We start from the raw sequence: 57,671 nt of genomic DNA on the forward strand, positions 1-57,671 counted from the left end.
ATAAAAATATTTTGCATTACGCTGTGAAAAGATATACCAGTGTTGCAGTTAGAAAGAGTCGAGTACAACGTTAAAAGAGCTTAAGGTCTTTCGTGAGCGCCAAAAACACTTTTACCTTTTGTTTTTTACTTGTTTCTTGTTTTTTCTGATATTTTTTAATGAATCAAAATATTTTTTAACCCTTTCTTAAAAGTTTTATGAGTAAAACAAAATCAACAACTCAAGGAAATCCGAGAATTAATTTCTCATCAGCGAAAGGAAAAATTATCACTCCAGACTTCTTGGACATCCAAATTGAGTCTTTCAGAGAATTTTTCCAGCTTGATACACTTCCTGAAGCCAGAAAGAACGAAGCTCTTTACAAGACTTTCCAAGAGAATTTCCCAATTACGGATTCAAGAAACCAATTCGTATTAGAATTCTTAGACTATCTGGTAGATTCTCCACGTTATTCAATCGACGAGTGTGTGGAAAGAGGACTTACTTATTCAGTTCCTCTAAAAGCAAGACTTAAATTGTACTGTACTGACCCGGAACATGAAGATTTCCAAACAGTGGTTCAGGATGTATACTTAGGTCCGGTTCCTTACATGACGCCAAGTGGTTCTTTCATCATCAACGGTGCAGAAAGAGTTATTGTTACGCAGCTTCACCGTTCACCTGGTGTATTCTTCGGACAAACTTACCACGCTAACGGAACCAAACTATACTATTCAAGAATTATTCCTTTCAAAGGATCTTGGATGGAATTTACAACGGATATCAACAGCGTAATGTACGCGTATATCGACCGTAAGAAAAAGTTACCATTAACAACTTTATTAAGAGCGATTGGGTATGAGTCTGATAAGGATATCCTTCAGATCTTCGACCTTGCTGAGGAAGTGAAAGTTTCTAAAGCTGCCCTTAAAAAAGTGGAAGGGAGAACATTGGCTGCGAGAGTATTGAACACTTGGTTCGAAGACTTCGTAGACGAAGATACAGGTGAAGTAGTTTCTATCGAAAGAAACGAAATCATCCTAGATAGAGAAACAATCCTTGAAAAAGAACACTTAGATCTTATCCTGGATGCTGGTGTGAAATCAATCCTGATTCACAAAGAAAACAGCAATGAATTCTCTATCATTCAGAATACATTACAAAAAGACCCTACGAACTCTGAGAAAGAAGCCGTAGAGTACATCTACCGTCAGTTAAGAAACGCAGATCCGCCAGATGAAGAAACGGCAAGAGGAATCATTGAGAAATTATTCTTCTCTGAGCAGAGGTATTCATTAGGGGAAGTAGGACGTTACAGACTAAACAAAAAGTTAGGTCTTAACATCCCAACTACAACTGAGGTTCTTACAAAAGAAGATATCATTGCAATCGTAAGACACTTAATTGAGCTTGTAAACTCTAAAGCGGAGGTGGATGACATCGACCACTTATCTAACAGAAGAATTAAAACTGTTGGTGAGCAATTAGCAGGACAGTTCGGAGTAGGTCTTTCAAGAATTGCAAGAACAATCAAGGAGAGAATGAACGTTAGAGATAACGAAATCTTTACTCCACTTGACCTTGTTAATGCTAAAACGTTAACATCTGTAATCAACTCATTCTTCGGTACCAACCAGCTATCTCAGTTCATGGACCAAACCAACCCTCTATCAGAGATCACTCACAAGAGAAGATTATCTGCACTAGGGCCTGGTGGTTTATCAAGAGAAAGAGCAGGTTTCGAGGTTCGTGACGTTCACCATACTCACTACGGAAGAATTTGCCCGATTGAAACTCCGGAAGGACCAAACATCGGTTTGATTTCATCTTTAGGTATTTATGCGAAAATCAACAACCTTGGTTTCATCGAAACTCCATATAGAAAAGTAGAAGATGGTAAGATTAATCTTAACGCAGATCCTATTTATCTGAATGCAGAAGACGAAGAAGATAAGGTAATTGCTCAGGCAAACGTTGAATTGAGTGATAATGGTGATTTCTTAACGGATAGAATTATTGCAAGACTAGACGGTGACTACCCTGTAGTTGAACCAGCTCAGGTTAACCTTATTGATGTTGCACCTAACCAGATTTCTGGTATTTCCGCTTCACTAATTCCATTCTTGGAGCATGATGATGCGAACCGTGCATTGATGGGATCTAACATGATGCGTCAGGCCGTTCCTCTATTGAAGCCACAGGCTCCGGTTGTAGGTACAGGGCTTGAGCAACAAGTTGCAAGAGATTCAAGAATTTTAATTAACGCTGAAGGTACAGGTACTGTAGAGTATGTTGATGCTGACAAAATCGTTATTAAGTACGAAAGAAGTGAAGACGAAGATTTAGTACAATTCGAGTCTGCTACTAAAACATACAACCTTACTAAGTTTAGAAAAACGAACCAGAGTACAACTATTACCCTAAGACCAAACGTAAGAGTAGGTGATGTAGTGGAAAAAGGACAAGTACTTTGCGACGGGTATGCTACTGAAAAAGGAGAATTAGCTCTTGGTAGAAACTTAGTAGTAGCGTTCATGCCTTGGAAAGGATACAACTTTGAGGATGCGATCGTAATCAATGAAAAAGTTGTACGTGAAGACTGGTTTACTTCAATCCACGTAGATGAATATTCATTAGAAGTTCGTGATACTAAATTAGGTATGGAAGAACTTACAGCTGATATTCCAAACGTATCTGAAGAAGCTACCAAAGATCTTGACGAGAACGGTATGATCAGAATCGGTGCTGAAGTGAAGCCTGGAGATATCATGATTGGTAAAATTACTCCAAAAGGTGAATCTGACCCGACTCCTGAAGAAAAGCTTCTTAGAGCAATCTTCGGTGATAAAGCTGGTGATGTAAAAGATGCATCATTAAAAGCTGACTCTTCATTAAGAGGGGTTGTTATCAACAAGAAATTGTTCTCTAGAAACATTAAAGACAAAAAGAAAAGAACTGAAGAAAAACTTAAACTTGAAGAGATTGAAAACACTTACAAGGCTAAGTTTGACGAGTTGAGAAATACTTTAATTGAAAAATTAAATACACTGGTAAGCGGTAAAACTTCTCAAGGGGTACAAAATGACCTAGACGAAGAGATCATCGGTAAAGGTGTGAAGTTCACTCACAAGTTATTAACTTCAGTTGAAGATTATGTAAACGTTAGCGGTTCAGACTGGACAGTAGACGCTGACAAGAATGAATTGATCAAACAATTGATTCACAATTACAAAATCAAATATAACGACATCCAGGGAGTTAAAAACCGTGAGAAATTCGCGATTTCAATCGGAGATGAGCTTCCGGCAGGTATCATGAAGCTGGCTAAAGTTTACATCGCTAAGAAACGTAAACTGAATGTAGGAGATAAAATGGCAGGACGTCACGGTAACAAAGGTATCGTATCAAGAATCGTTCGTGAAGAAGATATGCCGTTCCTGGAAGATGGAACACCAGTAGATATCGTATTGAATCCACTAGGGGTACCTTCTCGTATGAACATCGGACAGATTTATGAAACAGTTCTTGGATGGGCTGGTCAGAAATTGGGTATGAAGTTCGCTACGCCAATCTTTGATGGAGCTACTCTTGAGCAGATCACTGAGTATACAGAGAAAGCAGGTCTTCCTAAATTCGGTCACACTCACCTTTATGATGGTGGTACCGGAGAAAGATTTACACAGGCAGCTACAGTAGGTGTAATCTACATGCTGAAACTAGGACACATGGTTGATGATAAGATGCACGCGCGTTCTATTGGTCCTTACTCATTGATTACTCAGCAGCCATTAGGAGGTAAAGCTCAGTTTGGTGGTCAGAGATTCGGAGAGATGGAGGTTTGGGCACTTGAAGCATTCGGTGCATCAAATATCCTTAGAGAGATTCTTACTGTGAAGTCGGATGACGTGATTGGTAGAGCGAAAACTTATGAAGCAATTGCAAAAGGTGAGTCTATGCCTGAACCAGGTATTCCAGAATCATTCAATGTATTACTTCACGAGTTACAAGGTCTTGGATTAGACGTAAGATTGGAGGAGTAAGATATCAGATGTCAGACACAAGCTGTCAGACTATGGCACTCTAAGAATTTTATAATCCTTGAATTTGGAATGATGATTTCGTCTGAAATCTGAAATCTGAAATCTAAAATCTAAAAAAAATTATGTCAAATAAAAATAAATCAAGTAGATTTAATAAAATAACCATCGGTTTAGCATCTCCGGAGTCTATTTTACAGGATTCAAGAGGAGAAGTTTTAAAACCGGAAACTATTAACTACAGAACTCACAAACCTGAAAGAGACGGGTTATTCTGTGAGAAAATTTTCGGTCCTGTAAAGGATTACGAATGTGCTTGTGGTAAATACAAGAGAATTCGTTACAAAGGGATCGTTTGTGACCGTTGTGGAGTAGAAGTTACTGAGAAAAAAGTAAGAAGAGAGAGAATCGGGCACATCAATCTTGTAGTTCCAATTGCACACATCTGGTATTTCCGTTCATTACCAAACAAAATCGGATACCTTCTTGGAATTCCTTCTAAGAAATTAGATATGATCATCTACTACGAAAGATATGTAGTGATCCAGCAAGGTATTGCTAAGAAATTAGATGGTTCTGATTTTGAGAACATGGAGTTCCTTACAGAAGAAGAATACCTTGATATCATGGAAACTCTTCCTGTAGAAAACCAATATCTTGACGATTCTGATCCAAACAAATTCATCGCTAAAATGGGTGCTGAAGCTGTTGAGGAATTATTAAAAAGAATCGATCTTGATGCATTGTCTTTCGACTTGAGACATAAAGCTCACAACGAAGGTTCTAAGCAAAGAAGAACTGAAGCGCTGAAAAGATTGAACGTTGTAGAAGCATTAAGAGGTGCTAATACAAGAATGATCAACAGACCAGAGTGGATGATCATGCGTGTACTTCCTGTTATCCCACCAGAACTAAGACCATTGGTTCCATTGGATGGAGGACGTTTCGCAACTTCTGACTTAAATGACCTTTATAGAAGAGTAATTATCAGAAATAACCGTTTGAAGAGATTATTGGAGATCAAAGCTCCTGAAGTAATCTTGAGAAACGAGAAGCGTATGCTTCAGGAATCAGTAGATTCATTATTCGATAACACAAGAAAATCTTCTGCAGTAAAATCTGAATCAAACAGACCATTGAAATCACTTTCTGATTCATTGAAAGGTAAGCAAGGTCGTTTCCGTCAGAACTTACTAGGGAAAAGGGTTGACTACTCTGCGCGTTCGGTAATTGTTGTAGGTCCAAACTTACAGCTTCACGAGTGTGGTATTCCTAAAGATATGGCAGCTGAACTTTACAAACCGTTCATCATTAGAAAACTAATCGAGAGAGGGATTGTAAAAACAGTAAAATCTGCAAAGAGAATTATCGACAGAAAAGAACCAGTAGTTTATGATATCCTTGAAAACGTGATGAAAGGTCACCCGGTACTATTGAACAGGGCACCTACGCTTCACAGATTGGGTATTCAGGCTTTCCAACCTAAGATGATCGAAGGTAAGGCAATCCAACTACACCCGTTAGTAACTACAGCATTCAACGCCGATTTCGATGGTGACCAGATGGCGGTACACTTACCATTAGGACCAGAAGCGATCCTTGAAGCTCAGTTATTGATGTTAGGTTCTCAGAACATCTTGAACCCTGCAAACGGTTCTCCAATTACGGTACCATCTCAGGACATGGTTCTTGGTCTTTATTTCATGACTAAAGAATTGAGCTCTACAGATGATATGAAAGTAAAAGGTGAAGGTCTTGCGTTCTATTCTCCTGAAGAAGCGGAAATCGCTTATGCAGAAGGTAGAGTTTCATTAAATGCTAAGGTAAGATGTAGACTACCAATCAAAGAAGATGGTGTAATCGTAACAAGATTAATCGAAACTTCTGTAGGTAGAATTCTATTTAACCAAATTGTACCTAAGCAGGTAGGATATATCAATGAACTTCTTACTAAGAAATCATTGAGAAACGTTATCGGTAAGATCCTTGCTGATACAGATTTCCCTACAACAGTGAAGTTCTTGGATGCAATGAAAGATCTAGGGTATTCAAATGCATTCAAAGGAGGTCTATCGTTCTCTCTTGGAGATATCGTAGTACCTGTTGAGAAAAAGCAGATGATTGCACAATCAATCGAGACTGTAGACGAAATTAGAGCTAACTATAACATGGGTCTAATTACCGATACAGAACGTTATAACCAGGTAATCGACGTTTGGACAAACACCAACGCTGGATTAACTGAAATGATCATGAGCAGAATGAAAACTGACCAAGGTGGTTTCAACTCTGTATACATGATGCTTGACTCTGGGGCGAGGGGTTCTAAAGAACAGATCCGTCAGTTATCAGGGATGAGAGGTTTGATGGCAAAACCGCAAAAAGCCGGATCTACCGGAGCGGAGATCATCGAAAACCCGATCCTTGCAAACTTTAAGGAAGGTCTTTCAATTCTAGAGTACTTTATCTCTACCCACGGTGCTCGTAAGGGTCTTGCGGATACCGCTCTTAAGACAGCCGATGCTGGTTACCTAACCAGAAGATTGGTAGACGTTGCACAGGACGTTATCGTTACAGAAGATGACTGTGGAACACTTAGAGGAACTGAAGTTACTGCACTTAAGAAAAATGACGAAATCGTTGAAAAGATCTCTGAAAGAATTTTAGGTAGAGTATCTCTTCATAATATTTATGATCCTGAAAGTGATGAATTAATCACTGAAGCAGATCAGGTAATCACTGAGCAATTAGCTAAGAGAATTGAAGAAGCAGGATTAGAAGCAGTTGAAGTACGTTCTCCACTTACTTGTGAAGCTAAGAAAGGGATCTGTGCGAAATGTTACGGTAGAAACTTGGCAACAGGTAAGATGATCCACATGGGTGAAGCGGTAGGTGTAATTGCAGCACAGTCAATTGGGGAACCAGGTACTCAGCTTACGTTGAGAACCTTCCACCAAGGTGGTACTGCAGGTAACGTATCAGAAAACCCATCTATTGTTGCAAGAAGAGACGGTATCGTTGAAATGGATGAAGTAAGAACAATTACTTCTGAAGATGAAAACGGTAATACAGCTGAGGTTGTAGTTTCTCGTTCAACAGAATTCAGATTAGTTGCTGATAACGATTCCAGAACTCCATTAATGGTTGCTAACGTACCTTACGGATCTATATTATCTGTGAAACCAGGTGATAAAGTGAAGAAAGGAGATACAATCTGTAGATGGGATCCGTATAACGCGGTAATCATTGCTGAAACTTCAGGTAAGGTAGAATACGAGGATATCATCCAGGGTATTTCATTCCAACTTGAAATTGACGAACAAACAGGATTCGAAGAGAAAGTAATCTCCGAATCAAGAAATAAGAAAGCCGTACCTACCTTGAAAGTGGTAGACTCTAAAGGAGTTGAGCAGAAAGCTTACAACTTACCGGTAGGAGCCCACTTGATGGTTAACGATGGTGAAAAAATTAAGGCTGGTAAAGTCCTAATCAAGATCCCAAGAAAATCTGCAAAAGCAGGGGATATCACCGGAGGTCTTCCAAGAGTTACCGAATTATTCGAAGCAAGAAACCCTTCAAATCCAGCGGTTGTTACTGAAATCGACGGGGTAGTTTCTTACGGAAAAATTAAGAGAGGTAACCGTGAACTTATTGTTGAGGCTAAAACTGGAGAAAGAAAGATTTACTTAGTAAAACTTTCCAACCAGATTCTTGTTCAGGAGAATGACTTCGTAAGAGCAGGTTCTCCACTTTCTGACGGTTCTATTACACCGGAGGATATCTTAAGAATCAAAGGCCCAACTGCCGTTCAGGAATACTTAGTAAACGAAATTCAGGAAGTTTACCGTCTACAGGGGGTAAAAATTGACGATAAGCACTTCGAAATCATCGTAAGACAGATGATGACAAAAGTATCTATCGTGGATGGAGGTGATACTCAATTCCTTGAAGGAGCTCTTGAGCACAAGTATGATTTCTTGGAAGAAAACAACAGAGTATTCGGTCTTAAGGTAGTAGTAGATGCTGGTGATTCTAAAGAATTTAAGCCAGGTCAGATGATTACTGCAAGAGAATTAAGAGATGAAAACTCTAAGTTGAGACGTGAAGATCAAAGCCTGGTAGAAGTAAGAGAAGCTCTTCCTGCTACTGCAACTCCTGTACTACAAGGTATTACAAGAGCGGCACTTCAGACTAAGTCATTCATGTCTGCAGCATCGTTCCAGGAAACAACTAAAGTACTTAACGAAGCAGCAGTTGCCGGTAAGATAGATGATCTGAACGGTCTTAAAGAAAATGTAATTGTAGGACACAGAATTCCTGCAGGTACAGGTCTTAAAGAGTATCAGAATGTTATCGTAGGTTCTAAGAAAGAATTCGAAGACCTTAACTAAAATTAATGATTTGAAATTTGGGATTTGAAATTATTTTTATATTTTCACAATCTCAAATTTCGAATTTTAAAAACATAATTTATAACAATGGACAACAATCAAAATCCACAAGACGGAAACATCAACATCGAATTAAACGAAATGGTAGCTGCTGGTATCTATGCTAACTTAGCATTAGTAAACCACTCTCCATCTGAATTTGTAGTAGACTTTATTCAGTTGATGCCAGGTGTTCAGCAGGCAAAAGTAAGATCAAGAGTTATTCTTGCTCCACTTCATGCTAAAAGAGTATTAAACGCTCTTCAGCAGAACATCGCTAACTACGAGCAGCAGTTCGGAGAAATCAAAGAAGTTGAGCCTTTCGTATTAGGAGGAAACAACGTACAAGCGTAAGATTTCTTTTACAATAAAAATAAGAATGCCCCGGTTTTCCGGGGCATTTTTTGTTTATATAATTTTAAGTATTGTATATTTTAAATAGTATTAAAATTTTATATTTAAAATATATATTAAAATTAAGTAATTATTAAGATGTTTTTCGTAATTGAGGAAGAATTTTGGTTATTTAATATATTAGATGATCAATTTTATATATTTGTTTAAAACATTGACAGGAAAAGATATGATAAGTGATCAATTTATTCTCCAAAGATTTGGCTTTTTAGGCGAAGATTTTTCAGCTGAACTTGAAAAGCATGCAGTGATGACCGATATAAAAGCAAAAACAGAAGTTATTAGAGAAGGTCAGAAAAACAGATACGTCCCCTTTCTTATCAAAGGATCTATTAAAGTATTTACATTAAATGATGGAAGAGAACTCATCTATTATTACATAAAACCGAATGACAGCTGTCTGATGACATTCTCATCCATTTTCACAGATTATGTAAGCAGAGTATATGCTATTGCAGAAGAAGATTCCGAAGCCTTACTAATCCCCGTTTCTGTGATGCATGAATGGCTGATTAGATTTCCCGAAATGAATAAGCTCTTTTACCGCGAATATGACAGACGCTTTTCTGAAGTAATGAATATGGTAAACGAAGCTGTTTTTCATAGGTTGGACAAAAGAGTACTGAGTTACATTAAACAGCAGATAGCGCTCACAGGTACCAATCCTATCAAGATTACACACCGGGAAATTGCAAGTAATCTGGGAACTTCAAGAGAAGTGGTAAGCCGGGTTTTAAAAAAAATTGAGAACGAAGGAGAAATCCTTCAGACAAAAAATGGAATAAAAGTTCCTATGGATGAAAATGTTAGATTAAGTTGATTTTCATTGTTTTATCTACCAATTGATAAAAACAATTTGTCTGGTGACTTTTATCACCTGTTTTTGAATTGGTAACTCAATAAGTTTGTCATATAATAATTAAAAATTGGATATGACAAAAATTCTGCTGTTTCTGTCAATATTTTTATCAGTTTTTGCCTTTTCACAGGAAGATCTGCTAAAAGATATTGATACCGTTAAAACCAATACGGAAAACTCACAACCCGCTTTCAAAGCATTGCAGATTGTTACAGGGCAATCTACAAAACTCGCCGCTAAAAAAGAATGGTACATTATTGTTGCCCACAGATTTGGAGATATAAGTGCCGGGTTTAAAGACTTTTTCGGGTTAGATCATGCCTCTACCAAATTAGGGGTAATCTATGGTATTTCAGATGCAGTTTCTGTCAGTTTATCCAGAGAAACCAATATGAAGACCTTTGAAGGAGCGGTAAAATATAAGCTGGTAAAACAAAATGAGAATTTTCCCGTGGATATTGTAGGTTACAATGTTATGGGAGTAAATACAGAGCTGGATAAAGATACCTATCCTTATCTTAAATTCAATGACAGGCTGTCCTATCTTACACAGGCGCTAATTTCCAGAAGATTCAATGATAAATTTTCATTACAGCTTACCCCTTCATTTGTTCATAAAAATCTTTATGATCCGGCCATTGAGGATAAGAATCAATTCTTAGCTGGTTTAGGAGGGCGTTATAAAATTTCAAAAAGAGTTTCTGTAAATGCAGAGTACTTTGTCAACTTTGATAATCACAGCTTTTATAAGAACCCTCTCTCATTAGGAGTAGACATAGAAACAGGAGGGCATATTTTTCAGCTGCTATTTACAAATTCCCAGATCAATTCAGATATCGGATATCTTACCAATGCAGCAGGAAACTGGGGAAAAGGGCATATTTTCTTTGGGTTTAATCTTTATAGAGTTTTTTAATATGAGAAAGTTGACGTCATTATTGATATTATCAGTAACCCTTATCATAACAGCATGTGATAGCAGAACCTATGAAGAAATTTCAGATAATACACCTATCACCACACCCGTAAATTATACCAAAGATGTAAAACCTATTGTAGATAACAACTGTATAGGCTGTCATTCCGGAAATTTCAAACCGCTGGAGACCTATGATCAGGTAAAAAATAACATAAACGGAATTATTGATCGGATTCAAAGACCCAGCGGAGATCCCGGGAAAATGCCTCAGGGAGGTTCATTATCTGCTGCACAGATCAATATTTTCATAAAATGGAAAGCAGACGGATTAACTGAAAATTAAAAAAATTGATATGAAAAAAATAATACTATTAAGCATACTCTTGCTTTCAGCAGGCTATACTTCAGCACAGAAATACAGCTCTAAAACGGGTAAAGTTACTTTTGAAGCCTCAGTGCCTTTATTTGAAGATATTTATGCAAAAGATGATAACAATGTTGTGATTTTAAATGCAGATACCGGAGAGATAGCTTCAGTTTCAGTGGTTAAAAATTTTCACTTTAAGACCAAATTAATGGAAGAGCATTTCAACGAAAGTTATGCTGAGACAGCAAAATATCCTAAAACAACTTTCAAAGGGAAAATTGCCGGGTTTGATAAAACAAAACTTTCCACAAGCCCGCAAAAATATACCGTACAGGGAACACTTAATTTTCATGGTGTAGATAAAGCAGTTTCTTCTGCTGCAACTATATATTCAAAAGAGGGCAAAGTTTATATGCAGGGTGGCTTTGTAGCAAAGCCTGCAGATTTTAAAGTGACTATTCCCAAGATGGTTATGAAGAAAGTAGCAGAGAATGTAAATATTGAGTATAACTATGTAATGGCAGCGCAATGAGAAGTTTAATCATAGTATTTGCTTTTTGCTTAGGTGCTCTCTTTTCTGCGCAGGAAAAAACAAAATCAATCTTTGATATTGCCAGAAGCGGAACAGTAACTGAAGTACAGGAACTGATGAAACAGAACCCGGATGTTATTAATCAGGTAAATGAAAATGGTTTTTCTCCACTTATTTTAGCCTGTTACAGAGGAAATGTAAGTGTTGCAGATTTTCTGATTGATCATGTAAAAGATATCAATTATAAAAGCCGTGAAGGTACCGCACTAGCTGGTCTTGCTATAAAATATAATAAAGAACTTGTAGAGCATCTGTTAAAGAAAAAAGCAGATCCGAATATTGCAGATGCTACAGGATATACTCCTTTATTCTGGGCTGTAAAATCCGGAAATAAAGAGTTGATAGAACAATTACTTCGATATAAGGCAGATAAAACGAAGAAAGATTCAATGGGAATGACTCCTTTTGAATATGCATTACAAACCAATAATAAAGAAATCATCAATCTCTTAAAAAATTAATATGAAAAAAGTTTTACTAGTAATTAATGTGGCCTTTGCCAGTTTTGCATGGGCTCAGTTTTCGTCAGGAACGGTAAATTTACCAACAGCATCTATGACGGTGAAATTAGATACTACTCCTACTGGAGTAACAATGACTTTGACAGGCGACAGCAATTCAATGTTGGGAATAGGATTTGGCGGAAATGGTGTAAACTCTGGTGGTATGGCTAACGGTTCAGATGGATTTATCTATAATTCATCTGCCAACAGAGATTATACTTTTATTGGAATGACTGCTCCCAATGCCGATGCTGCTCAGGATTGGACTGAAACTTCCAATACCGTAAGCGGAAGTACAAGAACTATAGTAGCAACAAGATCACTGGCCGGAGGAACAGGGGACTTTGCGATTCCTAATGCCGCCGGTAGCATTAATATCTTTTATGCACGTAGATCAGGAAATCAGGCTTTAGGATATCATGGTGGTAACAGAGATTATGCTACATTAACAATGACAGCAAGTACTACTCTGGGAACCGGCGAAGTTGTTGCTGATAGCAAAAAAGTAAGTCTTTATCCTAATCCTGCAAAAACTGCTGTTAGCTTTAAAAATTTCGATAAGATAAAATCTATTGATATCTATGAAGGATCAGGAAGAAAAGTAAAAACGGTGACTCCGGATAGAGAAAGTATCAATGTTGAAGATCTTAAATCAGGAAACTATTATCTTGAAATTCAGCTGAAAGACGGAAGCGTATCTTATGAAAAGCTGATTAAAGAATAAAAAATCACATCCAAATATTGTAAATGAATGCCTCTGATTTTTCAGAGGTATTTTTTATGATAGAATTGGTAAACGGCTTATTTGGAAATCTATATATTTGTTTATAAGCCAAAAAGACAAGTTTTGAGTAAAAATTTAAAGGAAATAGCCTATCAGTTTGCAAAATCAAGAAAACTGAATGATTTTATAGAATATGGTGGAGTAGCGGCAGCTATTGAAACAGCAGATGGTAATGTGTATACAGGAATTAGTATAGACACGGCATGTTCTATGGGGTTCTGTGCAGAACACAGTGCAATAGCTGAAATGTTGAAAAATGGAGAACATCGGATAAAAGCGGTGGTGGCTGTAGGAAATGACGGTAATGCAGTCCCTCCGTGCGGAAGATGCCGGGAATTAATGAGTCAGTTATCAAAAGAAAATCTCGGGGCAATAGTAGAAGTTAAAAACGGAATATTTGTAACTTTGAAAGAACTGATGCCTTATGACTGGAAAGAAGATCTTGACAGAGAATGGTAATCTTTAATCTCTTAATTTTTAAACATCAATGGAATTCAAAACCCTGGCAAATATTACAATAGAAGAACTTTTATCAGTATTCAATCATTCATTTTCCGATTATATTGTCTCTTTTCACTTAACAAAAGAAGTGCTTATCTCAAAAATTGCAGCGGAAAAGCTGGATATGAACTTATCTGTCGGAGCATTTGAGGAAGGGAAGCTTGTGGGCTTTATTCTTCAGGCAGAAAAGGTTGAAAATGGCGAAAAGATTATTTATAACGGCGGAACAGGTGTTATTCCGGAAAGCAGAGGTAGAGGGCTGGTGAGAAAAATGTACGATTTTATTATTCCTGTTTTAAAAGAGAGAGATGCAGATATATTACTGCTTGAAGTGATTGAAGGAAATCAAAATGCAATCAGAGCCTATGAAAATTTAGGGTTTTCTATTGTACGAAGACTGCTTTGTTTTAATGGAAATATCAACCCCAATCCGAAAAAAGAAAATACAGAGATAACCATAAAAGATCTTGAGGACTTCTCATGGGAAACATTACGTTCTTTCTGGGATATAGAACCTTCATGGCAAGGGTCTGTTTTTGTGTTGGATCCTATACCAGAAAATTATATAGCTTTAGGGGCTTATGCTGAAAAAAAACTGGTAGGATATATCATTTATGGGCCAGTATCAAGAAGAATTTATCAGGTTGCTGTAGATAAAAAGTACAGAAAGCAAGGCATAGGGACAAAGCTTTTTATTGCGGTTAAAGAAAGAAATGAAGAACAGAGTGTTTCACTGAATAACGTAGATGATTCTTCAGAAAATACAGCAAAATTCCTCGAAGAAACAGGTCTCAAAAACTGGCTCTCACAATTTGAAATGAAAAGAAGTATCTGACGGTTTTCATTTTAATAGTTTTTAATATACTTTTAACCTCCTAAACTTTTCGTTCAGAAGTATAGAACGTAACTTTGCTGAAATTTTTAAATAATGAAGCGAGGAATATATCTTTTGCTGCTGCTGGTATCATTTACAGTTTTTGCACAACAAGTAAGTGTGGATACGGCCCAGGTGGTCATTCCGGGAAGACAAAACAGCCCGGAAGCTGAGAAAAAACCATACGTAATCATGATTTCAACAGACGGGTTCCGTTATGATTACGCCCAAAAGTATAATGCAGAAAACCTTTTGAGACTTTCTGACGGCGGAGTACATGCCGATGCAATGATCCCAAGTTATCCAAGTATTACATTTCCTAATCACTGGAGCCTGATTACAGGACTTTATCCTTCGCATCATGGTTTAATTGATAATTTTTTCTATGATTATAAAAGAAAGGAAGCCTATGCATTAAATAATAAAAAAAATGCAGAGGATGGAAGCTGGTACGGAGGAATTCCTCTTTGGGGATTAGCGGAAAAGCAAGGAATAGTTTCAGCATCTTTAATGTGGGTAGGGTCCGCAAGTGATGCCGGAGGAATAAGACCTTCTTATTATTATCCTTACCACGAAAAATTTACTCCTTCCGAAAAAGTGGAAAAAGTAGTCAACTGGCTGAAATTACCTGAAGATAAAAGACCTCATTTTATTTCGATGTATTTTCCGGAAGTAGATGGAAACGGGCACCATTACGGCCCGGATGCTAAAGAAACCGAAGATGCTGTTCACCTGATTGATCAGGCTGTAGGAGATCTTGTTCAGAAAGTAAATGCTTTAGGATTAAAAGATGTTAATTTCGTTTTTGTTTCCGATCATGGAATGATTAAAGTAGATGGAGGTACTCCTTTGGAAATTCCTGCTATTCTTTTAGATAAAAATCGTTTTGATTTTTACAATTCACAGACGCTGTTAAGGGTATATGTAAAAAATCCGGATGAGGTAAAATCCGTTTATAAAGAATTGAAAGCGGGTAAGACTAATGACTATGAAGTTTATCTGGATAAAAAATTACCTAAATACTTACATTTCGCAACAAGAGATGATCAATATAACAGAATAGGACAGATTCTTCTGATTCCAAAGGCTCCGAAAATCTTTCTTGAAAAAGGAAAGAAAACATCAGTAGGAAAGCATGGCTATGATCCTAGAATTGTTCCCGAAATGAAAGCTACTTTCTATGCATGGGGCCCTGAATTTAAAAATAATCTTAAGATTGGTGAGTTTACTAACATTAATGTTTATCCGCTCATAGCTGAGATTTTAGGGTTAAAAATTGATCAGCCTATTGATGGGAAGCTGAAAGTATTGAAAGGTATATTAAAAGAAAAAAATAATCTGAAGATTAAAAAATAAAGATCAAAACAGGTTTCGGCGCACCAGAGGTGCGCCGAAACCTGTTTTGATCGATACTTATACTCTTTTTTTTGTTGTAAGGCAAGAATTTAAAATTTAGCAGAAAATTCTTTAGCAAAATCTTCCAGCTTAATATTTCCTGTAACAGGAGAGCCGTGTTCAATAAAATCTTTTTGTACAACTCCCGTTCTCATTCCCCTTCCCATTTCAACATACAGATGGGCCATATCCTGAGGAAGTCCTGCCTGAAGCATTCCGTTTAAAGCATCTTCATCAGAGAATTCTACCCATGGAAGCTCAGGTTTTTCCACAGCTTTTCCTAAAACATCTGCAAAATCTGATGCTTTTCTGACATCTCCCACAATATATCTAATGTTTTTCCCATTTTCATCTTTTACAAGCTCTTCAGCTGCAGCTTTAGCTATATCATTAGGGTGAACCAAAGGAATATTAGCTGTTCCGGGATAGTTTCCACCAATGATTCCTGCATTTTTAATGAGTGGAATATCATTGAAAAAATTATTGTAAAAATATCCCGCTCTTAAAAAAGTAAATGAGGTGTTCTCTACTTCATTATATAGTTTTTCAATATGGTGAAGACCTGCAATAGGGCCGTTTTCTACAGGAGATTCAGCACCTACACTGCTCAGCATTACAGCTCTTTTTACTCGGGCATTTTTTAATGCTTCAGCATAGTTCTTTCCGGCATTTGTAGTATTTTCAACAATTCTATCCGGGCTGATAGCTGGAGGTGTCATTACAAAAACGGAATCTGCTCCTTCAAAAGTCTGGGTTAAAAAATTAACATCAGTGATAGACCCGATAGCCGGGACAGCTCCTAATGCTTCTATTTCTTGCTTTTTTGCTTCATTGCTGCTTATTACCGTAATATTATGCCCTTCCGCAGCGAGTTGTTGGGTTAATGGTTTGCCTACATTTCCTAATGATCCTGTGATTACAATTTTCATAATAAATATTTTTTTATTTCTGGAAACAAAGTTATATTTGTACTTACTTTTATACAAGTACTTACCCTAAAGTATGTATCAATGACAGCAATCAAAGAAAGTTCTACCATTCAGGAGAACAAAAAGACCGTACAGGACTGTCCTGTGATGTATGTGATGGAAAGAATTGGCGGATTCTGGAAACCTATTATTCTTTTCAACCTTTCTACAGGTGAGAAAAGATACAGTGAATTGAAAAAAGCAATTCCTGCCGTAACAGAAAAAATGCTGATTCAACATCTCAAACAGCTGGAAGCAGACGGCTTGATCATCAGAACAGCAAAACCTGTAGTACCGCCTCATGTGACCTATAAGCTGAGTGAAGCAGGCAATGAGTTAGCTCCAGTTATTGATGCTATGGCAGAATGGGCATTTCAGGATATGGAAAGGAATGATATTAAATGTGCTGAAGGAAACAAATATATGACCCATAAAGATCAGAATGGCTTTGGCCGGAATCTGAATAAATAAAAAACAGACGCTTCAATTTGAAGCGCCTGTTTTGGTTAATATCCCGTTTCAAATTACAGTGACTGCATGTCAATCACAAAACGGTATTTTACATCGCTCTTAAGCATTCTTTCATAAGCGTGATTGATATCCTGCATTTTGATCAGTTCAATATCAGAAACAATATTATGTTTTCCACAGAAATCTAACAATTCCTGGGTTTCAGCAATACCTCCTATTAATGATCCTGCTACAGAACGGCGCTGGAAGATCATCGGTCTTGTGCTTACTTCAGCTTCCTGAAATTCTCCCACAAACCCCACAAGAACTAATGTTCCGTTTAAAGAAAGTGTCTGCATATAAGGATTGATATCATGTTCGTAAGGAACAGTATCAATAATCAGATCGAATTTACCCTTCACAGTATTCATTTGTGAATCATCAGTAGAAATAACAACATGATCAGCTCCCAGCTGCTTGGCATCATCGGTTTTTCCCGGGGTTCTGGAGAATAAAGTAACTTCGGCACCTAAACCTTTAGCAAGTTTAATTGCCATATGACCTAATCCGCCTAAACCTACAACAGCAACCTTAGAGTCAGGTCCCACATTCCAGTGTCTTAGTGGAGACCAGGTTGTAATTCCTGCACAAAGAAGGGGGGCTACTGCCGCAAGATCCAAATTCTCAGGAACACTTAGAACAAAATGTTCATCAACAACTACTTTTTGAGAATATCCTCCGAAAGTATGACCTCCAATATGTTTATCTTTCCCGTTGTAAGTTCCTGTAAAACCATTCAGGCAATATTGCTCAAGATCATGCTGGCAGCTGTCACAATGACCACATGAGTCTACCATACATCCTACTGCTGCAAGATCCCCGACTTTAAATTTAGAAACCTCATTTCCTACATTGGTAATTCTGCCAACAATTTCATGCCCGGGAACTACAGGATACAAAGATCCGCCCCAGTCATTTCTTGCCGTGTGAAGATCCGAGTGGCAAACTCCGCAGTATAGAATTTCTATCTCTACATCTTTTGCCGTAACCTCTCTTCTCTCAATATTCATTTCTTTCAGATCTGCTGTGGTGGATTCCGCACCATAAGCTTTTACTGTAATTGTACTCATTGTTTATTTAATTTAAGTTGAAGTTTACATTGATAAATTGTTATATTCCTCATCCGTTACAGGTTCCAGCCATTCCACAACACCATTTTGAGTATTGGTATTAATGGCGATATGTATGAATTCACTGTTCGGAGCAGCTCCGTGCCAATGGATCACATCAGGAAGGATATTCACAACATCTCCCGCGTGTAAAACCTGTGCAGGTTTTCCCTTTTCCTGGTAAAATCCTGTTCCTGAAGTTACGATTAAAATTTGTCCGCCACTATGAGAATGCCAGTTATTTCTGCATCCCGGTTCAAAGGTGACATTTCCTATCTGGCAGTTCAGTATATCCTCATTAGGTTTCAGGATATGAACCCATGCTGTTCCTCCGGAAAAATAATCAGAGGGGGCTTTTTCTCCTTTCGGAAAAATGTTGGTATTAAAAGTTTCCATAACAGTACAAAAGTCGAAACTTTCACATAAACCAGACTTATACAGATTACCGATTTACTTACCAATTTTACCGACACCTTATCAGTTACAAAGGAAAGTGTTAATTTTGAATAAGATTTAAAATATATCCCATGGCAAATCAGGAAGTTGAAAGAATTAACAGTATTTCAGATTACAATAAAATGACCCATAATGAAACGCTGCATCCGCTGGTAAGTGTGGTTGATTTCTCAAAGTCTCCCGCCATTTGCAGCTACAGAAGAACGTACGCATTTTATACGGTTTTTCTGAAAGATGTGGTTTGTGGAGATATGTATTACGGAAAACACAGTTATGATTATCAGGAAGGGACGTTGGTTTTTATTGCGCCTGGCCAGGTAAGCGGGGTAAAAAATGACGGCAGCCCGATTCAGCCCGGAGGATATGCTTTATTATTTCATCCCGATCTTATCAAAGGAACCAATTTAGGAAAGCATATTAAAGATTATTCATTCTTTTCTTATGATGTACATGAAGCTTTGCACCTTTCTGAAAAAGAAAGAGAAATTGTATTGGAATGCTTTAAAAATATAAGACTGGAACTGGAACAGCCTATCGATAAACATAGCAAATCTCTGGTAGTCAACAATATTGAACTGTTTTTAAATTACTGTATGCGTTTTTATGACCGTCAGTTTATTACCAGAGATCATGTGAATCAGGGAGTGATCGGGAAATTTGAAAATCTGGTTGATGATTATTTAAAATCAGATAACCCTAAGAATATAGGTTTCCCGATGGTAAATTATTTTGCAGAGAAACTGAATCTTTCTGCCAATTATTTCGGTGATCTCATCAAAAAAGAACTGGGCGTTTCCGCACAGGAATTTATCCATAATAAATTAATTGATGTTGCTAAAGAACAGATCTTGGAGGAAGAAAAAACGATCAGTGAAATTTCTTATGATTTAGGGTTTAAGTATCCACAGCATTTTACAAGACTTTTCAAAACAAAAGTAGGCGTTTCACCCAGCGAATATAAAACGCTGAACTGATTTTTAACACGAATGTTGTGTTAAAAAAAATTAATTATACCTGCAAATTTTTTTTATTTTCAAAAAAACAAAAGTACATTTAAAGAGAAAAGTTTTCACATTTCTTCAAGATGAATACATATCAGAAAGGAACTCATGTTTTTGAAACCCATTTCGGAAGAATCATAGCATTAAAAGAAGAAGGCGTTATTAAGGCCAAAAGTATCCGTTATGCCCATTCTGGTAGATTTCAGAAGCCTGTTCCTGAGGAGCCTTCTGTTTCAGATATTGTTTTTCCGGATAAAACGCCGGTCTGTCCCCAGGTATTAAGTCCTTTGGTAGAAAAAATGATCGGAGCTACTCCTGTTGAAACCTTTGAAGCAGATGAATCAACCCAGTTTCTTTCAATAATCCGGCCCGAAGACGTTAATAAAAATGACAAACTTCCTGTTGTTGTATGGATTCACGGAGGTTCCCATGAAATAGGCTGTGGTGATCTTACTACCGCTGATCCTTCAGAGTGGGTAAAAGAACAACAGATTATGGTGGTTACTGTTTCCTATCGGTTAGGACTCTTTGGTTTCTTAGGCGGTGATGAAAAAAGACCTTCAAATCTTGGATTATTCGATATGATCGAAGCTTTGAGATGGATAAAAAAGTATATTGCTGATTTTGGTGGAGATGAAAAAAATATTACACTTCTGGGGCAATCTTCCGGTGGTGATGCTATTGCTCATTTAATGATATCGGAGGGTACGGAAGGCTTATTTCAGCGGGTAATAATTCAGAGTGCCCCTTTGGGACTTCGTCATAAAAGACAGAAAATGTCTGCAGAATTTCTAAAGAAAACAGAACCATTGAAAGATGAAACGGATGTGTTGAAAATGATGGATGAATATGGGAAATTTGTGCCGTCCGTAATGAAATATGGTTTAAAAGCAGTAATGCCTTTTGGTATCCAATATGGATTTCCACCTTTATGCAGAGAAGAAGAATCTGTATTGAAATGGAATGAGAATGCTATAAAATATGATGTTTTGATTGGTCTGAATAACGACGAAACAGCATTTTATCTCAAAACTTCAGAAGCTTTAAATAAATACTTCGGAAAGGGATTCGGATTAAAAATCATGGATAAAACCGTGGAAAAAACAACAGAATTTATTTATGGAGAGCCTGCAAAAAAATTTGCTGAGAATCTGGCTAAGGGCGGCGGAAATGTTTATTTTTTCAGAATTCATTCGAAAGTAAAGAATAATCATATTGGTGCTTCCCATTGCATAGATCTGCCACTAATTTTCGGTAACGAATCTGCCTGGAAATCCTCTGAAATGCTGAAAGGTATTCCCTGGAAGCAAATTCATGAAAACGGAAAAAAATTAAGAGCGCTATGGGCGGAATTTGCCCGCAGCGGAAAAATCTCAGATCATTCCGAAAGGCCGGAAATCCTGGCACTCCGAAAAGTTTGATTTCTTATTTATCCACAATGATGGAATACTTTTGAGCCTTAGGCTTCCCAACCATTCCGGATTTTTATTAAAAACTTCAGCTGAAGATGTGTTATTCCCATCCTTTTGACGGGGTGGTTCACCGGATTTCGAATATTTATTTTAAATTTTATTAATTATGTGTGTTAAATTGTGTAATTGATATTAAATATATATGTATAATTGTTATTTTTAACGTATATTTAAAAACATAACCATAAAAAATAATAATTATGAAAACAAACAAAGAATTCAAAGTAAGAAAGCTTACCCGTGGGGAGCTGAAGGGTTTAACCGCTGGAAATATCAACATAGGTAAAGTATGCTGTACTTCCACTGAAGATGGGCAATGTTGTGAATGGGCTAAAGAGATTTGGTATTGCCAATACATCTATTGTTAAGATTCTATCCCAAATTCTGACAGAAATAACAGGCATATATGATTTTCATGTATGCCTTTTTATTATAAGAATTTTATTCAGGGACCCAGACGCTTACGTTTCCTGCCGGCACGGGGAAGTCTCCCCAGCCATTTTCATTGATAACTACTTTATTTTTAAATCTTTTCAAAAGATCTTTGAATTTTTTTCCACTATAAAATTTTCCCATTTCCATAGGCTTGTTGTAAGCATCTTTGTTGCTTAAAACTACCGCACATCCGGGATGTTCCTCATCTCCTTCCCGCACCCATCCGAGGCAATTGGCATCTTCAAAATAATCTCGCTGTTCACCATATGCATAATCTTTCCTGGCTTTGAGGAGCTGCTCAATACCATCTACCTTCGGCATGAAAATTTCCTGATCATTTCCCGATTTATCTTTATCAACATAATGAGCTCCATACAAATCAGGATAAAAAATACACGGATAGCCGTCTTTTCTCAATAAGATTAAAGCATAAGCAATGGGTTTGAACCATGGTTCAACAGGAGCTTCAAGATCTTGTAAAGGTTGAGTGTCATGATTAGCCACTAGGCTTACGGAGTGCATCGGATCAGCCTGAGTAAGAGTTTCATCAAAAATCCTGCGAAGGTCATAAGAATTTCCTTCTTTGGAAGCCGTATGGAAATTATTTTGTAATGAACTGTCAAAAAGACTCATACAGCCTTCCGTTACTTCAATATATTTCTGAAGTAAATGAAGATATCCGGGAGCCCAGTATTCTCCAACGGCGAAAATATTTTTTTCAGTGTTGGAACGAAGCAGCGTAATCCATTCCTTATAAAAATCAAAAGAAATATGTTTTAAAGCATCCAGTCTTACCCCATCAAAATCGATCTGATCAAAATACCATTTTGCCCAGTTATTAAGTTCTTCGCGTACAAAAGGATTTCTATGTTCAATGTCATTGTACATCAGATAATCATAGTTCCCCTTTTCGTCGTCTATCATTTCTTCCCAATCGTCTCCGTATTCAGACTGTATCTTATAAATATGGGATTCCATTCCTTCCGCATAATCTACGCCGCTAAAGCACGTGAAGTTCCATTCAAAATCAGAATATTTTTTTCCTCTTCCGGGAAATATAAATTTAGTATAGGATTGTATTTCAATAATATCGGAAATCACCTTTTCCCTGTTTTCTTCATCTACTTTTACCGCATTGAATTTTTCCAGTTCATCGCCGCCCGCTTTATGTCCCAGAACAATATCTACAATAACTTCTATGTTCTGCTTCTTTAATGCTTTAATGGCTTTTATGTAGTTGTTTTTAGTGCCATATTTTGTAGGAATTGTTCCTTTCTGATCAAATTCACCAAGGTCGTATAAATCATAAGAATCATATCCTACGGAGTATCCGCCATTTGTTCCTTTGTAGGCCGGAGGTAGCCAGGCGGATGTGATTCCCAGTTTTGCTAAATATCCGGCTTGTTTTTCGGCTTCTTTCCATAACTTTCCGTCTCCTTCAGAATACCAGTGGAAAAACTGAATCATGGTTGGGTTCATAAATTTGCAGGTTTGGTGAATACAAGTTAGCAAAAAAATATGACCTACTGATTCTCAAATTCCTCAAACGGGATTTTTAGTTGAACAGAAATCTGTTTTTTTTCTTCCGTATTCAGATGGGAGAGAGATAACCCTAACAGGCGTACAGCCTTATCAAAAGGACGAAGCTCCCAAAGTTTTCTTCCGGTATTAAAATATTGTTCGGAAGATGTAAAATAATCCTCCCGGGTGATGCTTCGTGTGAAAAGAGAGAAATCTTTATATTTAATTTTTAAGGTTAAGGTTCTTCCCAGAATATTATTTTTTTGCAGACGTTGATGAAGTTCCTGAGCCAGGCTTTCAAGCTTTTCATTGATCTGCTGTTCATCAAAAAGATCTTCGAAAAATGTTCTTTCTACAGCAACGCTTTTTTGGATCCGATGAGGTTTTACTTCTGAAGTATGAATGCCGCGTACCACATTGTAATAATGTTTTCCGGACTTTCCAAAAAGTTTTATCAGTTCTTCAAGAGATCTTTTCTTTAAATCTTTTCCTTTGTAAATTCCTAAACTAAACATTTTGTTGGCCGTAACCTTTCCAACTCCATAAAATTTTTCAACCGGAAGTTCCTCTAAGAAGTTTTCCACCTTATCCGGGTGAATGGTTTTCTGCCCGTTGGGCTTATTGATATCAGAAGCTACTTTAGCCAGAAATTTATTGACAGAAATCCCGGCAGAAGCTGTGAGACCGGTTTCTTCAAATATTTTCTGACGAATCTCCCTGGCAATCTGATTGGCAGATTCTATTCCCTTTTTGTTTTCGGTAACATCCAGATAGGCTTCATCCAATGAAAGAGGTTCCACCAGATCAGTATATTCATAGAAAATTTCACGTATTTTTTTGGAAATTTCTTTATATCTGGCAAAACGGGGAGGGACAAATATAAGGTGAGGACACTTTTCTTTAGCTGTTTTGCTGGGCATTGCAGACCGTACCCCGAACTTTCTGGCTTCATAGCTTGCGGCTGCAACCACACCACGATGCTGACCGCCTACTGCAATAGCTTTGCCTTTAAGAGTAGGGTTGTCATGCTGCTCCACAGAAGCATAGAATGCATCCATATCCACATGAATAATTTTACGAAGCGGCAAAGAAAAATCCATACACAAAGATATGGATTCCTTTATTTATAGAAGGAAGTTAGAAGCTGGAAGAGAGAAGTTAATATTAGTTGATAAGGAAATTGAAGAACTGCTCACCAAATAATAAAAACGCAGTAGTAATTATTAACGCGTCAGTAGCTTCCATCTCCCGCCTTCCATCCTCACTCTTTCAGTCTCATGGTAAGAAGATGAGGTTCAAAACCTGCTTTTTCATAAGCTTTTACTGCAGATTCGTTTTCAGCATATACATCGAGTCTTATTTCTGATATATCTCTCGATTTTGCCCAGCTGATCAGCTCGTCAGTAATTACTTTATTGATTCCTTTTCCCCTGTATTCAGGCTTTACATACATAAAGCCCAGATACGCGTATGTTTCAAATGTGTAGTAATCTTTTTCTGACTTTTTGATAAGAGCATATCCGGAGCCAATAATTTCATTGTTTTCTTCTGCAACAATTAAAATGGCATCTGGCGATTGTATAAAATGACTCAAATCGTAGTAGTGGATTTCACCATCAATAAGGGTAGTATTGAATGGTCTTTCTGCTGAGACAATTCCCTGTTCGAATTCTAAAAGAATTTTTAAATCCTGTTCTGTGGCTTCTCTTGTGATCATGGTTTAAATTAATAAAATAGTAAACACTTAAGTTTTAATAAAAATGCCTGATTCGGCACAGGTTTTAAAACTTAAGTGTTAATGTATTGATGATTAAAAATAAAATTATTTTAAAAGGCTATCTATTGTCTGCTGAATTTCAGGATCATCCGGAGCGATCGCATAATATTTGGCAATAGAAGATTTCTGATCTACCACCATATATCTCGGGATCCAGTTCAGATCTACATAATTGTTAAAATCATTCTTCCATCCGGAAGCAAACCAATAGTTATCCTTATCTTTCATATTGAATCTGGCAAGGCTTTTATCAAAACCTTCTTTAGATCTTTCCAATGAAAGGAATACGAAGTTTATATTCGGATTATTCTTTTCCAATATTTCCGCTTTTGGAAGTGCCTGCAGACAGTCTCTACACCATCCGGCCCAAAAGTCTATAACAAGAACTTTTCCCTTGTGCTGATCAAGAATCTGCTGGATTGTTATGGCTTTTCCATCCTCATCTTCCAGTTTTTGTTGTAAAGCTTCTTTAGAAAAACTTGTTTTAAGAACTGCAGGAACTTTTTGTGAATAGCTTATTCCAAAAATACCTAGCATAAAAAATAGGATCAACTTTCTCATCTCGTACAATTTCATTTATACAAATCTAAACAATGAATTACAATCTGGGAGTGATTTCTGCGGAATTAGGAAAAATTTATAATATTGATGAATTCTATAGGGATGTTTGCTGATATAAATCTGTTACTGATAGTTTTTAATCAAACCTTTCACAACAGCAATAACGTTCGGCATGGCTTTATTGGCAGCATTTAAAACTTCTTCGTGAGAAACGGCAAGTGCAATATCTGGTCCGCCAAGATCTGTGATCACAGAAATACAGAATACATCCATTTCCATATGCCTGGCAACAATAACTTCAGGAACAGTACTCATTCCTACCATATCTCCGCCAATGGCCTTTATCATGCCATATTCAGCAGGAGTCTCAAAAGTAGGACCCTGCAGGGCTACGTAAACTCCCTGATGGATTTTAATGTCTTGTTCTGCAGCAGTATGTTCAGCTACAGCAATCATTTTTTTGCTGTAAGGTTCGCTCATGTCCACAAAACGTGGCCCCAGTTCATCAATATTTCTTCCACGAAGCGGGTGCTCAGGCATCATATTGATATGATCCTTTAAAATAACAATATCTGCAACCTGGTATGCCGGATTTACCCCGCCACAGGCATTGGAAAGGATAAGGTTTTTAATGCCTAACAAATGAAAAACCCTCACAGGAAAAGTTACAGTTTCCATGGAATGGCCTTCATAATAGTGAAAACGGCCGCTCATCATCAGTACTTTTTTTCCTTCCAGTTTTCCATAGATCAGCTTTCCGCTGTGCCCGGCTACTGTAGTTTGTGGAAAATTCGGGATGTCTTTATATTCTAAAATATGGATCGGTTCTACTTCATTCTGCAGTTTCCCAAGCCCGGATCCTAAAACAACAGCAAAGTCCGGAGTTTCCTGAATGATATTACGGATGAAATCAGCTGTCTCTTTAATTTTTTCTAACATAATCTAAGATGATTTGATTGAATTCTTCCTTTTTATCAATAAGTACATTGATAGGCCAGTAGTAAACAATTTCTCTAAGATAGTCAAAAGTTTTCAGACGTACATAATCTTTCTCTGTGGTTAATATCAGCTTATATTCCCCTAATTTTTTATACTCGGCAAGGATTTTTTTAATATCATCATCCGTGAAATTATGATGATCTCTGAATTTTAAATGTTTAACCCTTTTTGAGAATTTAGCAAGATGTTCCAGAAGCGGTTTAGGATTGGCGATTCCGGTAATCAGTAAAATATCGTAATAGTTCAGGTTGTTATCCGGAAGCATTTTATCTTTTCCGTATACATTTTCATCATATCCGATAGATGAAAAGAATACCTTCTGGTTATAAGAAGGTCTGATCCTTGAAATATAATATCTTTTGGTTTCCTCTGTGAGTTCATCAGGACATTTGCTGACCATAATGATGTCTGCTCTTTTGTAACCTGATCTTGATTCTCTGAGATCTCCGGCCGGAAGCAGATAATCTTTAAAGAAGGGATCATTAAAGTCGGTCATCAGAATATTGAACCCTGCTTTGATGGCTCTGTGCTGCATAGCGTCATCCAATACAAGAACTTCAAGATCCATATCGCTAATCACTTTTTTTGCTCCAGGTACACGTTCTTCTGAAACGGCAATCACAAAACGGTTTTTAAAACGTTCAAAAAGCTGCATGGCTTCATCACCTACCATTTTGTAGTTGCTGTCATAATTGGTTACTTCATAACCTTTGGTGAGTCTTCCGTAACCTCGTGAAAGCACGCCGGTTCTGTAATGCTTGGATAAAAACTGAGCAAGATACATCACCATTGGTGATTTCCCGCTTCCGCCCACAGAAAGGTTTCCGACATTGATTATCGGTGTCTTGAATTTTGTCGACTTAAAAATTCCCAGATCATACATTGTGTTCCGGATACCCGTTACCAAATGATAACCAAGGGAAAAAGGATAAAGGTACCATCTTTTCATACGATTGCAAAAATAGGAATTTTCATAAGCATTTGGTGTAATATTCTCAAAGACTTTTCAATAAATATTTCGTTAAATTAAAGTATTTTTGTGGAGTTATACCTATACTTTGAGATACTTTATAGAATTTTCTTACAACGGGAAGAATTATTTCGGCTATCAGATACAGCCGGATGCTATTTCCGTACAGGAAGAACTGGAAAAAGCGCTTTTCACCATTTTAAGAGAAGAAATTAAAACCACAGGTGCCGGAAGAACGGATACCGGTGTTCATGCTAAAAAAATATTTGCCCATTTTGATACGGAACAAGTCGTAAATGATGATCTTCCCCGCAGATTGAACAGCTTTCTTCCTCCCGATATTTCCATTAAAAGGATATTCCCGGTGAAGGATGATTTTCATGCCCGTTTTGATGCTACGTACAGAACCTACGAATATTATATTTCACTGGATAAAAATCCGTTTACACAGGAATCGGCATGGCAGCACTGGAAAAGATCAATTGATATCCATGCGATGAACGAAGCTTGTAAAATTTTGTTTGAATATGAAGATTTCACGAGTTTTGCAAAATTAAAAACCGACAACAAAACCAATATCTGCAAAATATATAAAGCGGAATGGGAACAAAGCGGAATGGACCTGAAATTTACTGTTTCAGCCAACCGCTTCCTGAGGAATATGGTTCGGGCTATTGTGGGAACAATGGTAGAAATAGGAACAGGAAAACTGAAGCCGGAAGATCTGCGTAAAGTGATTGAAGATAAAAACCGCAATGCAGCGGGAACTTCTGCTCCTGCCCATGGGTTATATCTGGTGGATGTGGGCTATGAATTTTAATAAAAACTAAAAACAAAATAATAATCATGTTATCAATTTTTATTCTTATCGGTGCTTACCGATATTATGCACAACTGGCTGAAAGATTTGGAAAAACAAAGTGGCAATACGGTCTTATGGCTATTGGTATTTATCTGGGAACTCAGATTATCTTAGGTTTCAGCTATGGATTTTATCTGGCTTCAACAGATCCTGAATCATTAGACGGTGTAAATTATACAGGCTTTTCCGCAATCAATATGGTAAGCTGGCTGATTTCCATTGTGGCCGTTTGGGGAGTTTATAAATTTCTGGAAAATAAGCTTTCCAAAGAAACATTTAAAAAACCAACAATTGATATTGATGAAATAGGCAGAACTGCCGATCAGTAGAAAGAACAGTGTTTCCCTTTTCGATATCAGGAATTAAGATTATTTTTAAATAGTCAGGTCATCCCAACAGTATGGCTGAAACTGATAAACTGGCTCTATTGATAAAATGCTTTTCTGGAAATTTAAAAAAATTGCAGGAGCTTATAAAGATCCGGATAGTATTGTGAATTTTAATGTATTCTAAGGAAGAAGTCATTTCATCTGCGGGGAAAGAAACCGGGGGAAGTGGCTGCTTATGTTTCAGACTGGCTGCCAAAAAATGCTTAATATATTCATATTGTAAATCATAGGTATCTGAAATTTTCTATAACGATTTGTTGAAGTTGTAAAGGCTGGCAATTTATAAAGTCTTATTTTTGCATAGAATTTTATGTTAATTCTTTCTTCGATTCGTACAATGAAAAAACAAGATACCTGGGGGATTATAAAAAGGCTGTTCTTTATCGGAATGAAGTTCCGTTCATGGTTCATCTTTACCCTTGTAATTTCCATATTCCTTTCAATTGTTTCTACTTACAGGCCTTATCTTACGATGCAGGTAGTGGATAATGACATTACAAAGCTGCATGATAAAGCTTTGATGATGAAGCATATCTATATTCTGGTGGGATTGGTATTTGCAGAAACGGTTTTAAATTTCTTTTTGGTTTATTTTTCCAATTTTATCTCACAGAATGTAATCAGGGATATCAGGGAGAGACTATATGCTAAATTGATCTATTTTAAAACGTCTTTTTTTGATAAAACTCCTATAGGGCAGCTTGTAACACGTGCGGTAGGAGATGTGGAAACGATTGCTACTGTTTATACAGACGGTTTCCTGATGGTTTTCGGGGATATTCTGAGAATTGTGTTTGTATTAATCATGATGTTCAGTACCAATGTTCATCTGAGTTACATTACCCTGGCTATTTTACCGTTGATGGTGATCATTACAAGATTTTTCCAAAAAAGGCTGAAAAAAGCATTCGGGGATGAAAGAAACTGGACGGCCAATCAAAACTCTTTTGTACAGGAAAGATTAGCCGGAATGCCTATTATTCAGGTATTCAACAGACAGGAATCTGAATTTAAGAAATTTGATGATATCAATATCACGCTGAAAGATGCCTTATTAAGAACAGTATTTATATTTTCTCTGTTTTTTCCGGTAGTGGAACTTATTTCTTCATTGTTCATCGGGTTCATCCTTTTCTATGGAGGGTATATTACAATCAGTGCCGGGGTGGTTATTGCTTTTATTCAGTATATTTCAATGTTGATTCGTCCTTTAAGACAGATTGCTGACCGTTTCAATAATATTCAGCGAGGAATTGTAGGAGCAGAAAGAGTATTGGGATTGATGGATGAAGAAAATTCAATGCCCAATACCGGAATTGTGAAAAAAGATCATTTCGACGGAAAAATTGAATTCAGAAAAGTACATTTTGCTTATGATGAAAAGCAGGAAGTATTAAAAGGAATTGATTTTAAAGTAAATCAGGGAGAAACAGTAGCAATTGTAGGTGCTACTGGAGCAGGGAAATCTACCATTATCAGTTTAATTACAAGACTTTACGATATCAATTCGGGAGATATTCTGATTGATGATGTGAATTTGAAAGATTACGAATTGTATAATCTGAGAAGCCATATCGGAGTTGTTTTACAGGATGTTTTCCTTTTCCATGGAAGTATTTTTGAAAATCTTGCTTTCGGAGATGACAGCATTACGCTGGAAAAAATCAAAGCTGGAGCGAAAGAGATTGAAGTCGATCAGTTCATTGAGCAGCTTCCAGGCGGCTATGATTATGTAGTGAGTGAAAGAGGTTCGTCAATTTCTTTGGGGCAGAGACAGCTTCTGTCTTTCCTTAGAGCTTATTTATCAGATCCTAAAATACTAATTCTGGATGAAGCAACGTCTTCCATAGACCATGAAAGTGAAAAGCTAATTCAGAGAGCAACAGAAAAAATTACTAAAAACAGGACATCCATTATTATTGCGCACAGGCTTTCTACTATTGAAAAAGCAGATAAGATCATCGTTATGGAGCATGGTAAAATTGTAGAAGAGGGTAAACATCTGGATCTTTTAGACAAAAACGGTTATTACGCTACTCTTTATAAAGCCCAGCTTCGCCATGAAGTAGAAATGGAAGAAGAAGAAAAATCATAGGCTATAATAACCAAAGACTTTTCTAAGAATCTTTAGTTTTAATGAAGATTATCACGCAGATTATGGTAATTTATGCTGATCAATCTGGAAGATTGACACAAGCTGCAAAAATCTGCGTGAGATATAACTTTTAAGATCTTTTAAAACTACAAAAAACAAAATTCTGAACTGTCCCAAAGGGCGTGGTATGATCTTCTGTAATACATTTTATTTTTTTGAAACTTTTTTCAAATTTTGCAGAGAGTGATGCTTCATCATATTGTTGAATATCCAATCCGCTGCATTTAGTAGGACCGTTTGTAGAAAAAGTTCCTACAATCATAAAATTATTGACATTCTTCTCGGCAATATCAATATATTTTGAAACCTGCTCCGGAGTGGTCAGAAAGTGAAAAGCAGCTCTGTCATGCCATATGTCATAAGTTTCTGTAGGTTCGAAAGCTGTGATGTCTGTTGCCATCCATTTTACTTTACCTGCAGCTGCCCCAAGCCTTTCCTTTGCTTTTTCCAAAGCTTTGGCTGAAATATCAAGCACCGTAATATTTTCGTATCCTTCTTCAATAAGAAAATCTACAAGATTGCTGTCTCCACCGCCAATATCAATGATTTTGGCATCTTTACCCAAACCGGTAGAGTTGATAAAATCAAGGGAGGTCTGAGGTTTCTCCTGGGTCCAGCTTACCTGATCAGGGTTTTTGGTTGTATAGACATTTTCCCAGTGGTTTTTGTTGTCAGAAGAACTCATAATTCTTTTAATTGATTATTTATTTCTTCAAATTTATTAATTAATTCATCAAGTTTAACCTGTTGCTTTTTGATTGTTCTTGGCCTGAGATAAAACCAATTGAATCCTATCCATAAAAAAACCGCAGCATAAGCAATGACTGAAGAAAATAATGACATTTTGGAGGCATATTCATACATGTAGAAAATAATCCCGATGAACAGCATGATGAAATAAATGTTGAGCATGGTGGTATGCATAAATTTCTGTTTACTCTTTACCACATATAAACTTTCGAGATATTCATTATTTGATTGTGTCTCATCAATTTTATAGAATACCATGAACATTTTGTTGTAGGCAAGCAGGAAGATGATCATGGCCAGAACGACAAGTACAAGTCCTATTTTTGTACTGATCATTTGAGGCTGATAACGATACCAGATAAAAATAATGACGAATGAAGTTGTAATTAATGCTATGTTGGCGAGAATCAGCTTACGCAGATTTTGGGTTCTGAATTTTTTCAGTTTACCGAGAAGCTCTTCCAGATTAGGTTTACTTGAAGTCTGCTGTTTCCATATATTTTTAAAATCAATATCCATTTTCTTTAAACTTTTGTGTTAATTTTTCTTTTATCCTGTGAATTTTCACCCGTATGTTAGATTCTGAGAGCCCTACGATATGAGCTATTTCCGCTTGTTTTATTTCTTCAAGTTCTAAAGAAATAATAATCCTGTCTGTTTCCGGGAGCTCGGAGATAAACTGATAAAGCATCTGTATCTGAGGTTCCAGAGATTCCTGTTTCTTTTCTTCCAGATTGATGGGAAGATCTGTTTTTGTAAATTTTTTTTCTTTTTCAATCTGTCGGAGACAATTATTGGATGCTATTCTGAAAATCCAGGTACCTATACCAGATTCATTTCTGAATTTAGAAAGCTGCTGCCATACGATAAGGAATGTTTCCTGAGCAAGATCCTGAGCGAGATCCGTATCATTTACATATCCCATACACAAACGGAATATCTTCTGCCAGTAGAGTTCATATATCTCTTCAAATCCCATTATTTTGCAGATAAAAAGTTATTAAGCTGGTTAAAATACCATTCTTTATCGTCATACATGATGAAGTGTAGCCCTTTTGAAGCATATTGCATATTGGCATTCTTTAGATTCTTGTACTGGTCTTCAATGGTGGGTTTTAAATTTACAAAAAAGGCTTCCAGTAAAATAAGAGAAGGACATTGGATATTTTTTATTTTCTCTCTGAGATCTGTATTGGAAAAATCACAATACATTTTTGCAAATGTTCTTCTGTCCGATTTCATACTCCAGCTAACCACGGTTTCCTGCATTGAAGTATCTGCCAGTAGGCGGGGAATTGCCTGAGTTTGCATCTTACGGAACTGTTCATTGTCCATTGCCGTTAGTTTATTGATTGTTGCCGAACAGTCATTGTTTTCTTTAGACGTAAAGTTCGGATCAGAAATTGCAGCAAGGCAGGGCAGCGTATCTACAATGATAATTTTCCCAACCAATTCAGGATAATCTGCTGCTATTGCAAGGGCAAGGCCTCCTCCCATACTGTGCCCGATGATTACCGGTTTTTCAATTTTATTTTCTTTGATATAAATAGCAATTGCTTCTTCCCAATCTTTAAAGCTGGCATCAGCCTCCGGTTTTATTCCGGCAAATCCGGCCATTGTTAAAGTATAGCAAGTAAAGTTTTTTTCAAATTTTGCAGTGGTTTCATTCCATACCTCTCCGGAAGAAGCAAACCCCGGAATAAAAATTAAAGATTGATTTCCTTTTCCTGTTTTCTTCACCTCGAAAGGATAAGTTTTTTTCTGACCGAATATATTGCATACCGCTAAAAAGAATAACATAAGAATAAGAAGGAATGTGAATTTTTTCATGATTTCTAAGGTTTTAAAGTTTATTTGTCTTTTAGAGACGAACCTTGAAAAAATGTTACACTAAATTTTATTTTTTTTTGAAAAAATATTTACACTTCTTTAAAACCCTTATGGTTAGGGTGAAATTTTTGGAAATTTATCAACAATAAAATTGATAACCCTATCAATCTCCTATTTTTCCGTAGAATGTACTCACATCGAAATATAGCCCAGGAATTTTATATAGCCCTTTTTCAAATTCGTGGTAGTCACATTTTCCTTTCATACTTTGTGATTTTGTTTCCATTTGAAACCTGTTCAAAAGTACATATTCATCAGTAACAGAAATGACATGAAAGCCTGTTTCGCAGGTTAACCCATCACCGGAAGTAAGAACAGCACTCAATAAGCCGTGGAAATTTCCTGCAATCTTTTTTGCAGTGCTATCATCATTATTTAAATGGTAGAGATAAGCGAGGTAATTCATAGTCCGCAAATCCAACGGATTTTCATCCAAAGCATCCAGAAACAGCTGGATTCCTTTCGAAAGATCTTTTTGTGAAATGCCTTCACCACGATAATATTTGGCTACCTCTTCAGCCTTTTTCCCAGTTTTATACGGTTTATATTCTTTTTGAAAGGTATATCCGAAGTAAAGGTGGCGATATTGATTGCTTGTAAGAAGCGTGTCATTCTCTTTTAATCTTCTTAAAAGTTTTGGGTAATAGAATTCGGAGCTTTTATCCTCAATGTTTTTTTGAATTAAAGAATAATCAGGGGCTTTGAATTCCAGTTTCTGACCTTTTACAAAAGACAGAAGAACGAAAAGAAATAGCGAGAAAAAGACTTTGATATTCATAGTTTTTGTAGGCGTGCTGCAATTTTTAATAAGGTTAAAAATACGGAATATGTATTAATAAGAAAAAATAGAATGGTTATTAGTAAAAAAAACAATAAAATACTGATAAACTGATATGTAGTATTAATAAATTTACTAACTTTATTCGGAAATTGAGACACAACCCCTACCATAGGTGGGGGCTCAACAGTAAAAAAACATTTTTAATTAAAATCCCAAAATAATAAATGAGTAGTAATATCCAAGATGAATTTAAGGTCTTTAAAGACGAGTTGAGAAAGTTGAATATCGAAGTACAGAAAGTGGTAAAAGTAGGGAACGGGAGTATGGATTTCCACGAAGTTTTCTACAAATCGCCGAGGTATGAAGAGGTAAAAAGCGTATATGTTCAGCGTCATAATCTGGACACTATGATAGAAAAATTTAAACAAGCTTATCATTAAGAAATAGACCGATCGCCGCAGAGAATCTGCGGCGATCGTTTTTTATAGCATTTTATCATATCAATCTTTATCCAGAGTTGAGGTCTTTTTAGTATCCTTCATTCCGATATAAACAATCAGAGAAAAAAGAATACATCCTGTAATATACCAGTAAAAGTATTCTTCAGAACCAATCTTTTTAAACCAAAGTGCAATATATTCCGCAGTACCTCCAAATACTGCTACCGTAACGGCATAAGGTAATCCCACGCCAAGAGCTCTGATTTCGGAGGGAAAAAGTTCTGCCTTTACTACTGCATTAATAGAAGTGTAGCCACTCACAATAATCAACGCAGCCATAATCAGAAAAAATGCACCCCACATAGAAGTGGTAGTACTTAACGCTGTGAGAAGAGGAACAGTACATAAGGTTCCCAGAATTCCAAAGCCTAAAAGAAGCGGCCTTCTTCCGATTTTATCAGATAATCCTCCAAAGACAGGCTGAAGACAGGCAAATATGAATAATGAAACAAACGATATCAACGTAGATTCTTCCTTTGTAAGATGTACGGTATTGACCAGGAATTTCTGCATATAAGTGGTATAGGTATAAAAGGCTAAAGTTCCGCCTAAAGTTAATCCCACAACCGTAAGTAAAGCTTTAGGATGTTTAAGAAGTTCTTTTACCGTACCTTTTTTCTTATCATTAATTTCTTTCTTATTCTCAAAAGCTTCCGTTTCATGAAGATTGGCCCTCAGATATAATGCAATAATGGAAAGCAAAGCTCCAATAACGAAAGGAATTCTCCAGCCCCATTCTTCAAGCTGTGTCTCCGTTAGTAATAATTTCTGTAAAATAAGCTGAATTCCCAATGCAATAAGCTGTCCTCCAATCAATGTTACATATTGAAAGCTGGAATAAAAACCCCTTCTGTCCTGTGTTGCCATTTCGCTGAGATAAGTGGCGGAAACACCATATTCACCACCTACACTCAGCCCCTGAAGCAATCTTGCAAGAAGGAGCAGTACCGGAGCAAGAATACCTATTGTTTTATAGGTTGGTGTAAGCGCAATCAGTAAAGAACCAAAGGACATTAATAGCACAGAAAGTGTCATCGCTTTTTTTCTTCCGATCTTATCAGCAATACTTCCGAACATCCATCCGCCAATAGGCCTCATCAGAAAGCCTACGGCAAATATTCCTGCAGTATTCATCAGCTGTGCATTGAGATCGGAATCCGGGAAAAAAGAATGAGAAAAATAAATGGCAAAAGCTGCGTACGCATACCAATCATACCATTCTACAAGGTTTCCGATAGACCCTCCTATGATTGCTTTTATTCTTTGAGTAGTGCTGATAGCCTGTGAATTCATATTTTGCTCTTTACTATTTTAATTTGACATTGTACGAATTTGATCACTCATAATAAGACTGACAAAACTAATTTGGTCGGCATTATGATTATCTTTCAGCTGCTCAAACCATACATGCTGTACAGATTCCGGATCTTTATCAAAATTGTTATTCTCAATTTCCTTTTTTAGACTTTCCGTGAATACTGCAAATGCTCGAAGGAAATTGTCTCTATATTTCTCAGATTTCTGTATGGTTGGAAAATGGAAATTAATTCCGGATGTTTTAGAGATTGTCATAATCATTTCTGCATCTTCCGGACCGTTGATCAGAATTTCATCATAGTCAGGAAGGGCAACACGAGAATCATTTTTATTAAGTCCCAGCGCAAATCCCAGTTTTCCCAGAATATATGAATAATAATCTGCACAATTACTGTAATAGCTGGAAATAGAAGCAAATGCCGAAGAATCCGGGAAAGAAAAGTCAGAGTTGTTGCTCCACCACATTGAATATGTTTCATAGTTCCGGTCACTGTGCTTTTGTTTTTCGGGATTCATACTGAAGCAACTTTCATTAAGACCTTCAAAAGGAATGGTAATTTCTCCTGTTTGCTCTACCGTTTCCGGATCTTTCTGAGCATAGTAGATGACATCTTTGAAACCATCTTCCATGAATAATTTTTTCAGCTCCTGATGATAAGCAGCAGAGGTAGGTCTTTCAAATAAAAAAACCGCATACTTTTCAAAATTATCGATTACAATTCCATTGGTCTTAATAATTCCGCCTGACGAAAGCTTTTCTACACAACAAGTGGTAGCATACTGTTCTTTAGAATCAAAAAAGCCTCCGGAATAGGAAGAAAGTACTTTCGTTCCGACCTTTTTTGATAGGCCTTCGTTAATAGCACCCAATAAAACCAGAGAATTCACCATAAACATCCTTCTGTCAAATACGGCTTCCTCTTTATTACTGTCAAATTTATGAGTGAAGCTGACATTACTGGATAAGAATTCATCCGTAATTTCCGGCCAGTGTGATGGAGCATTGGTGAAAAAAGGATTTCCTTTTTTAGACTCCTCAGTAGTATTTTTTTTGCTATTGTGAGGTTGTTGTTGTTGTTGTTGTTGTTGTTGTTGTTGTTGTTGTTGTTGTTGTTGTTGTTGTTGTTCCGGGGCTTTTTGTTTTTTTACACCGAATAATTTTGAAAAGAAACTCATGTTTTTAGTTTTAAAATAAGCAGTGTAAGATACAAATTTCAGAAAATAATTAAACCGTCCTGAAAAGAACGGTTTAATGATATAATGTTTTAATTTTTTAAAATCTGTATCCCAGAGACAGCCCGCTTCTGAAGCCTGCCCACGGTCCGTCTACTTTTATTCTTGCTCCATTGGCATTGGTTTCCACTGTATATTTCACAAAAGGAATATCCAGTTTTTCTATTTCCTTTTTAAGTTGTGCCTGCATGTCAGGAGTAAGCAGATAATCACTGGTCATGGTGAAATCACCCTTTCCGCTTCCGTAATGGGCACCGGCTATCCAGAAATCAAGCACGAGATTCTGGCTTCTGGTAAGGAAGAATTGTACTCCTACCATCAATCCTCCACTATTTCCTTTGGTATCTCCCTGTCCTTTAAGCGGGACTTGGTAGGTAATTCCATTTGGACCATTATAATCATAATAGAAATCAAAAGTATTGGACGAAACATCAGAATAACGGTAATAGGGAGCAAAATAAAATCCTTTTCCATAACCATGACCGATATAGAATCTCGGTTCTATCGTAAAGTTCGTAGCTCTTACCCTAAGATTTTGGAATCGTTTTTCATCCTCATCTTTCAGAAATGCATTGATGAAAGGAACTTTTCCCTGAGGCATTGTTCCAAAACCGATGTTCAGTGAGAACCATTGGTTGATTGCTCTTTCATAAGATAGATTGATGTTTCTGAACGCATAGGCGGTAACATTGGTTTTGATGATGTTCAGTTTTTCCGTGGGGGGGTTCTCTGTTTCCTGCGCATGGAAGGCGGAAAACAGGAAGCATGAAATGAATAGGACTGCTTTTTTCATGACTTTATATTTTGTGGTGTAAAAAAATAATCAGCAAAAAACGGGCTGAATTTAACATAATAATTAAATTTTATTGGAAAAAGATATTGATAATTTATTATTGTTTGCAAAAATAAATGTAATAGATATCAGAAATAGATTGTCATAATGGTATAATCCCATTTTCTGATATGAAAAAAATGATATATGGTCTTTTCCTTCTTTCCGGAACTTTTATGTTTTCACAGGAGAAGAAAAATGATAGTGCAGATGTTCCGGCAGCAAAAGAAATCCAGGAAGTTATTTTAAAAGCACAGCGTAAAAAACAGTTTGCAGATAAAGCGGTTTATACTTTTGACAAAGAAGCATTAGAAAAGGCACGTTATGCAAAAGATCTTTTGCGTACCCTTCCGGAATTACAATTGGATCCGGTTGCCAATACCATTACCAGCACAAAAGGAGGAACTACATTATTCCTTATTAATGGGATTGAAGCAACAGATCTGCAGATCCGAAGTGTTGCACCCAGTGAAGTGGTAAAAGTGGAGTATTATGATATTCCGCCTGCCAGATGGGCAACCAGGGCGGATACGGTGGTGAATATACTGACCAGATCCACAGAAACGGGATATGTTTTCGGAGCTGATGTATCAAGTGCTTTAAATACAGGGTTTGTGAACGGTTCGGCTTATGCCAATTATACCAAAGGGAAAAACGATTTCGGACTTGAGTATTCTCTTAATCTAAGGGATTATAATGACAGGAGAGTGAACAGTATTTATGATTATCAGCTGGATGGAAAACATTACCGTTCAGATGAGAACAGAAAAGATCATTTTGGATATACTTTCCAGAATATCGCATTGCGCTATACCAGATCGGTTCCTGATGATTATGCTTTTCAGGCCAAGCTGAATATGGACATTTTCAGCAGATTCTCAAAAGGAGTAGGGCAGAGTGTTTTTACGGAAGATAATACCAGAGAAGATCATGCAATGTTTAAAAATAATAGTTCAGACTATGTAATTCCTAAGCTTGATCTTTATTATTCCAAAAAGATGGGTGAAAGAGATGAAATCAGTATTAACCTTGTGGGTTCCCATTACACTACCAATACTTCTGAAACCGCCAAGGAATGGATTATAGGTTCCGGGGTTTCGGTATATGATAACGACATGGTTTTGAAAGCAAAGCAGACGAGTATTGTAGGGGAACTTGCCCATACTCATGATTTTACATCAGGAAAACTGTCATCCGGATATCGTATTTCAAGATCTTCCATCTCCAATGATCTGAATAATCTTGCCGGCTATTCTCAATACAGCGTTAATTATCTGGAGCAGTATTTTTATACAGAATATTCAGGGAAAGTGAATAAGTTCAGCTATCGCTTAGGAGCGGGGCTTACCAATATTCACAATAAAAGTGCAGAAAATACTTTTGATGAATGGACTTTTACTCCCAAAGTGATTCTGGCTTATCAGCTCAAGAATAATCATAATTTACGTTATACAGGAAGTTACAATCCGGTTAGCCCATGGAGTAATGCTTTGAGCAGTAATGTAGTGCAGCTGGCTCCGAATATTGTACAACGGGGAAATCCTTTCCTTGAATCTCAACAGGTTTTCTCAAATAGTCTGACATATTCTTTTAATAATAAGTATTTTGATTTCAATGCAGGGTTATTCTACCGCTATACCAACAGAGTGATCAATCAGTACTATGTTCAGGATGATATGTTGGGAGGATATGCATTAACATATGAAAACGGGAAAAACGGACAGAGATACGGCATACAGCTTACAGGTTCTTATAAGCCTTTCGGGAATAGTCTGCTTGTCATAAAAGCGGTAATAACACCTACTTCGGAAACGGTAAGAACAAGTAAGGGAGTATTAATCAAGAATGATTATCTGGGGAATTTTTTTGAACTCTCTTCAGAATATAAATCTTTTTCCGTTCAATATCAGTTTAACCTGCCTGTTTATAGCCTTAACGGAGCATTTCTTAATACCAATGAGAACCAGAATCATATTTTTATAAGCTACAAACATAAAAACTGGACGTTTTCCACGGGAATGTACTGGATCGGGATGCCTTCTGAATATAAAACGAAAAGCTTGCCGGAAAGCTTGGTTGATTATAAAGTCCACACGCAGATTATGAACAATAAGTCAATGTTTATTTTAGGGCTAAGCTATGATTTTTCCAAAGGGAAAAAAACTGAGATTCAACGTAAGCTAAACAATGAAACAGCTCCGGCTGCTACTTTTTAAATGTGATATTGAGTGGTTATAAAAATCCCCGCTCATTTGTAGGAGCGGGGATTTTGCTTTTATTATTTCTTGATGAATTTCGTATTCTTGCTGTCACCAGCATTTTTTCCACTGACTTCAATAAAATAAGAAGCAGGAGGAAGGTCTGAGATCTGAATATTCCCGGATTTCATATCTGAAGTTTTAATCAGCTTTCCATCCAGACTGTAAATATTAGCTTTGGTATAATTTTCAGTATTTCCTTTAAAACCAATAAAATCCTGTGCCGGATTTGGATATACAGTAAGGTTTTCTTTTTTTACAGCATTGCTGATGGCCAGAAAAGTTTCACTTAATGCCTGTGCACTTGATGTAGATTGGTTAATTCCAAGTAAAGGGACGCTGATGTTTCCGTTAGTAGTGTTTAGTAACGCATATCTGTGAGATGCATCATAATAAGCATATGCTGTATTGGTTACAGCTCCTATCGGATTTGAATAAGCAATATCAAAGGATGCATATAGATTAAAATTCTGAGTATATTTTACTCTAAGAACATTGCTGTACGTTTGATTTCCTACAATCAGTGTTCCATATGCGTCAGCCTGAGTAGACAGGGTTCCGCTGAACAACCCATTGGCAACAGATGAGGAAAAAGTTCCTTTAGCATTATCGTTTTGAGCAGGCCCGTAAGCCGTAGGATAATTATTATAAGTTCCGTTATCTACGGAAAAATTTAAAGTGGCCTGCGGATTAACAATTCCTGTAATTTCCAGTTTGGTTGCAGAAGCTTTATAATAGATGGTTGTAGTTCCGTCAGCCATTTTTATGGTAGTTCCCGGGAAAGTACTGATCTCAGTAGAAGTAGGAGCAGAATAGGTAGTTTGTGAAGCCGCTCCCATTGTAAGACTTCCATTTGAAAATGTAACATTTGCTCCTAATGCAGAATTGTCTACAGTTCCATTCACCGCATTATAGTTGACAACATCTCCGGAGATCGGATCGTTGGATGCTTTGGTAAGTGTGATTTGTGCTGAGAAAACTGCGGAAGTTCCGAGTAAAATGAGGAGAGTTTTTTTCATGGTCAATTTTTTGTTAAAATTAATTAAAAATAGTATTTAATTTTAATTTAACTTGTTTTTAATTAAATATTTAAATAAAACAGCCGGCTGATAAGTTCAGCCGGCTGTTCTGTGCGTTCAATAGATTAAAGTTTAGTTGCTGAGGATTATTTTACGATATGCGTAAATATCCTCAATGGTAACTACGCTCATTCCTTTTTTTATGGCAAAATCAACAATCTCAGGAAGTCTTGCCATAGAACCATCCTCATTAGTCAGTTCACAAAGCACGGCATCATCTCCAAGATTGGCCATTTTTACAAGATCTACACTGCCTTCCGTGTGGCCTCGTCTCTCAAAAACACCTCCTTTTCTGGCAATCAAAGGGAAAACGTGTCCCGGGCTTGCGATATGTTCTGCCTGAGCATCTGATGCTACTGCTGTTCTAATCGTTGTTACACGGTCTTTTGCAGAAACTCCGGATTCTACACCTTCTCTGGCTTCAATAGAAATGGTAAATGCAGTCTGATTTTTTGAATTGTTGTTTTCCACCATCGGACGAAGGTTGAGGTGGCGGCTTTTTTCTTCAGAAATACACAGGCAGACAATGCCGCTGCATTCGCGGATTAAAAGTGCCATATCCTGTTCTGTAATAGTGGATGCGGGAAAGATGATATCACCTTCATTTTCACGGTTTTCATCATCTACTAAAAGAATCCCTTTTCCCTTTTGTAAGGTTTGAAGTGCTTTTTCTACACGTTCTGCGGAGGTTGCTCCAAATTGTTCTAATAATTTTTCCATGTTATTTTACTTTTAAAAGTTAAAATAGTCTTCGGTACATGGAAATGAAATACGACACAACAAGAACCCATAAGGAATCTTATTGATCATCTCATTTTCTTCTCCCATCCAGACTTTAACTGTCGGTTCCGGAATTTCACCAGATCAGTCCCTTCAATTGAAAGGAGTCGCGGACTGTAACCGCCGGTAGGGAATTTCACCCTGCCCCGAAGAAAACTTATACTAAGTTTTGCTGTATGTTGTAATTTAAATTTTTATTTCATTGAATCGATTTTAACGCACAGACTGCTAATTTCGGGAAGTTTTTTGAAATGAAAAAAGAATTGTGGAGAAAATAAGAACATTTGGTATTTAAGAGCAAAGAATTAAAATAAACTGGTATTTAGGAAAGGCAGTTCTTCAGGTTGAGGATGATTTCTTATATCGATAAACTTTCTGAATTCAGGAGAATCATCACAAAAAATAATATCCAATGTAAAACGGTTATTTCCATACAAACCTCTATGGATCATGTTGGCAGAAAAAATAAGCAGGTCCCCTCTGTTAAGGGGAACTTTTATTCCGGTATCAAGATCATCACAGGGAGTTCTCCCATTCATCGAAAGTCTTGTTTCCAGTTCTTGCGGCGTATCCCACTTTCTATGAGTTCCAGGAACAAGTTCAATCCCGGGCTCAGACCGAAAAGGAATTCTGAAATGGAGTACGTTTTGTGTTAAAATACTTTCTTTCTGTTGTTCCATATTCATTTCTGTGTATTGAATATCCCGATGCCAATAGTTGTTTTGTCTCTTGCTGAGTGGATCAAAAAACAACTGGGTATTCAGGAATACCGCTTTACGAGGGAAAATATCACTTACGATATCTGAAATCTTTTTTTGAGAAATAAATTTAAAAATAGCCAGTCTTTCTTCATTACTGATCCATTTGCTGGAAGTAATGCTGTGGCTGTTAATGGCTCCGGATTTATATTGAGAATCATTAGCCTGCAGCCATGTCTTATGGAATCTGGTAAGAATACTTTCCAGGTGCTGTAATTCTTCTTCGGAAAAAATATTTTTTAAATAAATATATCCGGATTGATGATAAGAGTCTTTCATTTTCTTAGAATTTTGTCCATTGATTTTCCCTTTGCCAGTTCATCAATAAGTTTATCCAGGTAACGGATATTTCTCATGAGTTCATCTTCAATTTCTTCCACACGATATCCACAGATCATTCCTTTTATTAATGAAACATTAGGATTCATGTGAGGGGCCTGATCAAAGAAGATTTTAAAATCTGTTCTATTGTCTATTATCTGCTGTAAATCTTTCTCATTATATCCGGTCAGCCAGAATATAATCTCATGAACTTCTTCTCTGGTACGTCCTTTTTTCTCGGCCTTCTGAATATAGTGGGGATAAACACTGGCAAAAGCAGTTGTAAAAATTCTGGTATTCTCCATAGCTTTATTGGGGATGAAGATTAAACCAGCTTTTTAATAACCTGATCCAATATGATATTGAATTCTTGTGGTTTCTCCAACATTGGATAATGACCAACTCCTTCAATAGTTACATAATCATAGTTTTTCAGGTATTTCCGGTTGCCTTCCAGGTTGGTGGGAGAATCATCAGAATTGATAGCAATGACTGGGATCTGCATTTTTTCTGCAAATTGGTTAAAGTCAGTTTTGTATAAAGGTCTGAGAGCATTGATTGCCATTTCAGGTTCATTCTGAAGGAATTCTTTTTGTATTCTTTCTTTTACTGCCAGCGGAGTTTCCTCTGTAAAAAGAAATTGAGGAAGAAGGTTTTCCACAGCATATTTGTAATCCTTGCGGTATGGGGTAAATAATACTTCTTCAGCTTGCTCTTCCGTGAATGATTCCTCTAAATTTTTCAGGGTATCAATGAGCACAAGGGCTTTTACCTTTGGGATTTGTAAAGAAGCCTCCAGAACATAAGCTCCCGACATGGAGTGTCCTACAAGTATAATTTCCTGTGAGTTGATGGCATCTGCTACCGCTTTTATATCATCTGCATATCCGGCGCTTGTCCAATCCTGTCTGGAAGAATCTGATTTTCCGTGCCCGGCCAGATCCATCTGTACCATATGGTATTGGTCTTTGAAATATTCCTGTTGATCATTCCACCACTCTGTGTTGCCAAGCCATCCGTGAATAAAGATTAATGAAGTGTTTCCGTTTCCGGATTCTTTGTAATGAATTTTCTGGCCGTCTGAGGATACTGCATATTTTTCCATTGAATTAATTTTTGATGAGGTGTATTTTCAGTTGATAAAGAAAGGTAATAATTTTATTTGAAAGAAATTCGTTTTTCATGATAACCATCAATGTTTATTGTACTTTCCTTTAATAAAAGAGGATTGAGATTTCCCGTTTTTTCTGCTGTAAATTTAAAACTCATAATACTTAACTTTTCATGAGGCCGGGAAAGTTGTTCTTTTTTTACGGAATAATTTCCATCCGGGCTGATTCTGATTGTATCACTCGCTTCTTCAATAAAAGTCTGTACATTTTTATCCTGTTTATTTTCCAGTTCAAGACTTTTATAAACATACAGCATATTCACATCATGCAGTTCTGACCAATGAATGGTAAAATCCTTGTCTAAGGATGCCGGATCATTGGCAATAATCTTTTTTGGATTGCTTAGTTTTAATGTGGGAACACTTCCCAAAAAGAACTTTTTACCGTTAGCCAGTTGCATTTCCAGCTTATATTGTCCATTTTTAGGAACTACATTCTCAATACGGTAATAGTAATTCAGAGCATAAGAAATATCATGTATAATCTTATACTCAACTTTTTGTTGATTAACCCAAATTGTAATGGCATCACTGCCTATTCTTTTTCCATTTTTATCATATAAAATGACCGAAACTATATTATCCTGCTGATTAGACAGACTTTGGTAAATTTCTATTTCTGCCTGTATCTGGGAAACATCAGTAATGGTTGAAGCGGGAACCGGCCCGGAACAAAAACTCAGCAGAAAACTGCTGAATAACATGAGAAGAACAGAGATGATCTTTTTCATAATCAGGAGATGTGATTTTGTGTAAGTTAAATTACAAAAATGTATCATAACAGAAATGAGGAATTGATGATTTATCCTTCTTTATAATTTTGTAGGTGCTGTTAAAAAAGTTTTCCCCAAAGTATTTCTTCATTGTGGATAACTTTTTTAACGTGTTCATTAAATCATTAAATAGAGTATCCAGAGATAAGAATAAGTGGGGATAAGTTATTCACATTAGTTTTCCACAGTATTTTTGAATGTTGAAAATAATAAAAAATGGATATGTATTTTAAATAATTGAATAACAGTAGTTTGTGTGATTTGTTCTGTTAGATTAAAAACTTATCCATAGTTTATCCACATAGAATATAGTCAATAAAAAACTTATCCACATTTTTTTATACATTGTGGAAATTGAATAAATTTTATTTTAATGTATTGTAAATTATCTAGTTATTGTAATTGAAAGGGGATAAATTATGTTCTATTTCAGGATATTGTGGATAACTATATAAAAAGAATATAGAATACGGGCAAAACTGTTCTTTATGATCTTGAAAACTCGAAATAAAATGATCTAAAAGATTACTGTTTATCCTTATAAATATTCCAGAAGTTAAAATCTGTCATAGGGGCGTCCGTAATTCCTACGTTTCTGCCCATAGTTACAATTTGTCCTCTATGGTATGTTCCGTGAAGAATAGCATGCTGGATATATTCATATTTTGAAAAATCTCAATGGAACCATTGAGATTCAATTTTTACATTTTTGGACAGATCTTCCTCGGAAAGGGTTTCCACATAATCCACCAGCTTTTGTGAATTATTTTTTATCGCATTAAATACTTCTTCTTTACCGGCTGCTGCAGTAGTTTTTTCAAAATCGAACTCGTTGTTTTCTGCAATGTGGCTCCACCAGTATTCCTGGGTCTGCCAGATGTGGTGTAACGTTTTTAAAATGGTGGGAAAACTTGAAATGGTTTCCTGGTTAAGCTGTTCGTCTGATTTTGTAGAAAGCCAGTCGATGTATTTATTGACTACCCAGTTATTGTACTGAACACTTTTGGTTACTAATGTTTTTAAGCTCATACTATTAATATTTAATTGGTTTTAAGAGAATGGTTATAGTCCGAAATGACGGTCTTTGCTTGTGTTTTCAGGATTAATGAGGGCCTTGTTGCTATAAGTTGCCGCTTCAAATTCACTGATATTCACCGAAACAAAGGAGACATCGGGAAGCAGTTCTGAAAGCCGGCTGCTGATCTGCTTTGAAAGCGCTGCTTTTTGTTCAGTATTCCGTCCTTCCATAATGTGCCCGAAAACATGCAGAAAACTTGTCTTATGGTTTCCTAATCGGTAATACTCATAGGGCTGAAGCCTTACTTTAATATCGTTCGGTGCAAATAAACCGGTTGATTCTGCAACTTCATATACAGCATTCATGATTTCATCAGGAGTTTTCTCCTGAAGAATATTCTGTGAGCATTCTATGATAAAGTGAGGCATAAAAAATAGGGTATGTGTTGATTTTGAGTGATATAAAAATAAGAAAAATATAAATCCGTTATCAAAATAAAAACCGCTCTTTTTACGGAACGGTTGAAAATTTATATTTATTGAGCAGATTTTTTAATACTGTAATGAGGTTTTACTTTATTCGTCATATCCAGAACAATATCATAACTGCCGTCTTCCTCTATCTGAAAATTATAAGCATCCATAGCAATATCTTTACCGTCATTATTCAAACCGAAATTATAGCTCCAGTCATTGTCAGCTCTGAATTTGAATCCTCCTTTTTTCAATGTACAGTTGTTAAGAAAATAAAGATCCGGATTTTTAGCATCGGTCTGGAGTGGAATGTCTTTGCCGTCCCAGCCGGAAGGAGTCGCATCTCCTATCATTCCCCATGAAATATTTCCGGTTATCCTTTTCCCTGTTTTTACTGTCCCATCCCGAAAGTGGATAACAAGTGAGTTTATTGCTCCTGTTTCATCAGGCTGAAATGTAAATGTGAAGTTTTTATCTAACTGATATAAAGTATCCGAAATGGGTAATAATGAATATTGCGAATAATTTTTTTCTCTGAAGATCAGCAATCCGTCTATACTATCAACAAAGAAAGTGGTATTTCCGTCCGAATAGATCCCGGCTAGTTTTTTTTGATTCTGAGCGTCAGGCTTTCCGGTCTTTGGAATACTGTAAGGTTTATCATAAAGTATACTTTCAATCTGAGGAATAATGAAATCCGTATGTGATAAATTAGAATTTGAAAGTACAATAAGGCAGATGTCGTCATTCAATACCCTGTAATATCTGCTTCGATAGCCCGGCCCGCCGCCATCATGGCCAACTCTTTTTTTTCCAAACAAATCCGAGGTATCAAATCCCAATCCATAATGATCGTTGAGGTAAGGTGTAAACGCTTTATCAAGAGTTTCTTTTTTCAGAATCTTATCATTTTTCAGTGCTTCATTGAAGGTAAAAAGATCTTCAATGGTAGAATACATGGCTCCTGCTGCAAAAGGATGATCAGTTTTAAAACGTAGTGCTTCGTTGGAAAGATGGGTGGATAAGAATTCATATCCAAAAGCTTTGTTCTTATTGGTAACACTATTGAAATGGAATCCGGTGTCAGCCATTTGTAACGGTTTTAAAATATAATTTTCTATGGCTTTATCGTAGTTTAAACCTGTAACTTTTCTGATGATATATCCAAGAATATAATATCCGGAATTGGAATAATCCCATTTTTTGCCCGGTGAAAAGTTCAATGGTTTTGCGGAAATATATTGTATAAATGTTTTTTCATCTACCGTATACTCAGAGTTTGTTTCATTGGGGATTCCCGAAGTATGGGAAAGGATATTGGCTAAGGTGATGCTATCTCCTTTTGGAAAGTCCGGATAATATTTAGAGAGCTTGTCGTTCAGAGACAATTTTCCCTGTTCTTCCAACTTGAGAAGAACAATTGCAGTGAACATCTTTGTTGTTGAAAAAATTCTGTAAAGACTTTTGTTGGTATTCTTTTCTTTTTTAGGACCATTTCTGTAGCCATAACTTTTTTCGAAAATAATTTTTCCTTTTTCAGCAATAAGAACAGATCCGCTGAACTGGCCTGCACTTTCATAGGTTTTTAATAATTTTTCAATTTGTTCGGTTTTTTGGGAAAAAACAGGATGTACCGCCAATACTAACAGAAGGCAGGTTAAAAGAGTTCTCATGTATTTTTTTTTAGATAAGACAATTGCAGAAGGATTGGTATTACATGCTGTTAAGTAAGTCATGTTTGAAATAGGTAGTTTTTTAGGTTTTGTTTTAGTCCTATATTTCTTTAATTCTATTGATAATCATATCTGCTATTTTTATTTCAATGGTATCAGGGATGGTGGATTATTATGAAGTTATTCTTTCGTATAGTTTTGTTTTCTTAAGTCCGAAATTATTAATTCTAATTGTTGGTGATTCTATTTCCCATGAAGGAAGATGGTTGGAAAGCTGATCTGCCAGTTTTATAATTCCCGGGGTCACATCATTGTCAAATTCATAGCTCTCTGTATCAGTAATAATTTCCAGTCCGGATTGGTATTCGTTAAACATAGACGGAATTCTGAATGAATATACAGAAACAATTTCCTCCCATTTTATCAATTTTGTTGATTTTTCTTGTTTGATGTAAAAACCATTATCCGTATACTGAAAAATCCCGTCATGCTCATGTAGTTTATCTGTTTCTTTTTCAATGTGTTCATAGCTTTTATCTTCAGGGAAGTAGAGCTTTGCAGCTGAAAATATAATTACCAGGAAACACAGAAAAATAATAGAAAAGGAAATATTTTTACTGTCAAAAACAGGATAATTAAAAAGCGTCAGAAGTAAGAGCAGGACACTTGTCACAATAATTATTTTCATGTTAAATTTTTTCAAAATATTTACCCTTGAACTGATACCGGACTCTCTCATCGGTAATTTTAGAATCATCAAGAATTAAAGGGATACTGATGATCTTCTCCTTAGGATTATACTGGATTTTCAAATTATCGAATGTTTTAAGACTTACCGGATGAATTCTGTTGGGAGAAGCTGTAAAATCCAGTTCAAAATCCAACTCATTCTTGATGCCTGCCGGGGTTTTGATCAATTGAGTATTGCTGTTCAGTTTTTCGTTTTCAATGGAGAAAACTTTTAGTGTATGATAAGAAAGTGCATTACTGTATATCGTTGTATTTTGTACAAGATAATATTTCTTATTTTGTGATGGGAGATCATTGATCTTGTAATACATGGACTCCGGGTCCTGTTCCATATCACTTTCTGAAATTTCAGAGTATACCTTCTTATTGGATTCGTACTGAAATACATTTCTGTAAAAGCGCATCGTTCCTCCGGTTTGAGTATCCCACGAATAGATCCTGAATTTCCCATCTTCTGAAGAGCTTATAAACAAACCGTTTTTTCTGAGTGATTTGAAATTGTATCTTAAACTTTCAGGATTGGAAGCGGTATAGTAATGTAGTAATTTCTCAAACTTTCTGTTCGCTGCATAAAGAGAATCATAGGCGGATGGGTTCTTATTGCTGACAGCATCATGCCAGTACTGAATTTTTTGAAAAGAATGATCCAGCTTTTTTTCAACAATGGAAATGTTTTGATCAGGTACGCTGCAGGAAGCTGTTATGAAGAGGATAATTCCCAATGCTTTTTTCATGGCTGTGAAGTAAATGAGTTTATTTTTTGCTTTTTAACTGAAATACATTTCCCTCAGGATCCGTTCCGTCGCATAACCAGAAAGGATAGTTTTCAAATGTTTTGATTTCCCTCATCTGAATATTTTTGGATAGCAGTTCATTCCGTGCTGTTTCTATATCAATGTCAATATCAAAAACAATTTTAGTATTGTTATCAGATAGATGAGCTTCATTTATTTTTGCGAGATACTGATCTCCCATCTGATGTAATCCGATATGAGCTCCTCCGGCATCAAGTAATGCCCAAACTGGATCTTCCTCCAGCACTTTCAGATTAAAATTATCTGTATAAAAGTTTCTGAGTAATTGTACATTTTTTACGTACAAGATAATGGTTCCGAGGTGAGCATTCATGTTTTATCAGGTTTGAGTTCTGTTTTGTAGTATAAAACTATCTTTCTGTCTTACGGATGAAATCAGCAATAGCTTTTACAAATTGTTTATTTTCTTCATAGTATAGAATATGTCCTCCGTTGATTTTCACAACCTGTTTATTAGGAAATAAAAAAGAATTATAATGATCTTCTCCAATGGAATGATCTTTCGTTCCGGTAATAACCAGAACAGGTGTTGCAATAGATTGGGTGATTGGGGTATAATCCTGCCAATATTCCTTTATTGAAAAAGCTTTTTGGGCAAAGTCGTATGTACTTGGATTTTTGCTGTCGATGCTATTTAATAATTCAATGTTTTGCTTATGATCAGAGAGCATTTTGTAGTCTAATCCTTTCTTAGCCAATGCATTTTTTGCTTTGATAAAATCCGGTAATAAGGTAGAATCTGTAATTTTAAAATCGGTATTCATCAGCTCATTCATATAATTGATTTGCTGCTGCAGAGAATACTTCAGGTTCAGTGTACAGTTAGCTAAAATGATTCCCTTCACATGATCCGGATATTTTAATGCATAGCTGGTGGCCAGAACTCCCCCAAAGGAATGCGCTAAAAGATAGACTTTATCCGCTCCGTACTGTTTTCTGATCTCTTCGATATCTTCTATCATTCTGTCCGGAGAGTAATTTCCATCCGGGGAATTATCAGATTTACCACTTCCTCGCTGATCATAATAAATCATACTAAGATCAGATTCCAGTTTGTTTCCTCCTAAATTTTCAAATGATGCACTCCATGCGCCCGGACCTCCATGAATAAAAATGCAGACAGGACCGCTGCCGGATTTTTTAGTATATAATTTTACATGATCGCTGGTGGTGATAGAGGAGACTTTTTTATCCTGAGCTTTTGTGTTATAATTTAAAGCGAATAAAATAAGGAAGAAGATTTTTAACGTTTGAGTCATTATTTTTTTATGGTATTATGCTCTGGTAAATGAGCATAGCGAAAATAAAGATTTAATGGTAAAGATTCAAATTTAAAATTATTCAGTTTCATTATAAGAATTGACTTTGTATATCAATTGAAATTGTATAGTATCTTTCCTGGAATGTGGATATTTTTCGTTATTAATCTCTTTTTCAAATTCTTTCATGATTTCTAAATCAATATCATCTTTAACTGCGAATTCAATTTCATTTTTCTTCTTTCCCAACTTGAATTGAACCATTATTTTACCTTCCTTCTTAGAGTTTTTAAATAAAGAATCAAAAATTCTATTGGTTTTTTCCACAACCGATTGAATATCCGTCACTGAAGAATTGGCTTTTAATTCCGGATCGCCGCTTAAAAAGATTATTTTTTCAAGTTTGGTTTCTTTGTTTCCTTTATCGACTATATGGGTTTCATTGCCATTTTGATAAGTTTTAAAAGTTCCGTCAGTTGTATACACTTTATTATCAATAGGATTATTATAAGCATTTTTGAGGGGGAATTCATCCAGCCATAATAACTTCAGGTTGTCTTTCAGGAAATTTAAAATGTACCGATGTTTTTCGGTTTGCAGAATAAGTAAAGGCTCATCAATATCAAATGAAATGGTTGACCAGTAATATTTTAATTCATCTTCATTGGCTTTTCGTATCTGATAGTTTCCGGAAAGGTCTTTTCTTACTGCATCCCATATTTTTTTTGAATCATCCAGTTTGGCCGCTGCTTTTCCTTCTACTTCCATGCCGTCAATATGAAAAATAACATTCCCTGGTATATTATTTAAATCTTCAATATTTTTAAACCTTTTCCAAAGTGTTGGACCTATTATTAAATTATCTCCCAGGAAATCATACTTCGTTGTATTCGTTAGACCTTCATTAAGTAATTTTTTTGCTTTTTCGTTGACCTTATCATCAGCATAACGGTAAGTAATACCATTCGGAATGGTTATTTTTTCTGTGATTTGTGCTTTTGCAGTATTGATCAGTAATAAAGGAAGTAAAAGGAATTTTATTTTCATGTTTTTTATAGCCCTGTTTGGTTATCTTAGATTGTTGTTTACTTTCTTCTGATACAAGAAAATAAAAAAATATTTATTTTTTATCAATGGATATTTTTCCAGTATTGTCTTTTGTTTCAATAAATGAAACTGTCCAAGGAATTATCTCTAAATCTTTTATTGGCTCATCTTCGCTAACATAAAGGAACTGAGAGGGAATTTGATCTGATTGTTTGTCAATTCTAAATTCATTATAATGTATTATTAACTTGATGAGACCATGTCCGATATAAGGAGATTCAATTTTAAAATTATATAAATTATTTTCTTTTCCCACGATTTTCTTTTCAAAGAAGATGGTGTGATTTTCCTTTAGGCTAATACGATAAGAGTTTCTGGATACCTTAGAAAAAGTGTCTTTAAGTTCGTCAATTAAATTATTTAATCCTTCTTTAGAATCTTCATAAATTAAGCATCTAAATTGTTTCAAATCGAATGGAATATACTTTGTGTCTTGAGAAACAATAATTACTTTTTCCATGTCTTTTATTGCATGAACAAGTCCCAGTTCATAAAAAACGTTTGCATTTAAGTCCGTTAAATCAGCGATAATAAATTCTGATTCCATAATTTGATCTAAAATACTTTGAAGGATATGAGGGGTGTGAATGTCATCACCTCTAACGCAAATCAAATTAATTTCTTCAGATTGAATTGAATCCTTAAATGCTTCATATACTTTATTGAATTTCTCTGCAAAGGGCATAATTAAAAAACAAGTTCCCTTATTAATTTTACTCTTCTTTGTTTCAAAATAATTTTTTGGATACATAGGTGTGTTATATTTGGTTTTAGTAATAAAGTTTATATGTTATGCCGACAATTTAGGGATAGTGAAGGTCATATTTTTTGTAAAGAAAGAATGAGCTCGCTATAAGGACGAGATGCTTTATTAGTAAAATCAAGATACTGTAGGGATTCTAATCTGGGATGAAGGGTGGTTTGTTTAAGCATTATGGGAAAAATTTTTTTGTTTTTTCCCCATGCATAAGCCCATTCATAGGTTACATATTCTGATTTTCTTGCTTCTGGTGTCATTATGACTATAACAGCCTTAGACCTACTTATTCCATCATCAATTTCCTGCCTCCATTCTTGGCCAATTTTCAATTTCTCACTATCTATCCAACAATTAATATTTGCTTTTTCTAATTTAAGCTTTAAGAGTTCAGCAAAATCAGAATCATCGTGACTATGTGAGATGAAAATCAATTCCTGTTTATCTTTAATAGAAATATTAGATTGATTTGTTTTGTATTTATTTTGTAGAATAATACTTTCAATAGTCTCTATAATACTGTTGAGGGTACGTTCTAATTCCAAGTCATTTAATTCTGATATTGATAAATCATTTTTAGGAAATATTCTATTTCCTACAATCCATTTTTTTGATGACCAATTCGTAGGGGTATAGATTATAGGTATTATATATTTATTATTTTTATCAGCTAATTCATTTAATGTATCTTCGATGATATCTTTAGTTGAAGCTAAATAGTCAGGTGTTACTATGCAGATGATAATATCAAAATCGTATAATCTATCTGCAATTTGGCCATTTGTTAGATCCGTACCATCACTAATTATTTCGTAATTAAAAATTGACACATTTTCTTTATTGAAAATGCTAAGTCTACGAATTATTTTTTCTGCAAATTGTCTATCCTCAAATAGGTAGTCTATAAATAGATTTATAGTTTTTGATTGTTGTTCCATGTTGTTTAGTTTTTTAAGTCTATAGATATTTTAATGTGAAGATCATGATTTAAAGACAGATCATGAAAATGTAATCGGAAAGTTTTTTCTATACAAGTATAATTAGATGTATTTATAAATTCTATTATTAGAATTTTGTTCATTCTTGATTACATAACGGTATAAACTAAGAACCTAATATTTCCAATACCCTTTTTTGTGCCATTTTATAAGCTTCAGTATTCTTTCTGGAAATATATCTTACATATTTATTAAGTTGCAGTTCATTTGTTAATTTTTCGTTTCCGAGTATTCCCATTTTTAATATTCTATCTTTTTCTAGTTGTGTTATTTGAATAAATAAATTATCAATATTTGTGTTTTTTTCTATAGCATCAATAGCATAGTTTAGTGCTTCTTCTTCAGCAAAAGAAAGATCATTAAGAGTACCTAGCTCTGTAAGTAATGTCTTGCGATTAATATCTCTTGAATTTGCAATTCTTTGAATTATGCTTAAACTATGTTGTATTGATAATTCATCGGATTGCAAGAACATATTCTTAAGTTTTGTAGAATTTAAGGCATCTAATCCCAGATGTTCTTGTAATACATTTTTTAAATCATTAATTTTTAAGTCACTAATTTCAAAAGATTTGCATAGACCTATTTCAAGGGATTTAATTAATTTAATAATCCCATCTTCTTCTGCTAAGTTCGCTATATGATATTGTTTTAGATGTCTAGGGATATCACATTCTCCTAACATTGTTGGAATAATATAAATTTGCCCTCCTGGAATAAATTTGGCAGTTTCTATTGCGTAATGTTGCTCTTTATGAATAAATCCTCTTCTTTCACTAGATTTACGAGAAATAATTAACAATAAGATTTTAGTGGTTTTTATTTCATCTTCAATAGCTTCTTCCCATCGTTCCCCAGGTAATAAATCGTAAACGTCAAACCATGTCTTAATATTAAGACTATTTAGATAGTCAACGAGCTTTTGGACGAAAAAAAGGTCTTCTCTTCCGTAAGAGATAAACACTTCAGTTTTAGATGGTTTCATAGTATTAGTTTTAAATAGTTAAAAACTGATATTCATAGGAGATAAAAGATGTATTAGTCCAATTTTAGTACAAGCTAATTCATACTTTTCACCCCGCATAATTTAAGAAAAAAAATCACGTGAAAGTTTGGCGTTCAAATATTAATCATAGACTAACTGAAAATAAAATGATGGGTAGCAAGATTTTCATGGTATATTTTGGGATAAGGCTTATCATTTTCTAAAATGAATTTTTACTCTTTCTCAATTCAAAGAATTTAATAATTAAAAATAAAGATCCCCAAATCAAAAGACCGATAATGATAACGTTGTTTAGCTTTTCTTATTTGATATATGATTCCCACGAGCAATCCTGTAACACCTCCGAGATACCCAAAATTATGAATAGATCCTACGTTGATATAATTTTGTATTTCCTGAGTTTCAAGAGGAATATACCAATCAATATTTTTAGGGCTTAAAAATAAAATTGAATAGAAATATCCCAAGATTCCAGATATGAAAGCAATGCAGAGATTGATCAATATAGACTTTACAGTTATGCTAAGGATATGTATGGTATCAAAAAATAATGAAATGAAAGCATAGGCAATTCCTAAAAATAATCCTACCCACCATGTTGCTAAGAACCCTACGATTCCTACTTTTATTCTGGAAGCTAATTGTAATTGTTCAATTTCAAATTGTGGAAACTTAAGTAAGGTATAATATTCAGGAGAAATGCTGAAAGTAATCTGATCATGAATGATGCCATATGCCCCGGCAAAGAGAATGGAAATAATGATAATAAGAATAAAGTTGAATAACTCTCTCATGAAATTTGACTGGCTAAGTAAGGTTATAGTTTATAAGCCTAATTTACGTATTAAATCATCAATGTGATAAGGACTGAATAAAAATTCAGCCCATTAATCGGTTAAAAAAAGATTTGATAGATTGTAAAGAAAGCATTATTCTGATTCCCATCCGATAGAGAATATTATTTTGGTATTGTAAAAATGTATAGATTTCATCAGGATGATGATACTGTTGAGGGATTCTTTTATTGAGAATTTTCCGTATTCCTCTTCGGATCATTGTTTCTAAAATTATTTTTGAAAAAGATTCTTTTGCGCTTTGTTTGGATTCTTTTTGTGATATACCATTAGAGTGGGTTCTGTAACGGTATAATATTTTATTGATAAATTTAGCATGGCCTACTTCCAGTATTTTGAGATACAAATCCTGATCAACAGCATTAGAAAGAGCTGCATTGATCCCTGTGGTTTTTAAGTAAGCTTCTCTTTTAAAAGTGAAAAAATGGGATACTTCAATGTGGGTATTGAAAAAATATCTGTTATTGTAAATCTGTTTACTGTTTTTAAAAACATGTACTGAATTTAAAAATTCATCACAAATCATAAATTTTGAATAAGCGGCAACAATTTTTGTATTACGTTCAAAAGCTTTTACAGAAAGTTCTAATGCTTGTGGATACACAGCATCATCAGGGTCAATAAAACCACAGATGTCACCGGAGGCGTAGTCTATGCATTTTCTTTTTGTATAGCCACATCCTTTATTAGTTGTTTGGGTGTATACTTTAAATCGGTCATCATTCTTGGTCAAAGCGTAAATAGTTACAAGGGAATCATCAGTAGAAGCATCATCCACAATGATGGCTTCCCAGTTCTGATAGGTTTGAGTAATTAGTGAATTATAGCACTCTTTAAAATATTTCCCATTATTATAATGTGCAATAAGAACTGAGAATTTCATCATATCATTATTTTCGTAAACTTCATACGGTGAAAAACATAACTACCTATATCAGATAAATATTAAGATACCTTAGTATCATTATATTTTTAGAATTCAGATTTTTTATCGATGTTAATAACAGGAAGCTTTGTGTTTGTTTTACGAATATAAAATTCAAACCCCTAAGCTGTGTGAGTTTAGGGGTTTAATTGTGTTATGAAAAAGCTGAAATTTTTATCTAAAGTGTTAACTTATAAAAATTCAACTTGTTGTAATATAATGTTTTATTGTTTTTTTTGTGTTGATTTTTCGAATGCGCAAAAAATACAGGATTTGATCATTTATTATTATCTCACAATTCTAATCTGCTGTAAAATTCCTTTTTCATTTTTAAAAGTAAAAATATAGGTTCCAGGTCGTACTCTGGATAAATCTATCGTTTTATTATAATAGGCAAAACCTTTAATGATCTGGCCTCCATCTGTTGAGTAAACAGTGTATTCAAATTGATTGCTGTTATTTTTATTACTGATTACAAACCCATCTCTGGATGCATTGGTATAAACCTTTGTTTCCAGTACACGATTCTTAGTGGGTGTATTCACTGCGAGTACACTATCGCTGATATCTGCTGCCTGTATGCTTTTGATGGATGATTTGGTTAAAGATGTAGTACTTCCTCCGATGATGTATAGTTTATTGTTATATACTTCCGCTGCAGCATGTCTTCGTGGAATCATATTGGATGACAACTGATGTAATTTATTAGTTGTAGTATCAAAATAAGCCATAAAAGTTTGATTATTATAACCTC

Annotated in this window: 57 protein-coding genes, 1 pseudogene and 1 riboswitch (1 of these 59 only partly in view); of the genes and pseudogenes, 21 read left to right on the forward strand and 37 right to left on the reverse strand. The window is 35.7% G+C overall.

Annotated features, from left to right (window positions below):
* The first annotated feature begins 197 nt into the window (after nt 1–197).
* From rpoB to F3J23_RS00600, 12 genes are all read left to right on the forward strand, one after another.
* Nucleotides 198–4,019: a DNA-directed RNA polymerase subunit beta gene (rpoB, locus tag F3J23_RS00545; RefSeq protein ID WP_167022495.1), complete on the forward strand. Its 3,822-nt coding sequence runs from the start codon at nt 198–200 to the stop codon at nt 4,017–4,019.
* Nucleotides 4,020–4,141: 122 nt separating this feature from the next.
* Nucleotides 4,142–8,407, forward strand: a complete 4,266-nt coding sequence (gene rpoC / locus F3J23_RS00550) for a DNA-directed RNA polymerase subunit beta' (RefSeq protein WP_167022498.1) — start codon at nt 4,142–4,144, stop codon at nt 8,405–8,407.
* A gap of 87 nt (nt 8,408–8,494) precedes the next feature.
* Complete coding sequence (locus F3J23_RS00555) at nt 8,495–8,800, forward strand: DUF3467 domain-containing protein (protein WP_002976436.1); 306 nt, start codon at nt 8,495–8,497, stop codon at nt 8,798–8,800.
* 184 nt (nt 8,801–8,984) lie between these two features.
* A complete protein-coding gene (locus F3J23_RS00560; protein WP_228455240.1) occupies nt 8,985–9,680 on the forward strand; it encodes a Crp/Fnr family transcriptional regulator in 696 nt (231 codons plus the stop codon).
* Nucleotides 9,681–9,792: 112 nt separating this feature from the next.
* Complete coding sequence (locus tag F3J23_RS00565) at nt 9,793–10,635, forward strand: DUF5777 family beta-barrel protein (protein WP_167022501.1); 843 nt, start codon at nt 9,793–9,795, stop codon at nt 10,633–10,635.
* Between the two features lies 1 nt (nt 10,636).
* Entirely contained in the window at nt 10,637–10,981 is a 345-nt protein-coding gene (locus F3J23_RS00570; RefSeq protein WP_228455241.1) for a hypothetical protein, read from the forward strand.
* Nucleotides 10,982–10,991: 10 nt separating this feature from the next.
* Nucleotides 10,992–11,537, forward strand: a complete 546-nt coding sequence (locus tag F3J23_RS00575; protein ID WP_167022507.1) for a YceI family protein — start codon at nt 10,992–10,994, stop codon at nt 11,535–11,537.
* Entirely contained in the window at nt 11,534–12,058 is a 525-nt protein-coding gene (locus F3J23_RS00580) for an ankyrin repeat domain-containing protein (RefSeq protein WP_167022510.1), read from the forward strand. Before F3J23_RS00575 ends, F3J23_RS00580 begins: the two co-directional genes overlap by 4 nt.
* A 1-nt stretch (nt 12,059) precedes the next feature.
* A complete protein-coding gene (locus F3J23_RS00585; protein ID WP_167022514.1) occupies nt 12,060–12,824 on the forward strand; it encodes a T9SS type A sorting domain-containing protein in 765 nt (254 codons plus the stop codon).
* Nucleotides 12,825–12,947: 123 nt separating this feature from the next.
* Nucleotides 12,948–13,343: a cytidine deaminase family protein gene (locus tag F3J23_RS00590; protein WP_167022518.1), complete on the forward strand. Its 396-nt coding sequence runs from the start codon at nt 12,948–12,950 to the stop codon at nt 13,341–13,343.
* Between the two features lie 28 nt (nt 13,344–13,371).
* Entirely contained in the window at nt 13,372–14,220 is an 849-nt protein-coding gene (locus F3J23_RS00595; protein ID WP_167022521.1) for a GNAT family N-acetyltransferase, read from the forward strand.
* Between the two features lie 93 nt (nt 14,221–14,313).
* On the forward strand, nt 14,314–15,615 hold the full coding sequence (locus F3J23_RS00600) for an ectonucleotide pyrophosphatase/phosphodiesterase (protein WP_167022524.1): 1,302 nt from the start codon (nt 14,314–14,316) through the stop codon (nt 15,613–15,615).
* A gap of 89 nt (nt 15,616–15,704) precedes the next feature.
* Here the strand turns inward: F3J23_RS00600 and F3J23_RS00605 are convergent, their stop codons facing one another.
* Entirely contained in the window at nt 15,705–16,583 is an 879-nt protein-coding gene (locus tag F3J23_RS00605; RefSeq protein WP_167022527.1) for an NAD(P)H-binding protein, read from the reverse strand.
* 81 nt (nt 16,584–16,664) lie between these two features.
* Here F3J23_RS00605 and F3J23_RS00610 point away from each other — a divergent pair, with 81 nt between their 5' ends.
* Nucleotides 16,665–17,093: a winged helix-turn-helix transcriptional regulator gene (locus tag F3J23_RS00610; protein ID WP_167022530.1), complete on the forward strand. Its 429-nt coding sequence runs from the start codon at nt 16,665–16,667 to the stop codon at nt 17,091–17,093.
* A gap of 53 nt (nt 17,094–17,146) precedes the next feature.
* On the opposite strand, the gene F3J23_RS00615 is transcribed toward F3J23_RS00610, so the two are convergent.
* On the reverse strand, nt 17,147–18,202 hold the full coding sequence (locus F3J23_RS00615; protein ID WP_194303823.1) for an NAD(P)-dependent alcohol dehydrogenase: 1,056 nt from the start codon (nt 18,200–18,202) through the stop codon (nt 17,147–17,149).
* Between the two features lie 24 nt (nt 18,203–18,226).
* The gene (locus F3J23_RS00620; protein WP_167022533.1) at nt 18,227–18,637 is read right to left on the reverse strand and encodes a cupin domain-containing protein; all 411 of its coding nucleotides are present in this window, start codon (nt 18,635–18,637) and stop codon (nt 18,227–18,229) included.
* A gap of 131 nt (nt 18,638–18,768) precedes the next feature.
* Between F3J23_RS00620 and F3J23_RS00625 the strand changes: the two genes are divergently transcribed.
* The 3 genes from F3J23_RS00625 (at nt 18,769) to F3J23_RS00635 (ending at nt 21,538) form a co-directional block, all read left to right on the forward strand.
* The gene (locus tag F3J23_RS00625) at nt 18,769–19,671 is read left to right on the forward strand and encodes a helix-turn-helix domain-containing protein (RefSeq protein ID WP_167022536.1); all 903 of its coding nucleotides are present in this window, start codon (nt 18,769–18,771) and stop codon (nt 19,669–19,671) included.
* 110 nt (nt 19,672–19,781) lie between these two features.
* Complete coding sequence (locus tag F3J23_RS00630; protein WP_167022539.1) at nt 19,782–21,119, forward strand: carboxylesterase family protein; 1,338 nt, start codon at nt 19,782–19,784, stop codon at nt 21,117–21,119.
* Nucleotides 21,120–21,370: 251 nt separating this feature from the next.
* Nucleotides 21,371–21,538 carry a hypothetical protein gene (locus tag F3J23_RS00635; RefSeq protein WP_167022542.1) on the forward strand — a complete coding sequence of 56 codons (168 nt, stop codon included), beginning with the start codon at nt 21,371–21,373 and terminating at the stop codon, nt 21,536–21,538.
* A 73-nt stretch (nt 21,539–21,611) separates the two neighbouring features.
* Here F3J23_RS00635 and F3J23_RS00640 read toward each other — a convergent pair whose 3' ends face one another.
* The 6 genes from F3J23_RS00640 to lpxK form a co-directional block, all read right to left on the reverse strand.
* Entirely contained in the window at nt 21,612–23,084 is a 1,473-nt protein-coding gene (locus F3J23_RS00640) for an alpha-amylase (RefSeq protein WP_167022545.1), read from the reverse strand.
* Between the two features lie 44 nt (nt 23,085–23,128).
* Nucleotides 23,129–24,226: a DNA polymerase IV gene (gene dinB, locus F3J23_RS00645; RefSeq protein WP_167022548.1), complete on the reverse strand. Its 1,098-nt coding sequence runs from the start codon at nt 24,224–24,226 to the stop codon at nt 23,129–23,131.
* Between the two features lie 161 nt (nt 24,227–24,387).
* Nucleotides 24,388–24,843: a GNAT family N-acetyltransferase gene (locus F3J23_RS00650; protein WP_167022550.1), complete on the reverse strand. Its 456-nt coding sequence runs from the start codon at nt 24,841–24,843 to the stop codon at nt 24,388–24,390.
* A 105-nt stretch (nt 24,844–24,948) separates the two neighbouring features.
* The gene (locus F3J23_RS00655; protein WP_167022553.1) at nt 24,949–25,464 is read right to left on the reverse strand and encodes a TlpA family protein disulfide reductase; all 516 of its coding nucleotides are present in this window, start codon (nt 25,462–25,464) and stop codon (nt 24,949–24,951) included.
* Nucleotides 25,465–25,587: 123 nt separating this feature from the next.
* Entirely contained in the window at nt 25,588–26,403 is an 816-nt protein-coding gene (locus F3J23_RS00660; protein WP_167022556.1) for a purine-nucleoside phosphorylase, read from the reverse strand.
* Nucleotides 26,387–27,412: a tetraacyldisaccharide 4'-kinase gene (gene lpxK, locus F3J23_RS00665; protein ID WP_167022559.1), complete on the reverse strand. Its 1,026-nt coding sequence runs from the start codon at nt 27,410–27,412 to the stop codon at nt 26,387–26,389. Before lpxK ends, F3J23_RS00660 begins: the two co-directional genes overlap by 17 nt.
* A gap of 109 nt (nt 27,413–27,521) precedes the next feature.
* Here lpxK and truA point away from each other — a divergent pair, with 109 nt between their 5' ends.
* The 3 genes from truA (at nt 27,522) to F3J23_RS00680 (ending at nt 30,779) form a co-directional block, all read left to right on the forward strand.
* Nucleotides 27,522–28,253, forward strand: a complete 732-nt coding sequence (gene truA / locus F3J23_RS00670; protein WP_167022563.1) for a tRNA pseudouridine(38-40) synthase TruA — start codon at nt 27,522–27,524, stop codon at nt 28,251–28,253.
* Nucleotides 28,254–28,279: 26 nt separating this feature from the next.
* The gene (locus F3J23_RS00675; protein WP_167022566.1) at nt 28,280–28,624 is read left to right on the forward strand and encodes a hypothetical protein; all 345 of its coding nucleotides are present in this window, start codon (nt 28,280–28,282) and stop codon (nt 28,622–28,624) included.
* 397 nt (nt 28,625–29,021) lie between these two features.
* Complete coding sequence (locus F3J23_RS00680; RefSeq protein WP_167022569.1) at nt 29,022–30,779, forward strand: ABC transporter ATP-binding protein; 1,758 nt, start codon at nt 29,022–29,024, stop codon at nt 30,777–30,779.
* 130 nt (nt 30,780–30,909) lie between these two features.
* Here the strand turns inward: F3J23_RS00680 and F3J23_RS00685 are convergent, their stop codons facing one another.
* From F3J23_RS00685 to F3J23_RS00705, 5 genes are all read right to left on the reverse strand, one after another.
* Nucleotides 30,910–31,524 carry a class I SAM-dependent methyltransferase gene (locus tag F3J23_RS00685; protein ID WP_167022572.1) on the reverse strand — a complete coding sequence of 205 codons (615 nt, stop codon included), beginning with the start codon at nt 31,522–31,524 and terminating at the stop codon, nt 30,910–30,912.
* Nucleotides 31,521–32,108: a hypothetical protein gene (locus F3J23_RS00690; protein WP_167022575.1), complete on the reverse strand. Its 588-nt coding sequence runs from the start codon at nt 32,106–32,108 to the stop codon at nt 31,521–31,523. Before F3J23_RS00690 ends, F3J23_RS00685 begins: the two co-directional genes overlap by 4 nt.
* Entirely contained in the window at nt 32,098–32,568 is a 471-nt protein-coding gene (locus tag F3J23_RS00695) for an RNA polymerase sigma factor (protein ID WP_167022578.1), read from the reverse strand. The genes F3J23_RS00690 and F3J23_RS00695 overlap by 11 nt, the downstream gene beginning before the upstream one ends.
* Nucleotides 32,568–33,419, reverse strand: coding sequence for an alpha/beta fold hydrolase (locus F3J23_RS00700; protein WP_167022581.1), 852 nt, complete (start codon nt 33,417–33,419; stop codon nt 32,568–32,570). Before F3J23_RS00700 ends, F3J23_RS00695 begins: the two co-directional genes overlap by 1 nt.
* A 163-nt stretch (nt 33,420–33,582) precedes the next feature.
* The gene (locus F3J23_RS00705) at nt 33,583–34,257 is read right to left on the reverse strand and encodes a DUF4919 domain-containing protein (RefSeq protein WP_167022584.1); all 675 of its coding nucleotides are present in this window, start codon (nt 34,255–34,257) and stop codon (nt 33,583–33,585) included.
* 227 nt (nt 34,258–34,484) lie between these two features.
* Here F3J23_RS00705 and F3J23_RS00710 point away from each other — a divergent pair, with 227 nt between their 5' ends.
* Nucleotides 34,485–34,700, forward strand: a complete 216-nt coding sequence (locus F3J23_RS00710; RefSeq protein ID WP_167022587.1) for a hypothetical protein — start codon at nt 34,485–34,487, stop codon at nt 34,698–34,700.
* Between the two features lie 60 nt (nt 34,701–34,760).
* On the opposite strand, the gene F3J23_RS00715 is transcribed toward F3J23_RS00710, so the two are convergent.
* The 3 genes from F3J23_RS00715 to F3J23_RS00725 form a co-directional block, all read right to left on the reverse strand.
* Nucleotides 34,761–36,053, reverse strand: coding sequence for an MFS transporter (locus F3J23_RS00715; protein WP_167022590.1), 1,293 nt, complete (start codon nt 36,051–36,053; stop codon nt 34,761–34,763).
* Nucleotides 36,054–36,071: 18 nt separating this feature from the next.
* Nucleotides 36,072–37,253 carry a hypothetical protein gene (locus tag F3J23_RS00720; RefSeq protein WP_167022593.1) on the reverse strand — a complete coding sequence of 394 codons (1,182 nt, stop codon included), beginning with the start codon at nt 37,251–37,253 and terminating at the stop codon, nt 36,072–36,074.
* Between the two features lie 97 nt (nt 37,254–37,350).
* Nucleotides 37,351–38,103: a DUF3575 domain-containing protein gene (locus F3J23_RS00725; protein WP_167022595.1), complete on the reverse strand. Its 753-nt coding sequence runs from the start codon at nt 38,101–38,103 to the stop codon at nt 37,351–37,353.
* A 170-nt stretch (nt 38,104–38,273) separates the two neighbouring features.
* On the opposite strand from F3J23_RS00725, the gene F3J23_RS00730 reads away from it, so the two are divergent.
* Nucleotides 38,274–40,358: a TonB-dependent receptor plug domain-containing protein gene (locus tag F3J23_RS00730; RefSeq protein WP_167022599.1), complete on the forward strand. Its 2,085-nt coding sequence runs from the start codon at nt 38,274–38,276 to the stop codon at nt 40,356–40,358.
* A gap of 62 nt (nt 40,359–40,420) precedes the next feature.
* Here F3J23_RS00730 and F3J23_RS00735 read toward each other — a convergent pair whose 3' ends face one another.
* From F3J23_RS00735 to F3J23_RS00830, 20 genes and pseudogenes are all read right to left on the reverse strand, one after another.
* Entirely contained in the window at nt 40,421–41,419 is a 999-nt protein-coding gene (locus F3J23_RS00735; RefSeq protein ID WP_167022602.1) for a T9SS type A sorting domain-containing protein, read from the reverse strand.
* A 132-nt stretch (nt 41,420–41,551) separates the two neighbouring features.
* The gene (gene ribB, locus F3J23_RS00740; RefSeq protein ID WP_167022605.1) at nt 41,552–42,199 is read right to left on the reverse strand and encodes a 3,4-dihydroxy-2-butanone-4-phosphate synthase; all 648 of its coding nucleotides are present in this window, start codon (nt 42,197–42,199) and stop codon (nt 41,552–41,554) included.
* 92 nt (nt 42,200–42,291) lie between these two features.
* Nucleotides 42,292–42,417, reverse strand: a riboswitch (FMN riboswitch).
* Nucleotides 42,418–42,564: 147 nt separating this feature from the next.
* Nucleotides 42,565–43,296 (reverse strand): phytanoyl-CoA dioxygenase family protein, encoded by a 732-nt coding sequence (locus tag F3J23_RS00745; protein WP_167022608.1) that lies wholly within the window; start codon nt 43,294–43,296, stop codon nt 42,565–42,567.
* Nucleotides 43,293–43,643 carry a DUF2200 domain-containing protein gene (locus tag F3J23_RS00750; RefSeq protein WP_167022611.1) on the reverse strand — a complete coding sequence of 117 codons (351 nt, stop codon included), beginning with the start codon at nt 43,641–43,643 and terminating at the stop codon, nt 43,293–43,295. Before F3J23_RS00750 ends, F3J23_RS00745 begins: the two co-directional genes overlap by 4 nt.
* Before the next feature lie 20 nt (nt 43,644–43,663).
* Complete coding sequence (locus F3J23_RS00755; protein WP_167022614.1) at nt 43,664–44,443, reverse strand: alpha/beta fold hydrolase; 780 nt, start codon at nt 44,441–44,443, stop codon at nt 43,664–43,666.
* Between the two features lie 53 nt (nt 44,444–44,496).
* Entirely contained in the window at nt 44,497–45,240 is a 744-nt protein-coding gene (locus tag F3J23_RS00760) for a hypothetical protein (protein WP_167022617.1), read from the reverse strand.
* 567 nt (nt 45,241–45,807) lie between these two features.
* Nucleotides 45,808–46,311, reverse strand: a pseudogene (locus tag F3J23_RS00765) (DinB family protein).
* Between the two features lie 33 nt (nt 46,312–46,344).
* Nucleotides 46,345–46,728 carry a 5-carboxymethyl-2-hydroxymuconate Delta-isomerase gene (locus F3J23_RS00770; RefSeq protein WP_167022620.1) on the reverse strand — a complete coding sequence of 128 codons (384 nt, stop codon included), beginning with the start codon at nt 46,726–46,728 and terminating at the stop codon, nt 46,345–46,347.
* A 107-nt stretch (nt 46,729–46,835) separates the two neighbouring features.
* Nucleotides 46,836–48,446: a serine hydrolase gene (locus F3J23_RS00775; RefSeq protein ID WP_167022623.1), complete on the reverse strand. Its 1,611-nt coding sequence runs from the start codon at nt 48,444–48,446 to the stop codon at nt 46,836–46,838.
* Nucleotides 48,447–48,618: 172 nt separating this feature from the next.
* Nucleotides 48,619–49,134, reverse strand: coding sequence for a hypothetical protein (locus tag F3J23_RS00780; RefSeq protein ID WP_167022626.1), 516 nt, complete (start codon nt 49,132–49,134; stop codon nt 48,619–48,621).
* Between the two features lies 1 nt (nt 49,135).
* On the reverse strand, nt 49,136–49,930 hold the full coding sequence (locus tag F3J23_RS00785; protein ID WP_167022630.1) for a hypothetical protein: 795 nt from the start codon (nt 49,928–49,930) through the stop codon (nt 49,136–49,138).
* 19 nt (nt 49,931–49,949) lie between these two features.
* The gene (locus F3J23_RS00790) at nt 49,950–50,324 is read right to left on the reverse strand and encodes a VOC family protein (RefSeq protein ID WP_167022633.1); all 375 of its coding nucleotides are present in this window, start codon (nt 50,322–50,324) and stop codon (nt 49,950–49,952) included.
* A gap of 37 nt (nt 50,325–50,361) precedes the next feature.
* Complete coding sequence (locus tag F3J23_RS00795) at nt 50,362–51,270, reverse strand: alpha/beta fold hydrolase (RefSeq protein ID WP_167022636.1); 909 nt, start codon at nt 51,268–51,270, stop codon at nt 50,362–50,364.
* Nucleotides 51,271–51,348: 78 nt separating this feature from the next.
* Nucleotides 51,349–52,317, reverse strand: coding sequence for a hypothetical protein (locus F3J23_RS00800; RefSeq protein ID WP_167022639.1), 969 nt, complete (start codon nt 52,315–52,317; stop codon nt 51,349–51,351).
* Between the two features lie 73 nt (nt 52,318–52,390).
* Nucleotides 52,391–53,128, reverse strand: a complete 738-nt coding sequence (locus tag F3J23_RS00805) for a hypothetical protein (RefSeq protein WP_167022642.1) — start codon at nt 53,126–53,128, stop codon at nt 52,391–52,393.
* Between the two features lie 68 nt (nt 53,129–53,196).
* Nucleotides 53,197–54,072, reverse strand: a complete 876-nt coding sequence (locus F3J23_RS00810; RefSeq protein WP_167022645.1) for a toll/interleukin-1 receptor domain-containing protein — start codon at nt 54,070–54,072, stop codon at nt 53,197–53,199.
* A gap of 166 nt (nt 54,073–54,238) precedes the next feature.
* Nucleotides 54,239–55,117 (reverse strand): toll/interleukin-1 receptor domain-containing protein, encoded by an 879-nt coding sequence (locus F3J23_RS00815; protein WP_167022648.1) that lies wholly within the window; start codon nt 55,115–55,117, stop codon nt 54,239–54,241.
* 257 nt (nt 55,118–55,374) lie between these two features.
* Complete coding sequence (locus F3J23_RS00820) at nt 55,375–55,932, reverse strand: hypothetical protein (protein ID WP_167022651.1); 558 nt, start codon at nt 55,930–55,932, stop codon at nt 55,375–55,377.
* A gap of 85 nt (nt 55,933–56,017) precedes the next feature.
* Nucleotides 56,018–56,878: a glycosyltransferase family 2 protein gene (locus F3J23_RS00825; protein WP_167022654.1), complete on the reverse strand. Its 861-nt coding sequence runs from the start codon at nt 56,876–56,878 to the stop codon at nt 56,018–56,020.
* 326 nt (nt 56,879–57,204) lie between these two features.
* Nucleotides 57,205–57,671, reverse strand: the end of a protein-coding gene (locus F3J23_RS00830) for a T9SS C-terminal target domain-containing protein (protein WP_167022657.1). The gene runs 709 nt beyond the window's last position; the window shows 467 of its 1,176 coding nt (coding positions 710–1,176); its start codon lies off the right edge, out of view; the stop codon is at nt 57,205–57,207.

This window comes from Chryseobacterium sp. Tr-659 (assembly GCF_011752975.1).
In the GTDB taxonomy this organism is placed as follows: domain Bacteria; phylum Bacteroidota; class Bacteroidia; order Flavobacteriales; family Weeksellaceae; genus Chryseobacterium.

What these genes read in the sequence shown, in the direction of transcription:
- rpoB (WP_167022495.1), top strand. Translation starts at nt 198, where the DNA reads ATGAGTAAAACAAAATCAACAACTCAAGGAAATCCGAGAATTAATTTC.
- rpoC (WP_167022498.1), top strand. Translation starts at nt 4,142, where the DNA reads ATGTCAAATAAAAATAAATCAAGTAGATTTAATAAAATAACCATCGGT.
- F3J23_RS00555 (WP_002976436.1), top strand. Translation starts at nt 8,495, where the DNA reads ATGGACAACAATCAAAATCCACAAGACGGAAACATCAACATCGAATTA.
- F3J23_RS00560 (WP_228455240.1), top strand. Translation starts at nt 8,985, where the DNA reads ATGATCAATTTTATATATTTGTTTAAAACATTGACAGGAAAAGATATG.
- F3J23_RS00565 (WP_167022501.1), top strand. Translation starts at nt 9,793, where the DNA reads ATGACAAAAATTCTGCTGTTTCTGTCAATATTTTTATCAGTTTTTGCC.
- F3J23_RS00570 (WP_228455241.1), top strand. Translation starts at nt 10,637, where the DNA reads ATGAGAAAGTTGACGTCATTATTGATATTATCAGTAACCCTTATCATA.
- F3J23_RS00575 (WP_167022507.1), top strand. Translation starts at nt 10,992, where the DNA reads ATGAAAAAAATAATACTATTAAGCATACTCTTGCTTTCAGCAGGCTAT.
- F3J23_RS00580 (WP_167022510.1), top strand. Translation starts at nt 11,534, where the DNA reads ATGAGAAGTTTAATCATAGTATTTGCTTTTTGCTTAGGTGCTCTCTTT.
- F3J23_RS00585 (WP_167022514.1), top strand. Translation starts at nt 12,060, where the DNA reads ATGAAAAAAGTTTTACTAGTAATTAATGTGGCCTTTGCCAGTTTTGCA.
- F3J23_RS00595 (WP_167022521.1), top strand. Translation starts at nt 13,372, where the DNA reads ATGGAATTCAAAACCCTGGCAAATATTACAATAGAAGAACTTTTATCA.
- F3J23_RS00600 (WP_167022524.1), top strand. Translation starts at nt 14,314, where the DNA reads ATGAAGCGAGGAATATATCTTTTGCTGCTGCTGGTATCATTTACAGTT.
- F3J23_RS00605 (WP_167022527.1), bottom strand. Translation starts at nt 16,583, where the DNA reads ATGAAAATTGTAATCACAGGATCATTAGGAAATGTAGGCAAACCATTA.
- F3J23_RS00610 (WP_167022530.1), top strand. Translation starts at nt 16,665, where the DNA reads ATGACAGCAATCAAAGAAAGTTCTACCATTCAGGAGAACAAAAAGACC.
- F3J23_RS00615 (WP_194303823.1), bottom strand. Translation starts at nt 18,202, where the DNA reads ATGAGTACAATTACAGTAAAAGCTTATGGTGCGGAATCCACCACAGCA.
- F3J23_RS00620 (WP_167022533.1), bottom strand. Translation starts at nt 18,637, where the DNA reads ATGGAAACTTTTAATACCAACATTTTTCCGAAAGGAGAAAAAGCCCCC.
- F3J23_RS00625 (WP_167022536.1), top strand. Translation starts at nt 18,769, where the DNA reads ATGGCAAATCAGGAAGTTGAAAGAATTAACAGTATTTCAGATTACAAT.
- F3J23_RS00630 (WP_167022539.1), top strand. Translation starts at nt 19,782, where the DNA reads ATGAATACATATCAGAAAGGAACTCATGTTTTTGAAACCCATTTCGGA.
- F3J23_RS00635 (WP_167022542.1), top strand. Translation starts at nt 21,371, where the DNA reads ATGAAAACAAACAAAGAATTCAAAGTAAGAAAGCTTACCCGTGGGGAG.
- F3J23_RS00640 (WP_167022545.1), bottom strand. Translation starts at nt 23,084, where the DNA reads ATGAACCCAACCATGATTCAGTTTTTCCACTGGTATTCTGAAGGAGAC.
- dinB (WP_167022548.1), bottom strand. Translation starts at nt 24,226, where the DNA reads ATGGATTTTTCTTTGCCGCTTCGTAAAATTATTCATGTGGATATGGAT.
- F3J23_RS00650 (WP_167022550.1), bottom strand. Translation starts at nt 24,843, where the DNA reads ATGATCACAAGAGAAGCCACAGAACAGGATTTAAAAATTCTTTTAGAA.
- F3J23_RS00655 (WP_167022553.1), bottom strand. Translation starts at nt 25,464, where the DNA reads ATGAGAAAGTTGATCCTATTTTTTATGCTAGGTATTTTTGGAATAAGC.
- F3J23_RS00660 (WP_167022556.1), bottom strand. Translation starts at nt 26,403, where the DNA reads ATGTTAGAAAAAATTAAAGAGACAGCTGATTTCATCCGTAATATCATT.
- lpxK (WP_167022559.1), bottom strand. Translation starts at nt 27,412, where the DNA reads ATGAAAAGATGGTACCTTTATCCTTTTTCCCTTGGTTATCATTTGGTA.
- F3J23_RS00675 (WP_167022566.1), top strand. Translation starts at nt 28,280, where the DNA reads ATGTTATCAATTTTTATTCTTATCGGTGCTTACCGATATTATGCACAA.
- F3J23_RS00680 (WP_167022569.1), top strand. Translation starts at nt 29,022, where the DNA reads ATGAAAAAACAAGATACCTGGGGGATTATAAAAAGGCTGTTCTTTATC.
- F3J23_RS00685 (WP_167022572.1), bottom strand. Translation starts at nt 31,524, where the DNA reads ATGAGTTCTTCTGACAACAAAAACCACTGGGAAAATGTCTATACAACC.
- F3J23_RS00690 (WP_167022575.1), bottom strand. Translation starts at nt 32,108, where the DNA reads ATGGATATTGATTTTAAAAATATATGGAAACAGCAGACTTCAAGTAAA.
- F3J23_RS00695 (WP_167022578.1), bottom strand. Translation starts at nt 32,568, where the DNA reads ATGGGATTTGAAGAGATATATGAACTCTACTGGCAGAAGATATTCCGT.
- F3J23_RS00700 (WP_167022581.1), bottom strand. Translation starts at nt 33,419, where the DNA reads ATGAAAAAATTCACATTCCTTCTTATTCTTATGTTATTCTTTTTAGCG.
- F3J23_RS00705 (WP_167022584.1), bottom strand. Translation starts at nt 34,257, where the DNA reads ATGAATATCAAAGTCTTTTTCTCGCTATTTCTTTTCGTTCTTCTGTCT.
- F3J23_RS00710 (WP_167022587.1), top strand. Translation starts at nt 34,485, where the DNA reads ATGAGTAGTAATATCCAAGATGAATTTAAGGTCTTTAAAGACGAGTTG.
- F3J23_RS00715 (WP_167022590.1), bottom strand. Translation starts at nt 36,053, where the DNA reads ATGAATTCACAGGCTATCAGCACTACTCAAAGAATAAAAGCAATCATA.
- F3J23_RS00720 (WP_167022593.1), bottom strand. Translation starts at nt 37,253, where the DNA reads ATGAGTTTCTTTTCAAAATTATTCGGTGTAAAAAAACAAAAAGCCCCG.
- F3J23_RS00725 (WP_167022595.1), bottom strand. Translation starts at nt 38,103, where the DNA reads ATGAAAAAAGCAGTCCTATTCATTTCATGCTTCCTGTTTTCCGCCTTC.
- F3J23_RS00730 (WP_167022599.1), top strand. Translation starts at nt 38,274, where the DNA reads ATGAAAAAAATGATATATGGTCTTTTCCTTCTTTCCGGAACTTTTATG.
- F3J23_RS00735 (WP_167022602.1), bottom strand. Translation starts at nt 41,419, where the DNA reads ATGAAAAAAACTCTCCTCATTTTACTCGGAACTTCCGCAGTTTTCTCA.
- ribB (WP_167022605.1), bottom strand. Translation starts at nt 42,199, where the DNA reads ATGGAAAAATTATTAGAACAATTTGGAGCAACCTCCGCAGAACGTGTA.
- F3J23_RS00745 (WP_167022608.1), bottom strand. Translation starts at nt 43,296, where the DNA reads ATGAAAGACTCTTATCATCAATCCGGATATATTTATTTAAAAAATATT.
- F3J23_RS00750 (WP_167022611.1), bottom strand. Translation starts at nt 43,643, where the DNA reads ATGGAGAATACCAGAATTTTTACAACTGCTTTTGCCAGTGTTTATCCC.
- F3J23_RS00755 (WP_167022614.1), bottom strand. Translation starts at nt 44,443, where the DNA reads ATGGAAAAATATGCAGTATCCTCAGACGGCCAGAAAATTCATTACAAA.
- F3J23_RS00760 (WP_167022617.1), bottom strand. Translation starts at nt 45,240, where the DNA reads ATGAAAAAGATCATCTCTGTTCTTCTCATGTTATTCAGCAGTTTTCTG.
- F3J23_RS00770 (WP_167022620.1), bottom strand. Translation starts at nt 46,728, where the DNA reads ATGCCTCACTTTATCATAGAATGCTCACAGAATATTCTTCAGGAGAAA.
- F3J23_RS00775 (WP_167022623.1), bottom strand. Translation starts at nt 48,446, where the DNA reads ATGAGAACTCTTTTAACCTGCCTTCTGTTAGTATTGGCGGTACATCCT.
- F3J23_RS00780 (WP_167022626.1), bottom strand. Translation starts at nt 49,134, where the DNA reads ATGAAAATAATTATTGTGACAAGTGTCCTGCTCTTACTTCTGACGCTT.
- F3J23_RS00785 (WP_167022630.1), bottom strand. Translation starts at nt 49,930, where the DNA reads ATGAAAAAAGCATTGGGAATTATCCTCTTCATAACAGCTTCCTGCAGC.
- F3J23_RS00790 (WP_167022633.1), bottom strand. Translation starts at nt 50,324, where the DNA reads ATGAATGCTCACCTCGGAACCATTATCTTGTACGTAAAAAATGTACAA.
- F3J23_RS00795 (WP_167022636.1), bottom strand. Translation starts at nt 51,270, where the DNA reads ATGACTCAAACGTTAAAAATCTTCTTCCTTATTTTATTCGCTTTAAAT.
- F3J23_RS00800 (WP_167022639.1), bottom strand. Translation starts at nt 52,317, where the DNA reads ATGAAAATAAAATTCCTTTTACTTCCTTTATTACTGATCAATACTGCA.
- F3J23_RS00805 (WP_167022642.1), bottom strand. Translation starts at nt 53,128, where the DNA reads ATGTATCCAAAAAATTATTTTGAAACAAAGAAGAGTAAAATTAATAAG.
- F3J23_RS00810 (WP_167022645.1), bottom strand. Translation starts at nt 54,072, where the DNA reads ATGGAACAACAATCAAAAACTATAAATCTATTTATAGACTACCTATTT.
- F3J23_RS00815 (WP_167022648.1), bottom strand. Translation starts at nt 55,117, where the DNA reads ATGAAACCATCTAAAACTGAAGTGTTTATCTCTTACGGAAGAGAAGAC.
- F3J23_RS00820 (WP_167022651.1), bottom strand. Translation starts at nt 55,932, where the DNA reads ATGAGAGAGTTATTCAACTTTATTCTTATTATCATTATTTCCATTCTC.
- F3J23_RS00825 (WP_167022654.1), bottom strand. Translation starts at nt 56,878, where the DNA reads ATGATGAAATTCTCAGTTCTTATTGCACATTATAATAATGGGAAATAT.